Below are 56,299 nucleotides of genomic sequence, written 5' to 3' on the forward strand. Positions count from 1 at the left end.
GCTCGCACAGCAGGTCAACAGGGTTCACACTCTCAGATGCGGCCATCGCGCATCACTCTCCTTCGTTGGATTTAGCCGTCTCGAAGGATCGCGCGGTGGCCGTCTCTCATCTACGCAACACGCCCATCACGGGCAAGTCGTACACCACTTCCCTGGACGCAACCTGAGGGGCCCTCCGGTCCGCCGCCGCCTGTGAGTCGCCCAACCGATCGCTACACCGAAGGACAGGCACAGACGCAGCATCCCCAGCAACACAGCTAGGAGGACAGACGTGAATATCACCGCCGACAGGTCGGCCACCACCGCCGCCGACCCCCGGACCCTCGTCGACGCCGAGACGTTCGGCAAGCTGGTCGACTACTTCGCTGCCGACCGGCACGTCACCCGCGCCTACTCGGAGCGGGCCGTCGAGCAGTTCCTCGTGTTCCTGAAGGCGCACGCCGACAACGTCGGCAACGCCGACTTCGGGATGCCGCTGCCGGACGGGTCGATCGGCCGTGTCGTGCCGACCCTCCCGGTCGACGCGGTGTGGCACTCCGTGTTGCAGCACACCGTCCCGTACACCGCCGCCTGCGAGCAGATCGCCGGGGGCTTCGTCCACCACATCCCGATCCTGACCGAGGGGATGATGGACGGCACCGCCGTGACGTTCACGCTCGCGGCGCTGCACCGGACCGGCTTCCGGGTCGACATGGAGTTCTGGCACGGTGAGGCCGAGTCCTGCTGCCCGCCCAACCCGCCCCAGCCTGGCGTGCAGTAACAGCGAGAGGTGATCCATGCGTAGTGACTGGGCGTCCTTGCCCGACGCCGTGACGGCGAGGATAGCCGCGCGAGTCGGCGGCATCATCGACGTCTGTCCGGCTCCGAGTGGCGACCATGCGGAGATCGCGTCAACCGTCACAGGCTCCGCCGGCAAGGTCTTCGTCAAGGCGGCCTCGGGTGAGATCGGCGTCCGGTCACTGCGCTATGAGCTGTCGGCAACCGAGGCCATCGACTGCGCACCGGCAGTCCTGTGGCACGTCGAGGACGGCGGCTGGTTGGCGGTGGGGGTCGAGCACCTTGACGGCCCCCACCCCGATCTCTCGCCCGGCAGCGCGGACCTGGGCGTGCTCGCCGTGGCCCTGAAGGGGCTACAGACGGCCCCTGCGCCGGGCGGAGCCTGGTTCACCCCGGAGGCGCGGCTCGGGTTCTGGCAGCCGGCGATGGCCGGCAGGTCGCTCATCCACACCGACCTGAACCCGGCCAACCTGATCAAGACTGCGGGCGGTCTGCGGATCGTCGACTGGGCATGGGCGACGAGGGCTGCCCCGTGGGTAGAGCTGACGCTGCTCGTGCAGTGGCTCATCGGTGCTGGCCACACCCCAAGCCAGGCTGAGGAATGGCTGTCACAGTTCCCCGCATGGGCCAGCCTCGACGGCGAGGTCCTGGACGAGTTCGCGTCGAAGAACGCCGCGAAGTGGTCGGCCAAGTCCTGGCGCACTGCCGCCGGGTGGGTCCACGACCTCGCGGCCTGGACCGGCGCGTGGGCAGCCCACCGACGCAACGGGCTGTAGCCGTCGGAAAGGGGTACTGGGTACTGACTGGGGTACCGGTACGGGTACTGCCGGGGTGCTGGGTACCGGTACCGCCTGGAGCGAAGCGAGTATTCGCCGGTGCCGGTACCTCCGCCAAGGGTTTCACCGACGCCGAGTCGTTGCGCCTGGTCCGGGAGTACAAGCAGCAGCAGAAGGCGGCGGCGAAGGCGAAGGCCACCGGGGGCTGAGCGGTCCGGCGAGGCGGTGGCCCGACGAACGTCGTCGCGGGCCCGGTCGAGGTGACAGGATGGAGGCGACCCCGAGGAGGTACACGGTGAAGCATCAGGCGTACCGGCCGATCCTCATCACCGACGCCTCGCGCAGCCAGAACGACCAGCTCACCAGCCGGCAGCGGCGGTACGTCGCGATGATGGGCGTCCGGGTGGCGTGCGTGATCGCCGGCGCGATCCTGGTCGGCACGCGGGCGCCCCTGCTCTGGCTCTGGCTGCCGCTGGTGGCGCTGGGCATGATCGTCGTCCCGTGGCTCGCGGTGCTGCTGGCCAACGACCGGCCGCCGAAGGAACAGCACCGGCTGATCGGCCGGTCGGCACGGCGGCAGCAGCAGGAGACCCCGCCGATGAGCCTCACCGCCGAGGAACGGCCGCACAAGGTCATCGACGCCGAGCCCTGACGCAGTCCCACCCGGGCAGCACGGGAGTGGCCCGGCCCGGGCAGGACTGGTCGTCGTGAGCGGTTCAGCCGACTGGCCGGGCACCCACCTGGGAGACCGCCGCCGCGCCGAGGTCGGTGGCCCGGTTCAGGGCGGCCTCCGGAGTCGCCCCGGTCAGCCAGGCGGCGAGCAGCCCGGCCGCGAAGGCGTCACCCGCTCCCGTCACGTCCACCACCGCCACCCGGCGGGCCGGTGAGGTGACGAGCGTGCCGGTCCGTTCCACCCAGGTGGCGCCCGCCCCACCGCGCTTGACCACCACCCGCCGGGCGGTGGCGGCCAGCGCCCGCCCCTGGGCCGCCGGATCCAGTCCGCCGGCCAGCACCGTCGCCTCGTCGGTGTTCACCAGCAGCAGGTCGACCCCGCGTACCCAGGACAGGAAGGCCGCCGCACCGACGGCCCGCAGCGGCGCTGCGGAGGCCGCGTCCACGCTTGTGGTGAGGCCGCGCTCGCGGGCGGCGGCCAGCGCGTGCCGACCCGCCGGGCGGGACTCCGGGTCCAGCAGCGTGTACCCGGACAGGTGCAGGTGGCTCGCCTCCGGCGCCTCGGCCAGCGCCGCGTCGACCTGCTCGGGGCGCAGCCCGACGTTCGCCCCGCGCTCGGTGACCATGGTGCGTTCGTCCCCACCGGCCAGCACGATCACCGTGCCGGTGCCCATCCCGGTCACCGTCCGCACCGCGCAGTCGACGCCCACGGCGGTCAGCTCCGCGATCCGGTCCCGACCGGCGGCGTCGTCGCCGACGGCGCCGACCAGCGTCACCGGCACGCTCTGCGTGGTCAGCCAGGCGGCGGTGTTCGCGGCCTGCCCGCCGCCGGTGAACCGGATCGACGCGGGCGTGTCCGTGCCCCGCGCCAGCGGGGCGGTCAGCACCGCCACCACGTCGGTGATCACGTCACCGACGACCAGCACCCGGCCGGCGGCGCTGCCGCGGCGCGCTCCGGTGCCGGTCCGTACGCCGGATCCGCTCACGCCGTGGCGCTGTCGCGCCGGGTGGCGGCGGCCACCGCGATCCGGGCGGCGAGATCGGCGTTGCGCAGGATGATCCGGACGTTGACCGCCAGGCTGGCACCTTCCGTGGCGGAGTGGAAGTGGGAGAGCAGGTACGGGGTGACCGCCTTGCCGCTCACCCCGTCGCGCTCCAGCCGGGCCAGTCCCTCGGCGAGGGTCCGGTCGTGCAGGTCCGGGTCGAGTTGCTCGTCGACCGGCAGCGGGTTGGCGACGACCAGACCACCGTGGTGCACGCCGTGCGCCTCGCGGGCGGCCAGTGCGTCCGCGATCAGCTCCGGCGAGTCGACCGACCAGTCCAGGTCGAAGCCGCTGTCGGTGATGAAGAAGCCCGGGAACCGGCGGGTGCGGTAGCCGACCACGGCCACCCCGAGGGTCTCCAGGCGCTCCAGCGTCGCCCCGACGTCGAGGATCGACTTGACCCCGGCACAGACCACCGCGATCGGCGTCCGGGCCAGGGTGACCAGGTCGGCGGACTCGTCGAAGGTCTGCGCGGCCTCCCGGTGCACCCCGCCCAGGCCGCCGGTGGCGAACACGCCGATGCCGGCCCGAGCCGCCACCGCGCTGGTCGCGGCCACGGTGGTGGCACCGTCCGCGCCGGTCGCGGCGGCCACCGCGAGATCGCGTACGGAGAGTTTGGTCACGTCCTCGGCGGTGGCCAGCCGGGTCAGCTCGGCGTCGTCGAGGCCCACCACGAGTTCGCCGGAGACCATCCCGATGGTGGCCGGGACCGCGCCCGCGTCCCGGACGGCCTGTTCGATCTCTCGGGCCACCCGAAGGTTGTCCGGCCGGGGCAGGCCGTGCGAGACAATGGTGCTCTCCAGGGCGACCACAGGACGCCGCTCGCGCAGCGCCTGGGCCACCTCGGTGCCGTGGCGAAGGTGAAAGTCGGTCACAGTCGCCCACGGTACTGCCGCCACCCCGGTGACCTCAGGTGGACCGGGGGCACAGTGACCTGCCAGACTTGACGGTCGGAGGTGCAGACGTGAGCACAGAGGTCCTCGAGCGTCCCGAGCTGAAGGACGCCGACACCGGCCCGGAGATGTTCCACTACGTCCGGAAGGAAAAGATCGCCGAGAGTGCCGTCATGGGCACCTTCGTCGTGGCGCTGTGCGGAGAGAAGTTCCCGGTGACGAAGACCCCCAAGAAGGGTTCGCCGGTCTGCCCCAAGTGCAAGGAGATCTACGACTCGTACCGCGAGTGACCCCGGGCCGACCGCCCGTACGCCCGCGTAACCTGCGGCGGTGACCACCTCCACCGCCCTGCTCCTGGCCGACCTGGCCGGCGTCGCGGTCTTCGCCGCCTCGGGAGCCTCTGCGGCGGTCGCCAAGCGACTCGACCTGTTCGGCGTGGTCTTCGTCGGTTTCGTCGCCGCCCTCGGCGGCGGGATCTTCCGTGACCTGGTCATCAACGAGGCACCGCCGCTGGCCTTCGGCGACTGGCGGTACGCGACCACCGCCGCGCTGACCGCCGGGGCGATCTTCTGGCTGCACCCGCAGTTCGCCCGGCTGCGTACCACCGTTCTGGTGCTGGACGCGGCCGGGCTCGGCCTGTTCACCGTCGTCGGCACCCTCAAGGCGCTCGAAGCCGGCGTGCCGGCCGTCGGCGCCTGCCTGATCGGGATGCTCACCGCGATCGGCGGCGGCCTGGTCCGCGACCTGCTCACCGGCGAGATTCCGGTGGTGCTGCGGCGGGAGATCTACGCGCTCGCGGCACTCGTCGGCGCGATCGTGGTCGCGGTCCTGTACGGCCTCGACCGCACCGGCCCGGCCCCGCTCACCGCCGCGGCGGTGCTGGTCTTCGGCATACGCCTGGTGGCGCTGCGGCGACGGTGGTCGGCGCCGGTGGCGACACTGCGCCCGCCCCGCACCGGGGCGTCCGGGCCACCGCCGGAGTGACCGCCGCCACTCCGGCCGTCCCGGCGCGGCGGGGGGCGGCGTCGCGTCGCGGACGCGGTGCGGCAGCCGACGTGGCGTGCGACCTGCACGGTGACCGTCGCGGCCGGGTAGTGGCGAAGGGCACCGGACGGCCGGTGTGGCGTCGCGTGGGGCCGGTCGCCGGTCCTGGTTATGCTGAGTCGGCCTTCGCGGCTTCTTCTGCGCGGAGGCGTTTTCGTGGGGCGACTACCGCGCCCCCGGCCCGGGTCCGCCGGCCTGCGGTCGGGACACTGCGGTCGGAGAGGAGCGAGCCGTGGCACCCCGGACGCCGGCGCTCGAGACGTTCCCGCCCCTACGGGCCTGGCAACGCAAGGCGATGGTGGAGTACCTGCGCCGTCGCAGCGAGGACTTCACCGCGGTCGCCACCCCCGGCGCCGGTAAGACCACCTTCGCCCTGCGGATCGCCGCCGAACTCCTCGCGGACGGCACCGTCGAGGCGGTGACCGTGGTGGCGCCGACCGAGCATCTGAAGACCCAGTGGGCGGACGCGGCGGCCCGGATCGGCATCCAGCTCGACGCCGCGTTCCGTAACGCCGACCTGCACTCGTCGACGGACTTCCACGGTGCGGTGATCACCTACGCGCAGGTCGGTATGGCGCCGCACGTGCACCGGCGGCGCACCATGACCCGGCGCACCCTGGTCATCCTCGACGAGATCCACCACGCCGGCGACTCCCGCACCTGGGGCGACGGGGTGAAGGCCGCCTTCGAGCCCGCCGTACGCCGGCTGATGCTGACCGGTACGCCGTTCCGCTCCGACGACAACCCGATCCCGTTCGTCGAGTACGAGCGGGGCGGGGACGGGCTGCTGCGGTCCCGGGCCGACTCGGTGTACGGCTACAGCGACGCCCTACGCGACGGTGTGGTGCGGCCGGTGCTGTTCCTGGCGTACTCCGGGGAGACCCGGTGGCGTACCAACGCCGGGGAGGAGCTGTCGGCCCGGCTGGGCGAGCCGATGACCCAGGATCTGATCGCCCAGGCCTGGCGTACCGCCCTGGACCCGGCCGGCGACTGGATGCCGCAGGTGCTGCGGGCCGCCGACGCCCGACTGACCGTGCTGCGCGAGGCGGGCATGCCCGACGCGGCGGGTCTGGTGATCGCCACCGACCAGCAGTCCGCCCGCTCGTACGCCAAGCTCATCGAGCAGGTCACCGGGGAGAAGGCGGCTGTCGTACTCTCGGACGACGTGGGCGCTTCTGCCCGGATCGCGACGTTCGCGGCGTCCGAGCAACGCTGGATGGTCGCGGTGCGGATGGTCTCCGAAGGGGTCGACATCCCCCGGCTGGCCGTCGGCGTCTACGCGACCAGTGCCAGCACCCCGCTGTACTTCGCGCAGGCGATCGGGCGGTTCGTCCGGGCCCGCCGCCCGGGGGAGACCGCCTCGGTGTTCCTGCCCAGCGTTCCGCACCTGCTCGGGCTGGCCAGCGAGATGGAGGCCGAGCGGGACCACGTGCTCGGCAAGCCGAAGGACCGCGAGGGCTTCGACGACGACCTGCTGGAACGGGCCCAGCGCGACGACCAGGCCAGCGGCGAGCTGGAGAAGCGGTTCGCCGCGCTGTCCGCCACCGCCGAACTGGATCAGGTGATCTTCGACGGCGCCTCGTTCGGCACCGCCGCTCAGGCCGGCACCCCCGAGGAGGAGGAGTACCTGGGCCTGCCCGGGCTGCTCACCTCGGAGCAGGTGGCGGAGTTGCTGTCCAAGCGGCAGTCCGCGCAACTGGCGGCCCGCAAGCGCCGCGCCACCGAGCGACCGGCCGAGCCGTCGGCACCGCCCGCGCCGGCACCGATGAACGCCGCACAGCGCCGAGTCGCGCTACGCCGTCAGCTCAACGCCCTGGTGGCCGCCCAGCACCACCGCACCGGCCAACCGCACGGAAAGATCCACGCCGAGCTCCGTCGCCTCTGCGGTGGCCCGCCCAGCGCCCAGGCCACCATCGAACAGCTCGAAGAACGCATAGCCACCGTCCAGACCCTCTAACCCCACCCCCGCCCTGACACCCCACCTCCGCCCTGACACCCCACCCCCGCCCTGACGCCCCGCCCACGCGGGTGATCAAGAGGTTTGCGTCGGGGCGAGTCGGCGATCGTGGCCCAAACCTCTTGATCACCCGCGTCTGAGGGTGGGGGTGGGGGTGGGTGGGGGTGGGGGTAGACGGAGCCGGCCGGAGGCCCTTGCGGGGCCTCCGGCCGGCGGTGTGTCTCGTGGGTTCTAGTTGGCCATCAGGTCGGCGCCGCGCCAAGTGAACTCCGGGTCCGTCGCGAACCGTACGGTGATCTTCACGAGATCTTCCGCGTACTTGTTGGCGTGGTGCCCACAGAACACCAGCTCGCTGCCACCCGAGAGGGTGATCCGGAGCTTGCCGGCGGCATTGCAGCGGTCGCACCGTTCATCGGCGGCCGGGGGGCTCACCGTCTCGGGCGGCGGCGTGAGGGTCGGGGTCATCGCCTTCCTCCTCTGGTCGTCACCGATGAACACTCTCTTCGGTCTTGGTCACCTATCGTGCAACACCCTTGCAGGGCCTCGCCTTCCCTGTGTGCCCGCGGGGGACCGAGGTCACACCTGGCACGGACAGTGTGCCGTGCACCCAGGGTGCCACGTCAACGATCACATTCGTGCAACCACCTGATCACCATCCGGCGTTGACGCCTGGTGGTCAAAACGACACGATCAGTTGACGTGAGCTGATCAGTCGAGATAATCCCGGAGTACCTGGGAACGCGACGGGTGCCGCAGCTTGGACATCGTCTTGGACTCGATCTGCCGGATCCGCTCCCGGGTCACCCCGTAGACCTGCCCGATCTCGTCCAGCGTGCGCGGCTGGCCGTCGGTCAGGCCGAAGCGTAGGCGGACCACGCCCGCCTCCCGCTCGGACAGCGTCTGGAGCACCTGCTGGAGCTGGTCCTGGAGCAGCGAGAAGGACACCGCGTCGACCGCGACGACCGCCTCCGAGTCCTCGATGAAGTCACCGAGCTGGCTGTCGCCCTCGTCGCCGATGGTCTGGTCGAGCGAGATGGGCTCCCGGGCGTACTGCTGGATCTCCAGCACCTTCTCCGGTGTGATGTCCATCTCCTTGGCCAGTTCCTCCGGAGTGGGCTCACGGCCCAGGTCCTGGAGCAGCTCGCGCTGTATCCGGCCCAGCTTGTTGATCACCTCGACCATGTGCACCGGGATGCGGATGGTGCGGGCCTGGTCGGCCATGGCGCGGGTGATGGCCTGGCGGATCCACCAGGTGGCGTAGGTGGAGAACTTGTAGCCCTTGGTGTAGTCGAATTTCTCGACGGCGCGGATGAGGCCGAGGTTGCCTTCCTGGATGAGGTCGAGGAAGGCCATGCCACGGCCGGTGTACCGCTTGGCGAGCGAGACGACCAGACGGAGGTTGGCCTCCAGCAGGTGGTTCTTGGCACGCTCGCCGTCGCGGGAGATCCAGAGCAGGTCGCGCTGCATCTCGCGGACGAGCTTCTCCTCGCCCTCGTCGGCCGCGCGCAGCCGCTCGGCGGCGTAGAGCCCGGCCTCGATCCGCTTGGCCAGCTCCACCTCCTGCTCGGCGTTGAGCAGCGGCACCTTGCCGATCTGCTTGAGGTACGCCCGGACGGAGTCGGCCGAGGCGGTCAGCTCGGCGTCGCGGCGGGCCTGCTTGAGCGCCTCGGACTCCTCGTCGTCCCACTCGAAGTCGTTGTCGGTGGCCGAGCTCGCCGCGTCGGCCTCGGCGGCCCGGGTCAGCTCGGCCGGCTCCTCGACCACCACGTCCTCGATCTCGGCGGCGAGCTCCTCGGGGTCGACCTCACCCTCGGTGCCCTCGCCCTTGCCGGCGGCCTTGGCCGGCTTGGCACCGGTGGCGGCGGCCACCGTCGCCTTGGTGGCCCGGGTGGACTTCTTGGCGGGCGCGACGGCCTTGGCCACGTCGGCGGTGGTGCCGGCGGCCTTGCGCGCGGTCGCCTTGCGGGGCGCCGGAGCCGGCGCCTCGTCGGACGAGGCCGCCTGCTTCGGGGCGGGCGGCGCCGCCTTCTTGGTGGTCTTGGCGGTGGTGGCCCGGGAGGCGGGAGTCGCGGAGCGGGCGGCGGCGACCCGGCGGCGGGTGCTGGCCGAACCGTCGACCACCACGGTCACCCCGGCCTCGGAGAGCGCCCGCAGGATCTTCTTGGCCTGGGCCGGAGTCACCTCGGCGGACTCGACGGTGCGCGCGAGCTGGGCCGACGTGAGCTGGCCGCCGGCGCTCTGCGCGTGGGCGATCAGGGTGTCGGTGAGCGAGCGAACGTCGGCGCCGGTCTGGCGGGGTTCTGTCACGAATGACCTTCCGGAGGCGAAGAGCGAGCACGGCCGGGATCGTCCGGAGCAGCGTGGGGCACCACGCCGGGCGATGTGGTTGAGGAACCCCCGTGTCCCCGGCCGACCGGTCGTCCGGTCGCCCGTGGCGGTGGGCAGGGGTGAATTGTAACGCCGTCTGCGGCGATCATCCTGCGCCGCACGGCTGACCGGCGGTCGAGACCGCCGATTCGGTGCACATCTGGACTTTGTAAGGATGATACCTGCGCAGGACTCGGAAACCCGGCCGTGCGGAAAGGGGACGGACGATGGACCGCTCGACGCCGCAGCCAGGGCAGTTGTTGGAGATCGCGATCGAGGTAGCGCGGGAGGCGGCGGCCACCGCGTACCGGATGAGGGTCGAGGGCGTCTCCGTGGCGGCCACCAAGAGCACCGCCACCGACGTGGTGACCGCGGCCGACCGGGCGGTGGAGCGCCAGATCGTCGACGCGCTGCGCCTGCGACGTCCGGACGACGCGGTGCTGGGCGAGGAGTACGGCGCGACGGAGCGCGGCACGGCCACACCGGCGCGGGTGCGGTGGATCGTGGATCCGATCGACGGCACGGTCAACTACCTGTACGGACTGGCTCACTGCGCGGTGTCGATCGCCGCGGAGGTGAACGGCGAGGTCGTGGCGGGGGTGGTGCGCAACATCCACACCGGCGAGGAGTGGACCGCGACGGCCGGCGGCGGTGCCTGGCGGGACGGCCGGCGGCTGCGCGGCTCCACCGAGACCGACCTCGGGCAGACGCTCGTGATCACCGGCTTCGGCTACGACCCGGCCCGACGTGCCCACCAGGCCCGGGTGGTGACCGAGTTGATCGCGCACGTCCGGGACATCCGTCGACTCGGCGCCGCCGCCGTCGACCTGTGCCTGGTCGCCGAGGGGCGGGCCGACGCGTTCTACGAGAAGGGCCTGGCGGACTGGGACCGGGCGGCCGGCGGGCTGGTGGCCACCGAGGCCGGCCTGCGGATCGGCGGGATCGACGGGCAGGGCCCCGGGCCGGACATGGTCATCGCCGCGCCGCCGGAGCTGTTCGCGCCCCTGCACGACCGGCTGGCCGCGCTGGACGCCTCCGGCGGTCCCTGATCGTCCGGCCGGGTGACCCGAAGTCGGGACGCTCGGCCGATCAGATTCGGCCCGCCCGGCTCGTCCGGTCCACCCGGTCGGACCGATCCGTCGGTCAGTCCTCTATCGGCATCGGGCAGGTGCCCGGCGGGGCCACCGGCGAACCGAGGTCGCCGAGGGACTGGTTGACCTCGGTGGTGGTCGCCAGTTGCCGGAAGCTGTTGCCGAGGATCACGTCCACCACGTCGTCCTCGCGCTTGGCGTCGTACTCGTACTCGGCGTTGTTCAGGAAGTACGCCCGCAGCAGGTGGGCGGAACCGACGCCCTTCGGGCCGTACCGCAGCACCGCCACGTCGTCGACCTGCTTCTTCTGGTTGCCTTCCTTCTGGACCTGGAAGTCGCGGTTGCGGAACTCGTCGCCCACGCTGCTGGCCAACCCGGGGCGGTCGGTGGCGTTCAACACTTTGATCTTGACGTCCTTGCGCTCACGCAACGTCACGTCGGCGCGGGGCCAGTCCTCCGGGCAACCCTGGGCGGAGCCCGCGTTACCCTGGGTGTCCTTGACGAGGGCGACGACCACGAAGACCAGGGCGACCACCGCCAGCATGCCGACGACAACGAGTGCTCGCACTCGCGCAAAGCTCATCAGGGCGCTCCCGGGCGATGGATGGGTGGCAGCGGCCGTCGGCGTGGGGGCCGTCCCGCCGGCCGCCGGGTACGCCGCTGAGGTTAACGGTTGTCCGACCGTCGCGTGGAAACAGTCCGACATACCGGCGCGCCACCCTGGAACCGGGTACTACTACCCCTATCTTCGTGTCGCCTGAGTCACATTGGGAACAACTTCCCGTGCAGGGGCGTACATCTCAGCCACGAGGGCGGTATACATGCCTCGCCCAAGGGGGGGTAGGTTCCGCGCTCGTCGGGGAGATCCTCTGGCGGTCTGGCCCACGCAGTCGTCGGGTCGGGTGGCCGACACTTGCGGTGGCCGGCCAGCGGAACCGAAACAGCGTCGTCCGGCGTTACAACCGGAAGCGACAACATCGAAATGGGAGAGTGAAACCGATGGCCACCGACTACGACGCCCCGCGCCGCGACGAGGTCGACCTCGGCGAGGACAGCCTCGAAGAGCTCAAGGCCCGGCGCGTCGACTCACAGTCGGGTGCCGTGGACGTCGACGAGGCGGAGGTGGCGGAGAGCTTCGAGCTGCCCGGCGCCGACCTCGCCGACGAGGAGCTCACGGTCAAGGTGCTACCGATGCAGCAGGACGAGTTCCGCTGTGCCCGGTGTTTCCTGGTGCACCACCGCAGCCAGCTTGCGGTCGAGCGCAACGGCGAGTTGATCTGCCGTGAGTGTGTCTGACCGACGGCCCGACACCACCACCACAGCGGCGGCTCCGGCACGGAGCCGCCGCTACCCGGCTCGGCGAGCGGCGACGCCCGAGACCTGATTCACTCGTGAGGTGACGTGCCACGTGGTGGCCGTCAGCCGGGGGAGGTCAGGCATGGGCGCGCGGCAACGGTCGAGTCATCGGTCCCGTACCGCGGTGTCGCGTGGCGGCACGGAGGGCAGCGGAGTGGCGGCATGAGCGAGCCGAACGCGAACGGGCGGGACGTGAACGGGCGGGACGCGGACGAGCAGAGCACGGACCAGCGGGGCACGGACCAGCGGGGCACGGACGAACTGGGCGCGACGGTGGTCGCGCTGACCGCCGACGACGTCGAGCCGGCGAAACGCCGCCAGTTGCTCGGGCGGCTGGTGGGGCAGGCCCGGGCCCGGGGCATCGGTGACCTGTTCAAGCCGAAGGCCGCCGTGCGCTGGATGGTCGACACCGTCGCCGAGATCGCCCCGCACGTACCGATCCGGGATCTGGCCACCCTGCGCCGGCACTTCCCGGGCCTGGACGACGAGCAGTTGGCCGACCGGCTGGTGCGTAACGCGTCCCGGGCGACGGCGGGGATCGGCGCGGCCGGCGGCGGCGCCTCCGCGGTGCAGTGGACGGTCACCCCGAGCCTGCTGTCCGCGCCGGTGCTGCTGGCCGCCGAGACGGTCACCGTGGTGGCGATCGAGCTGAAGCTGACCGGCGAGTTGCACGAGATCTACGGCGTACCGCTGCCCAGCGGCGGCACCGAACGCACCGTCGCCCTGGTACAGGCGTGGGCCAACCGGCGCGGGGTCAACCCGATGATGCCGGGCGTGGGGGTGGGCGCCGTGCTCGGCACCGCCGCCCGCCACGAGCTGCGGGACACCCTGCTCAAGCGGTTCGGTCGCAACCTGACCACGCTCGGGCCCTTCCTGACCGGCGCGGCGGTGGCGAGTTTCCTGAACCGGCGGGCCACCCGGGCGCTCGCCGACGAGCTCCGCACCGACCTGCGCCGCCAGCGGCGGGCGCTGCCCGATGGGCCGCCCGCGCCCGGTGGCCCGCCCGCGTTGCCCGCTTCCTGACCGACCGCCCCGCGCGACGGCTGAGCCCCGGAACAGCGTCGGCAGCGGCCCTGAAAGCGTCGAGGAGGCCCGAGCGCCCCCGGGGTGGGGTGGGAGTCAGCGTGCCACGTCGCGGGCGGCCAGGAGCGCCTCGGCGAGTTCGACCGGGCGTCGGGAACTGACCACCCAGAACGGGGTGGGGTCGTCCGGGTCGTCGAGGACCACCTGGACCGCGCCGGAGATCCACGGCCGCTGCACCACGAAGGCCAGCGGGTCGGCGGCGACGCCGAGCACCTCACGCCGCCCGTCGGCGTCCAACGCGACCGCGTCGGCGACGAAGCGCACCGGCAGTCGGGCGTCGTCGACCTGAAGCTCCCCGCCGGCCACCGCGACCCGGATCCGGCCCAGCCACGCCATGGTCGCCAGCGCGAGCGGGACGAGCACCGCGAACGGCAGCCAGGCGCGTACGCCGGCCGCGCCCATCCAGACCTCCACCGAGAGCAGCGCGGCGACCGCGATCCCGGCCGGCCACAGCCACCAGGGCAGACGGAGCCGTTCGGCGTACGTCGGGGTCGCCGTGGTGGGGGAGGGGGACGGTGACGTGCTCACTCGTGCCAGGGTACGGCGCGCGGCGGGCCGGGCACCGGGCAGGATGGCAGGGTCACCCCCAGCGGAACGGACGAAAGAGGTAGACCGTGACCGACCTGGTGCCCGTGCCGGTACGGCAACTCGACCCCGAGCTGCCGCTGCCGGCGTACTCGCATTCCGGTGACGCCGGTGCCGACCTGGTGGCCGCCGCCGACGTCGAGTTGCCGCCCGGCGGCCGGGCGTTGGTGCCGACCGGCGTGGCGATCGCGTTGCCCGAGGGGTACGTGGGCCTGGTCCACCCCCGATCGGGGCTCGCGGCCAGACTCGGCGTGACGGTGCTCAACGCGCCCGGTACGGTCGACGCCGGCTACCGGGGTGAGATCCTGGTCAACCTGATCAACCATGATCGGGCCGCACCGGTGAAGATCTCGCGGGGCGACCGGATCGCGCAACTCGTTGTGCAGCGGGTGGAACGGGCGGCCTTCCGGCCGGTGGCCGAGCTGCCCGCGTCCGGACGCGGGACCGGCGGGCACGGCTCCACCGGCGGACACGTCGGGCTGGTGCCGCCGCCGGCCACGGACGGCGTGGACGGAAGAGATGGCACGGTGAGTGCGAACAGCGGAGGGTGGACGCAGTGATCTTCTCCCGAAAGCGGGCCGCGGGACGGCACGCCCGTGACGAGCGAGCCACGGACGCGCTCCAGACGGTCGACGGCGCCGAGTCGGCGCCGGAGGCACCGGCGCGCGGGCCGTACGACGTCTCCGAGGCGCCGGACGGGGTGCAGCGACTCGACCTGGGCAGCCTGCAGATCCCGGCGATCCCCGAGGTCGAGGTGCGGGTGCAGGCCGACCCGCAGGGGGTGATCCAGCAGGTGGTGCTGGTGCACGGGCCGAGTGCCCTGCAACTCGGCGTCTTCGCCGCGCCGCGCTCCGAGGGGATCTGGGAGGAAGTGCGCGAGGAGATCCGCAAGTCGTTGTTCAACGACGGCGCGGCCGCCCAGGAGGTCGTCGGCGAGTACGGCACCGAGCTGCACGCCCGGGTGCGTACCGAGGACGGGCTGACCGACCTGCGGTTCGTCGGTGTCGACGGGCCGCGGTGGATGGTCCGGGCGGTGTACCAGGGCGCGGCGGCCACCGACCCGGACGCCGCCGGTCCGCTGGCCGACTGCCTCAACGGCCTGGTCGTCGACCGGGGACAGGAGGCCAAGCCGGTGCGGGAACCGCTGCCGCTGCGCCTGCCCCGCGAGGCGGCCGATCAGGTCGAGGCCGGTGCCGAGACGGCGCCGGCACCCGGTACGCGTTGAGCCAGGCTCCGGCGAAGGCGCCGGAACGGCCCGGACCGGCGTACGCTGGCGTGAACCGTTCCGGCGCCGCCGGGAGCACGGCGGGTGCCGGAGACGTCCCGGCCGGCGTGGATGGGGTGACGCGGAGGTCATGGGCACCGGCGAGGGTCGGGGTTCGCTGCGGCGGATGCTGCGACGGCTCACCGCCAGCGAGGCCGAGATCGAGGCCCAGCAGTTGCAGCGGGACAGCGCCCGGTGCGGCGGTGTCCCGGCGGCGCAGTGTGCCCGGGGCCAGGTGGCGTCGGTCACCGGCCGCCTGCGTACGGTGGTCTACACGCCGCGCACCAACCAGCCGGCGCTGGAGGCCGACCTCTACGACGGCAGTGACGTCGTGACGCTGGTCTGGCTGGGGCAGCGACGCATCACCGGCATCGAACCCGGGCGACACCTGACCGCGAAGGGGCGGATCGCGGTGCGGGACGACCGCAAGGTGATCTACAACCCGTACTACGAGTTGGAGCCGTCGACGTGACTGCGCGGGCGCGGCGGATGAAAGGCGGGCGATGACCACCGGACAGCACCCGGCCACCCAGCCGGAGACCGAGCCAACCGACGAGGAGCGGCTGCCGACCGTCGCCGAGCAGATGGCCGACCAACTCGGCGGATGGCGGGGGCTGGTCGAGTCCAGCATCCCGGTGGTCGTCTTCGTGGTGGTCAACATCCTCGGCGAACTGCGTCCCGCGGTGATCGCGTCGGTGGGTGTGGCGGTCCTGATCGGCGTGCTGCGGCTGGCCCAGCGCCGGCCGGTGCGCCACGCGGTCAACGGGTTGTTCGGCATCGGCATCGGTGCCGCGATCGCCTGGCGGACCGGCGAGGCCCGCGACTTCTATCTGCCCGGCATCCTCTACGGCATCGGCTACGGAGTGGCGCTGCTGGTCTCGGCGGTGATCCGGCAACCCCTGGTCGGCTGGCTGTGGTCGGTGCTGGTGGCCAAGGGCAGCTCCGAGTGGCGCGACGACCCGAAGCTGGTGCGCACCTTCACCGGCCTGACCGTGCTGTGGGGCGTGGTCTGGCTGGCCAAGGTCGGCGTGCAGGCCGGGCTCTATCTGGCGCAGCAGGACACCGCGCTGGGCGTGGCCCGGCTCGCGTTGGGCTACCCGCCGTACGTGCTGCTGTTGCTGATCACGGTCTGGACCGTCCGGCGGGTCATGCGGGAGCCGGAGCCGACGCCGCTGCCGAGCTGACCCGGGCGGCGGCTCAGCGAGACTCCCGGGTGCGCTCGACGCTGTCCGGGCCGAGGATCACCGCGCGCACCGCGTCCTCCATCTCGGCGGTGCACACGAAGATCAGCTCGTCGCCGGCCTCGACCGGGTCGTCGGGGCTGGGCACCAGGACCCGCTTGCCGCGCAGGATGGCCACCAGCGCGGCGTCCCGGGGCAGCGGCACCGCCCGCAGCGGCTGCCCGACGTAGGGCGCGGTCGGCGGCAGCGTGATCTCGACGAGGTTGGCCTCACCCTGCCGGAAGGTCATCAGGCGGACCAGGTCGCCGACGGTCACCGCCTCCTCGACCAGGGCGGCCATCACGCGCGGCTTGCTGACCGCCACGTCCACGCCCCACTGCTCGGTGAAGAGCCACTCGTTCTCGGCCCGGTTGACGCGGGCGACCACCCGGGGCACCGCGAACTCGGTCTTGGCCAGCAGCGAGACCACGAGGTTGGCCTTGTCGTCGCCGGTGGCGGCGACCACCACGTCACAACCGGCGAGGTCGGCCTGCTCCAGGCTGGTCAGCTCGCAGGCGTCGGCCAGTACCCACTGCGCGTCCGGGACCCGCTCCGGCCGCAGCTTCCGCCGCTGCCGCTCGATGAGCATCACCTGGTGGCCGTTCTCGATCAGCTCCTGGGCGATCGAGCGGCCCACGTTGCCGGCACCGGCGATGGCGACCCGCATGTCACTGTCCCCCTTCCGGCGCCGCCGCCGTGGCGGTGACCGTGGCCACCATGTCGTCGGTCACCAGCATGAAGACCTGATCGCCCTCCTGCACCACGCTGGAACCGGTGGACAGCGTGCCGATGCCGAAGCGGATCAGGTACGCCACCCGGGCGCCGGTGGCCTCCTCCAGCGCCCGGACCGGCCGACCGATCCAGTCCTCGTGCACCGGCACCTCGATGATCGAGACCGTGCTGGTCGGGTCGCGGAAGATCTCCACGTTGCCCTCCGGCAGCAGGTGCCGCAGCATCCGGTCGGCGGTCCAGCGGACGGTGGCCACGGTGGGGATGCCGAGGCGCTCGAAGACCTGGGCGCGACGCTGGTCGTAGATGCGGGCCGCCACCCGGGACACGCCGAACGTCTCGCGGGCCAGCCGGGCCGAGATGATGTTGGAGTTGTCGCCGCTGGAGACGGCGGCGAAGGCGTCGGCCCGTTCGATGCCGGCCTCGCGCAGCACGTCGCCGTCGAAACCGGCCCCGGTGACCGTGATCCCGGCGAAGTCCGGTCCCAGTCGGCGGAACGCCTCGGCGTCGTGGTCGATCACCGCCACCGAGTGCCCCCGGGCTTCGAGGCTGTGCGCCAGGGTCGACCCGACCCGGCCACACCCCATGATCACGATATGCACGCTTCCTCCCACGGTGCGTACCGCCGCGCCTCGTCGCCTGCGAGCCTGCCACGTCGGCGTCGCGGACGGGGACCGACGGTACTCCGGCCTCGGGAGCGGCTGCGGGCGACCACCGCGCGTCCCGGGCGACAGCGGTCGTACGCTTGGCGGTTGTGGCCCGATCCACCTCCCTGTTGAAGCGGCTGCTCGTCGGTCGACCGTTCCGGTCCGACCGCCTCAAGCACACCCTCCTACCGAAGCGCATCGCCCTGCCCGTCTTCGCCTCGGACGCGCTGTCCAGCGTGGCGTACGCGCCGGACGAGATCCTTCTGATGCTCTCCATCGCGGGGGCCTCGGCCTTCGTGTTCTCGCCGTGGGTGGCCCTCGGCGTCGTCGTGGTGATGCTGACCGTGGTGGCCAGCTACCGGCAGAACGTGCACGCCTACCCCTCGGGCGGCGGCGACTACGAGGTGGCCACGGTCAACCTCGGCCGACGGGCCGGGGTCGGGGTGGCCAGCGCCCTGCTGGTCGACTACGTGCTGACGGTCGCCGTGTCGGTCTCCTCCGGGGTGGCCAACCTCGGCTCGGTGATCCCCTTCGTGGCGACCCACAAGGTGCTGATCGCGGTCTGCGCGGTGGTCCTGCTCACCGCGGTCAACCTGCGGGGACTCAAGGAGGCGGGCAGCGCGTTCGCCATCCCCACGTACGGCTTCATGATCGTCATCATCGGCATGATCCTCACCGGGCTGGTCCGGATCGTGGTGCTCGGTGAGGACCTGCGCGCACCCAGCGCCGACCTGGTGATCGCCGCCGAGTGGCACGACACCACCGGCTGGGCGATGGCGTTCCTGCTGCTGCGGAGCTTCTCCTCCGGGTGCGCCGCGCTCACCGGCGTCGAGGCGATCTCCAACGGCGTACCGGCGTTCAAGGCGCCCAAGAGCCGCAACGCCGCCACCACGCTGCTGATGCTCGGCCTGGTCGCGGTGACCATGCTGGTCGGCATCGTCTGGCTGGCCCGGCTCACCGGGTTGCAGTTCGTCGAGGACCCGGGCCACCAGATCGTCGGGGGCCCGGACGGGTACGTGCAGAAGACCGTCACCGCGCAGCTCGCCGAGACCATCTTCGGATCCGGTTCGATCCTGCTGTTCCTGGTGGTCGGGGTGACCGCCACGATCCTCTTCGTGGCCGCGAACACCGCATTCACCGGCTTCCCGGTGCTCGGCTCGATCCTGGCCCAGGACCGCTACCTGCCCCGGCAACTGCACACCCGGGGCGACCGGCTGGCCTTCTCCAACGGCATCCTGTTCCTGGCCGCCTTCGCGATCGTGCTGATCGTCGGCTTCCAGGCCGAGGTGACCAAGCTCATCCAGCTCTACATCGTCGGGGTCTTCGTCTCGTTCACGCTCTCCCAGGCCGGCATGATCCGGCACTGGAACCGGCTGCTGCGCACCGAACGCGATCCCCGGGTGCGGTCCCGGATGGTCCGTTCCCGGGCGATCAACACCTTCGGCATGGCGATGACCGGAACGGTGCTGGTCATCGTGCTGATCACCAAGTTCCTGCTGGGCGCCTGGATCGCGATCGTCGCGATGGGCGTGATCTATCTGCTGATGCTGGCCATCCGCCGGCACTACGACCGGGTCGCGGTCGAACTGACCCCGGACGACGGTCGCCCGGTGCTGCCCGCCCGTAACCACGCGATCGTGCTGGTCAGCAAACTGCACCAGCCGACCCTGCGGGCGGTCGCGTACGCGCAGGCCACCCGGCCGGACACGCTGACCGCGGTGACCGTCAACGTGGACGACACCGACACCCGGCAGTTGCAGGCGGACTGGGAGCGGAGGGAGGTGCCGATCCCGCTGACCGTGATCGACTCGCCGTACCGGGAGATCACCCGGCCGATCCTGAACTACGTGGCGGGGGTCCGCCGCGAGTCACCGCGCGACGTGGTCACGGTCTTCATCCCCGAGTACGTGGTCGGCCGCTGGTGGGAGAACCTGTTGCACAACCAGAGCGCGCTGCGGCTCAAGGGCCGCCTGCTCTTCGAACCGGGAGTGATGGTGACCAGTGTGCCGTGGCAGCTCGCCTCGACCGCCGGCAAGGACCTGGACCGGATGGACGCCACGCTGAGCCGGGGACCGGCCCGGGGGCCCCGGGTGACGCCGCGCAGCACGCTGCCGCCGCACGTCCCGCCGGCCGGCTCGGTGGCGTCCCGCGACGGCGAGACGCCGGGCGGTGAGCCGCGATGACCGGGTCGACGCCGCACACCCCCGCCGCAGGGCGGGACGACACCGCTGACGGGCCGACCGACGGTGGCCCCACCGGCGGCGGTCCGGTCGGCGGCGGGCTGGAGGAGGCCCAGCGGGTCGAGCTGACCGTCGCGGCGGTCGCCCCCGGTGGCCACTGCGTGGCCCGGGTCGACGGGCAGGTGGTCTTCGTCCGGCACGCGCTGCCCGGCGAACGGGTGGTGGCCGAGGTGACCGAGGTGCACCGGGGATTCGTCCGGGCCGACGCGGTGACCGTGCTGGAGCCCGCCGCGCAGCGGGTCACCCCGCCCTGCCCGTACGCCCGGCCGGGCCAGTGCGGCGGGTGCGACCTGCAACACGTCTCCCCGCAGGCCCAACTCGACTGGAAGACCACGGTCGTCCGCGAGCAACTCGTCCGAATCGGCGGCCTCGACGAGGCCGCCTGCGACGCGCTGGGCGTCCGGGTCGAGGCGCTACCCGGCGGGTCGCTGGGCTGGCGCTCCCGCGTCCGCTACGCGGTCGACGCGGCGGGCCGGGCCGGGCTGCTCAAACACCGCTCGCACGAGGTGGTGCCGATCGACCGCTGCCTGATCGCCCACCCGGCCGTGCAGGACCTGCCGGTGCTGACCTCCGCCGGTACGCGGTGGCCGGACGACGAGGCAGTGGAGACGGTCGCGTCCACCGGCGGGGACGTGACGGTGACCGCCGTCGCGGCCGGGCGTACCCGGATCGTCAGCGGCCCGGAGCGGGTGCGCGAGCGGGCCGCGGGCCGGGAGTGGGCGCTGCCCGCCTCGTCCTTCTGGCAGGTGCACCCGGCGGCGGCGGACACGCTTGTCGACGCGGTGCGGGAACTGACCGACCCACAGCCGGGCGAGACCGCCTGGGACCTCTACGGCGGGGCCGGACTCTTCGCCGCCGCGCTGGCCGAACGGGTCGGCGAGTCGGGCCGGGTCACGCTGGTCGAGGCGGCCGGCGACGGCGTCACGGCGGCCCGGGAGAACCTGCGCGACCTGCCCCGGGTGGAGGTGGTGGCGGCCCGGGTGGAGACCGCGCTGGCCCGCCGCCGGATCACCGGGCCGGTCGACGTGGTGGTGCTCGATCCGCCCCGCTCGGGCGCCGGTGCCCGGGTGGTGCGCGACGTGGTCGCCGCCGGGCCGCGTGCCGTCGCCTACGTGGCCTGCGACCCGGCCGCGTTCGCCCGGGACCTGCGTGTCTTCACCGGGCTGGGCTGGCGGTTGGCGGCGCTGCGCGGCTACGACCTCTTCCCGATGACCCAGCACGTGGAGCTGGTCGGGCTGCTGGTCCCCGACCTCGCCGGGCAGACCACCTAGCCTGGGCCGGTGAAGATCGTCGGGCTGATGTCGGGGACCTCCTACGACGGGGTGGACGTGGCGGTGGCCGAGTTCACCGTCGAGGGCGACACGCTGTGGCTGCGGCCGCTCGGACACCGGGGACTGGCCTACGACGACGCGTTGCGCGCCGCGATCGGGGCGGTGCTGCCGCCGGGCACGACCACGATCGCCGACGTGTGCCGGCTGGACAACCGGTTGGGCGAGGTGTTCGCCGAGGCGGCGGCCGTCGGCCTGGAGCTGGCCGGGGGCGGCGTCGACGTGGTGGTGTCGCCGGGGCAGACGGTCTTCCACTGGGTGACGTCGGCTCGCCGAACTCGGCGCCGGGCGTCGGCTGCGTACCACCGACGAGCTGGGCGTCCCGGCGCAGGCCAAGGAGGCGTACGCCTTCGCGCTGCTGGGGTGGCTGTCCTGGCACGGGCTGCCGGGAGCGCTGCCCTCGGTGACCGGGGCGGACCGGGCCACCGTGCTCGGCTCCTGGACGCCGGCCGGTCCGCCGGCCCGGTCCGCCACCGCGCCGGCCGGGGTGCTGCCGCCACGCCGACTACGGGTGCGGGCCTGACCTGGCGGTCAGGGTGGGGGCGCGGTGACCCGGGCTGCGAGGTGTGCGAGGGCCGATAGACTCTGCGGTCATGAGTGTTGAAGAGGACACGGCCAACCAGGGCCGGCTGCTGGCCACGGTGCACGGTCCCCAGGACGTCAAGCGGATGTCCGCCAGCGAACTGGACATTCTCAGCGCCGAGATCCGTGACTTCCTGGTCGCCAAGGTGTCCCGCACCGGGGGTCACATCGGCCCCAACCTGGGCGTGGTGGAGCTCACCCTCGCCATGCACCGGGTCTTCGACTCTCCCCGGGACCGGCTGCTGTTCGACACCGGTCACCAGGCGTACGTTCACAAGATCATTACCGGCCGCCAGGAGGGCTTCGACCAGCTGCGTCAGCGCGGCGGGCTCTCCGGCTACCCGAGCCGGGCCGAGAGCGACCACGACATCATCGAGAACTCGCACGCCTCCACCGCCCTGTCGTACGCCGACGGCCTGGCCAAGGCGTACGCGCTGCGGGGCGAGGCGCGCAGCGTGGTCGCCGTGGTCGGCGACGGGGCGCTGACCGGTGGTATGTGCTGGGAGGCGCTGAACAACATCGCCGCCGCCGGCAACCCGCTGGTGATCGTGGTCAACGACAACGGGCGCTCGTACGCGCCGACCATCGGCGGCCTCGCCGACCACCTCTCGACGCTGCGGCTGAACCCGGGCTACGAGAAGGTCCTCGACACGGTCAAGGACGCCCTCGGCTCGACGCCGCTGGTCGGCAAGCCGATGTACGAGGTGCTGCACGCGGTCAAGAAGGGCATCAAGGACGCCGTCGCGCCGCAGGCGATGTTCGAGGACCTCGGCATCAAGTACGTCGGCCCGGTCGACGGGCACGACGTGGCCGCCGTCGAGACCGCGCTGCGCGCCGCGAAGAACTTCGGCGGCCCGGTGATCGTGCACGCGGTCACCCGCAAGGGCTACGGCTACCGCCCCGCCGAGGAGGACGAGGCGGACTGCCTGCACGGCCCGGGCGGCGCGTTCGACGTGGAGACCGGCCAGCTGGTGGCCGCACCGTCGGTGAAGTGGACCCACGTCTTCGCTGACGAGCTGGTCGCGATCGCCGACGAGCGGCCCGACGTGGTGGGCATCACCGCCGCGATGGCCGAGCCCACCGGCATCGCGAAGCTGGCCCGCAAGTACCCCGAGCGCACCTATGACGTGGGCATCGCCGAGCAGCACGCCGCCACCTCGGCGGCCGGCCTGGCGCTCGGCGGGCTGCACCCGGTCGTGGCGGTCTACGCGACCTTCCTCAACCGGGCCTTCGACCAGGTCCTGCTGGACGTGGCGATGCACAAGCTGCCGGTCACCTTCGTGCTGGACCGGGCCGGCATCACCGGCCCGGACGGGCCGAGCCACTACGGCATCTGGGACATGTCGGTCTTCGGGGTGGTGCCGGGCCTGCGAATGGCGGCTCCCCGGGACGCCGCCACGCTGCGTGAGGAGCTGCGCGAGGCGGTCGCCGTCGACGACGGCCCGACCGTGCTGCGCTACCCGTCCGGTGCGGTCGCCGCCGACCTGCCCGCGATCCGCCGGATCGGCACGGTCGACGTACTGGCCGAGTCGGCGCGTACCGACGTGCTGCTCGTCGCGGTGGGTGCCTTCGGCCAGCTCGGCATGGAGGTCGCCGCCCGGGTCGCCGAGCAGGGCTACGGCGTCACCGTGGTGGATCCGCGCTGGGTGCGTCCGGTCCCGGCCGAGCTGGTCGAGCTGGCCGCCGGGCACCGCCTGGTGGTCACCGTCGAGGACGGCGTGCGGCTGGGCGGCGTCGGGGACGCGCTCGCCCAGGCCATGCGGGACGCGGGCGTCCAGGTGCCGCTGCGCGACCTGGGCGTACCGGCCGACTGGCACCCGCACGGCACCCGCGCGCAGATCCTGGCCGACCTCGGCCTGACCGCGCAGGACGTGGCGCGCGACGTCACCGGCTGGATCTCCCGCCTGGAGACCACCCCGGTCGACCCGGCCCGCCTGACCTCTGAGAGCACCCCCACCCCCTCCGCCAACTGACCCGTTCCGCGCCTCTCGCGCTCGGCCCTCAGGACGGCCCGTGGGCGACACCACCCGCACACTGCCCCGGTACCGGCAGTGTGCGGGTGGTGCCTCACGCCGCCGATCATGGAGCTGTGGTCGGCGCGGCGTCGATCATGGAGCTGGGGAGGGCGGCTGGTCAGGAGGGCGCGGGCCCGTGGGGTCAGCGGCGGTGGCCGGCGGAGCGGTAGTGCGTCTTGTCGTCGGCGGCGAGGCTGAAGGTCTCGCTGCGCTCCGGCAGCGGCGCCACCACCAGGCCGGGACGGTCGAGCAGGCGGGTCGTGTCCGGCGGCACCGACAGCGTGGTGTCCTTGGTGGCACGCCAGCTCAGCACGACCAGCGGCTGACCGGGCACCGGCAGCTCGTAGACCTGCAACGGGGTGGTGCGGTCGGCGGGGGAGAGCACCGTCGGGCCGCCGTCCGCCGGTCGATAGACCAGCGCGGTCATCGTGCCGTCGGCGGTGTCCCAGCTGAGTTGCTCCAGCTCCGCCGGTTCACCGCCGTTGAGCGCCAACTCGCCGAGGGTCCGCACGGCGACCTTCGACTTCGGCCAGGACGCCGGCACCGAATCCGGGGTGTCCCGGTCGCCGACCCGCCGGGTGACGCTGCCGAACGGGCCGTCCTCGTCGGCCAGTGCGCAGGTGTCCAGGTCGGCCAGGGCCCGTCGGCCCGCGCCGCTGTCGTCGCGGACCAGCGGATACCGGGGGTTCGCGGTGCCGGTGCCGAGATCCAGCAACCGGTCGGCGGCGCGTCCCCGGGGCAGCGACTCGGTGGAGCGCAGCGTGGCGGTCACCGGCACGGCCTCGCACTGCGGCACGTCGACCGGGTCGGTCAGGCCGTCGGTGGCCGGAACGGCACGGCCGTTCGGGCCGACCAGCCGCCGGACCCGCTCCGAGGTGAGGTAGCGCCGCCCCTCGGCGGTCTGCACCGGCAGCACGTCGGAGTAGACGAGATAGCCCGGGTCGGTGTACTCGGTGGCCTGGCTGACCTCGTACCCGCCGTCACCGCCGCCGAGCTGGAGCAACCAGGACGCGGCCTGGCCGGGCACGGACGCGGCCACCAGGGCCAGCGGGGCACCGTCGACCTCGCCGGAGAAGAGGATGCCGGAGGAGGGTACGTGCACCCGGTCGTCGATCGGTGAACGCCACTCACGGACCGCCTCGGTCACCGCGGCGGTGGCCGCCGCGTCCTCGACCAGCGAGCCGCGAGGCGGCCACACCGTCAGTGACCCGTCCATGCTGTCGTAGCCGACCCGGAGGTCCTGCGGCCGACGCTCGGCGACCGGTCCGCAGGCGGTGACGGCGAGCAGCAGACTGGACAGGCCGGTGGCGGTCAAGCCGCGCCAGCGGGCTGGAGCCACCTGTCACGCCCCCGATCACATCGGCCGTCGTTTCGCTGGGCAATAGTACGAGACGCAGGGTCGTCGGCTCGCGCCGCCTCACGCTGCGTCGCCCGGGCGGTACACCGGCCACAGGGGACGCCGCGTCGACTTGGGAGCTATTTCCCCACTCGGGTAGACTCCGCCGACTGTGACGCCTGCTGAGACCCGCGCCGCATCGCCGCCGAAACCCGACGTCGTCGCAGGCTCGCCGTCCGAACCCGTCACGCTGGGTGAGGGTACGCGCGACTCCGCGCCGACGGTCGACACCACGGACGCTTCCGTGGGCAACGGAACCTCCACCGCCGACGCGGCACCTCCCGATCCGGCTGCGCCTGCCGACCCCGTGGCACCCGATGTCAGCTCCACTGTGGAGGCCGGCACGACTGCACCGGTGATCGACGACACACCGGTCGCCGACTCCCCGCCCGAGTCCGGGACCACGCCGGCGGTCGACGCACCGGCCGACTCCGGGACCAGGTCGGAGCCCGACGCGTCGACCGAGGACGCGGACCCGCCGACGGGTGCCGCAGCGGCGGGCTCGGTGCCGTCGCGGTGGCGGCGCTTCCGCTGGACCCGCCGCCGACAGGACCTCGCCGTCTTCGGTGGATTCCTGCTCACCGCGATCTGGGTGACCAGCCAGATCTGGATGGACCCGGCCGGTCGGGTGGCCTCGCTCTACAGCAGTGACCCGGCACAGGTGCAGTTCTTCCTCGCCCACTCGGTGCGAGTGGTGCTGCACGGGGAGTTCCCGTTCTTCACCGAGCAGTTCAACTACCCGGACGGCGTCAACCTGATGGCCAACACGGCCATCCTGGCGCTGGGCATTCCGATGGTGCCGGTGACCCTGCTGTTCGGGCCCGCCGTGACCTTCGTGGTGCTGGTCACGCTCGCTCTCGCCGGCACCGCCTCGGCCTGGTACTACGTGCTGTCCCGGCACGTGGTCAGCTACCCGCTGGCCGCGATCGTCGGCGGCTGGCTCTGCGGATTCTCCCCGGCGATGCTGTCGCACGCCAGTTGGCATCCCAACATCATCAGCCAGTTCCTGCTGCCGTTCATCGTGTGGCGGGTCATGGTCATCACCCGATCCACCCGTCCGTACCGGGACGGTGCGCTGCTGGCCCTGCTGGTCACCGTGCAGGCGTTCATCAACGAGGAGATCCTGCTCTTCACCGCGATGGGCTGCGGCATCTTCCTGATCGCGATGGTCGTCCAGCGTCCCGGACTCTGGTCGGCGGCCTGGCGTCCGCTGGGCAAGGCGGTGGCCACCTGCACGGTCATCGCCGGTGCGCTGCTGGCGTACCCGCTCTACATCCAGTTCGCCGGGCCGATGGCGTACCACGGGCTCAGCGACGCGGTCCGCGACTACGGCAACGACATCGCCGCGTACTTCGCCCCGGGCTCCCCGACCATCGGCGGCAACCAGCGGGCCAACGTGAACCTGGCCCCGAACTACTCGGAGGAGAACGCCTTCTTCGGGTGGAGCCTGGCCCTGATCGCGGTCGGGATCGTGCTCTGGCTGCGGCGGGAACTGCTGGTCCGGGCGCTGGCCGCGACCGCCGGGTTCTACGTGATCCTCTCCCTCGGTGAGCGCATCACCTGGTGGGACCGGGAGCTGATGGTCGGCCCGTGGGAGTGGCTGGTCCGGCTGCCGTTGCTCGACGCGGTGGTGCCGACCCGGTTCGGCATGATCGTCAGCGTGGTGGTGGCGATCCTGCTGGCGCTGGCCATCGAGCGCAGCCGCACCCTGGACCTGGACCGGCGGGTGGTGCGTACGCTGACCGTGGCCGGTCTGGTGCTCGCCCTGCTGCCGATCGCCCCGATGCCGCTGCCGATGACCTCCCGGCCGCCGGTGCCCGACTTCATCACCTCGGACCGCTGGCGCGCCTACGTCGGGCCGGACCAGACGCTGGTCCCCATCCCGGTGCCGAGCATGGGCAACACCCACGGGATGCGCTGGGCCGCCTCCACCAACCTCGACTTCAAGATGCCCGGCGGCTACTTCCTGGCCCCGCGCAACGCCACCACCGGTGACCCGGGCCGCTTCAACGGGCGACCCAGTGGCGTCGGGAAGATGCTGGAGGAGGTCGCCACGACCGGCCGTACGCCGGAACTGGACGACCGCCAGCGGCGGCGCTCGCTGGACGAGCTGCGGCACTGGAAGGCGGCCGTGCTGGTGCTGCCGCTGCGCCAGCCGCACTCGGAGCCGCTGCGGCAGACCGTCGAGCAGTTGGTCGGCCCGGCCCGGCAGGAGTTGGACGTCTGGGTGTGGGACGTACGGCCGTTGACCGCTCCGCCGGGCTGATGGCCGTCGGCGCGGCCGACCGTACCGCCGAGGTGGCGTCGCGCCGTCGCCGGTGGCTGCCCGCGCGTACCCCGGACGTGGCGGTGCCGGTCGGCTACCTCGCGCTGGCGGCGTGGCTGACCCACCGCCAGTGGGGTCGCCCGGACCGGCTGTTCCACCAGGCCGGTGACCAGATCCTCTTCGAGTGGATGCTGGCCCGCGCGGCCCGTGCCGTGGCCGCGCTGGAGAACCCGCTGTGGAGCGACGCGTTGAACGCGCCCGGCGGGGTGAACCTGATGGCGAACACCTCGGTGCTCGGCCTCGGTGTCCCCCTGGCCCCGGTCACGCTGCTGTTCGGGTCGCAGGCCGCCTTCGGCGTCGCGGTGGTGCTCTGCCTCGCCGGCACCGCCACCGCCTGGTACGCCCTGCTGCGCCGCCGGCTGGTCGACTCCTGGCCGGCCGCCGCCGTCGGTGGGCTGATCTGCGGCTTCGCGCCCGGCATGGTCGCCCAGGCCGGTACGCACCTGCACATGGCCGCCCAGTTCCTGGTGCCGCTGATTCTGGCGCTGGTGTTCTGCCCCGAGCCGGGCGGCCGGGTGTGGCGGCACGGGGTGCTGCTCGGGCTGGTCGTGACGTACCAGGTCTTCCTCGGCGAGGAGGTGCTGCTCTTCGTGGCGCTGGCCGCCGGCGTGCTCGCCCTCGCATACGCGATCGCCGATCCGTCGGCCGCCCGTCGGCTCGCCCCGTCCACGGCCGGGCGGATCGGGGTCGGCGCGCTGGTGGCGGGAGTGCTGCTGGCGTACCCGCTGTGGTTCCAGTTCTTCGGCCCGGGCCACTACCGGGGGATGCCGTTCCACGCGTTCAGCTACCAGTTGGACGCGGCGTCGTTCACCGGGTTCGCCCGGCAGACGGTGTTCGGCGAGGACCGGCCGCCCGGCCTGCTCGCGCCAAACCCGACCGAGGAGAACTCGTTCTTCGGCGTCGGGCTGCTGGTGCTGGCCGTGGTGGTCACGGTCTGGCTCCGGCGTCGGCCGCTGGTCCGCGCGCTGGCCGCCTGCGGTCTGGTGTTCGCCCTGCTCTCCCTCGGTCCCCGGGTACGCCTCGACGGGCGGGCCACCGACCTGCCCGGCCCGTACCGGCTGATCGCCGAGCTGCCGTTGCTCGACCACGTGGTGCCCGCCCGGTTCGCGCTGGTCTGCGCCCCGGTGCTGGGCGTCCTGGTCGCGCTCGCGGTGGACCTGTGGAATCGGCGCACGGCCGTCGACTCCGCGCCCGCCCGAGGCCGGTGGCACCGGCCGCTCCGCCTTGTCGGGCCCGCCGCGTTGGCCGTCGCCCTGCTGCCGCTGGCGCCGACCCCGATCCGTACCGTGTCGAGTCGGCCGGTGCCGGCGTTCGTCGCCGACGGCACCTGGCGGGCGTACGTGCCGGCGGGCCGGACGCTGGTGCCGGTGCCGCCGGTGACCAACGCCGGTCGTAGCCCGGGCATGCTCTGGTCGGCCCGGACGGACCTGGCCTTCACCGCGCCGGGCGGCTTCTTCATCGGCCCGCACGCCCCGGACGACCCGACGGCCCGGTGGGGTGCCCCGGATCGGCCCACCTCGGTGCTGTTGCGGCGGGTGGCGGAAACCGGCGTGGTGCCACCGATCACCGAGACGGAGCGCCGGCAGGCGGTGGTGGACCTGCGGCACTGGCGGGCGGCCGTGGTCGTGCAGGGCGGGCTGCACCACGGCGACCCGATGCGGCACACCCTGGAGGCCCTGCTCGGCCCGCCTCGGGAGATCGACGGCGCGCTGATCTGGGACGTCCGCCCGCTGGTCGGCTGAGTCGGTGCTGGTGTCGGTGTCGGTGTTGGTGTTGGTGAAAGGAAGGGTCCCCTGCTAACGCCTGAGGTATAGCAGGGGACCCTTCTTCACACTTCGGCAGCGGCGAGGAACGCCGTCGCGTCGCGTGCGCTGCGCCATGCCGAGACGCCGGCCGCCGTCAGGGTTCCGACGAAGATCGCGGCGAGCAGGATGAAGCCCGGCGCCCACTGGAAGAACGCCTGACCGACCTGCATCAGGGCCAGGCCGGACAGGGGCAGGAGAAACATCAGTCCGTCGGTCATCTGTTCGGCGACCTGCGGTAGTAGTGGTCGGTCCTCGTCACGTGTCGGGATACGGCCCCGCACCTGGCGCACCAAGTTGTGGCGGCGCGACCAGCTCTCCGCCCAGAGCCGGGAACCGACGTTGCGGCGGTAGTACCCGTTGCGGGCCAACCACCAGAAGCCGGCGACTGCGATGGCCACCCCGCCGAGGCTGAGGACGGCACCGACGACCGTTGCCCAGCCGGGCGCCTCACCATCCCAGAACGTCGCACTGCCGTCGAAGAAGCCGGTGGCGGCGATGCCGCCGCCCACCAGAGCGCCGACCACCATCGCCGCCACCATCACCAGTAGGAAACGACGGCGACCCCGCCGCGCCTGCGATTCGATGGTGTTGTCGTCCTGCGTCATCGTGTACCCCCGTCCACTCCGGACGGTCCCTACCCGTGCGCTGCCGGCGCACAAACCTGCGGCGTCGCCGGGGCGCTGATGTTAGGAAGGGTCCCCTGCTATGCACGAGGCGTTAGCAGGGGACCCTTCCTTACACACATCCTCAGACTCGGTCGCGGACGTCCCAGAGCCAGACGTCGTCCACCCGCTGCGGCTCACCCAGCAGGCCGGTCAGCAGGTCCCGCAACACGGCCTCCCGAGGGTGGGCGCCGAGCACCACCACCGAGGCCCGCCAGAAGCGCAGGTCCTCGACTGCCTGCTGGCGGTTCTCATCGGTCAGCTCGGGCACCTCACCGGCGTCCATGGTGCGGTAGACGAGGGTGCTGGTGGGCCGGTTCGGCGCACCGAAGACGCCCTCGCCGTCCAGGTTGGGGCCGATGAAGTAGCCCGCCGGGATCGGGAACTCGTGCTGGGTCAGGGCGCTCCAGCGCAACGTGGACAGTCCGTGCACGTTGCTCGGGATGGGCACCGGCACCAGCGTCCGGCCCTCCGGCACGTACGGCCGCCAGCCGCCGGAGGTGATGAAGGTCGGCGGCGGGGCGACCTCCTCGGCCGGCAGCGGGGTGGGGATCAACGGCAGCACGGCCAGCGAGATGGCCGCGTACCCGACGCCGCGCTGCCACCGCGGCCGGGAGCGGGTGGTGGCGGGTGCGGGTTCGCCGGAGCGGGGTGCCGGCACCGGCGAGCGGCGGTTGCCGGCCACCGCGTCCCAGGCCAGGGCGAGCAGGACACCGAGCGCGGCGGTGGTGACCAGGGTCAGCCGGGTCGGCATCATCATCTCGACCAGCGGCACGTCCTCCGAGATGTACGACCACGGGCCGGCGATGCCGGTCAGTTCGCCGTTGAACCGGATCTCCGGGCCGAGCGAGGCCACCGAGAAGAGCACCACCAGCACGGCGAGGATGCGGGCCACCAGCGACCGGCGTACCAGCAGCGCCAGCGCCACCACCGTGAACAGCACCATCGGCCAGCCGAACCAACTGTTCTGCTCGGTCATCCCGATGGTCGCCTCCACCGCCTCGTTGCCGGCGATGGTGTCGCGGGGGAAGGTGACGAAGGCGACGACGTCCTCGCCCCAACTGTGGAACACCCCACCCTGCAGGCCCCGGTAGGACTGCGGGCCGTTGAACTGGAACCAGATCGGGTAGGCGGTGAGCAGCAGGGCGACGCCGCCGCCGAGGCCCAGCCCGGCGCCGAAGGTACCGGCGCGCTCCCGCGCCTGGCGCGGCCGCATGATCGCGTACGCGATCACGATGACCAGGCAGGCCAGCGCGGTGAGCAGCAGCATCTCCTCGTTGATGAAGATCTGGTACGCCACCAGCAGGCCCAGCACCAGCCCGTTGCGTCGCCACCGGCCGGGCTCGCTCAGCCGGAACACCCGCACCACGATCAGCGGTAGCAGGAAGTTGGAGACGAAGTTCGGCTGGCCGTTGGCGTGGTGCACGATGCCGGGGGCGAAGCCGAGGAACGCGCCGCCGACGAAGGCGGCGGCCCGGGAGCGCACCAGGTGCCGGGACAGCATCCAGTACGAGGTGGCGGCGGTGGCCGCCAGCGCACCGCCCAGGTAGAGCGCGTACACCACCTGCGGACCGAGCAGCCAGGTGAGCGGGGCCAGCGGCAGGGTCACCCCGAGTAGCGAGGTGTTGGCCATCATGTTCACCCCGTCCGGGGCGTTCTGCCGCGTACTGAACAGCGGGTTCTCCAGGTGCATCACCGAGTACGCACCGTGCGAGAACAGCCACTCGAACCAACTGTGGTCGGTGGGCAGATGTGACGAGACGCGGTTCTGCACGTCCACCCAGTAGTAGAGGCAGACGACGACGCCGAGCAGGACGTAGGCTCCGATGGCCAACACGTCGGCGCGCGTCGGCCCGCGTCGGCGACGTCTTGTCGCTGACTCCGCCTCGACGGTCTCGGGGACGGGGTTCAACGAGGAATCAATCACCGGCACAGCCACGACGGGCCATCGTACAGGCGGTCGCCGGGGCAGCCGACGGCCGTGAGGGCCGCGTCGGCGCGCCGCAGGAAGGACGACCGTGACGTTGATCGACCTCGGTGACCTCACCGAGCCGACCGACCACCCGCCGCGACGCCGCCGGATCGCCGCCGGCTCGCGCCGCTTCGGGGCCGCGCTGCTCGCGGTGGTCGTGCTGGTCTCGATGGCCGGCGCCGCGCCGCCGACCCGCCGGGTGTACGCGACGGTGCCGGTGCCACTCGGTGCCAACCTGCTCCTCACGGCGGACCAGATCTTCGCCGTCATTCCGGGCACCGAGGTCACCGACGGCCACCCCGAACTGCTCGCCTTCCCCTATCCCGAGAAGGCCACCGGTACGCCGCCGACGCTCGCGCCGTCCTGGCGGACCCGACTGTCGCTCGGCCATCGGGTCTTCCGGGTGCAGCCCGTCGCCGACGACGGGGTGCTGGTCTCGATGTCCGCCGAGGAGACCGAGACCAGCCAGAGCGTGCTGCTCGACGCCCGTACCGGTCAGGAACGCTGGCGCGAGCCGGGCGTGGCGATGTTCGACGACCCCCGCCGCGCACTGCTGCGGACCCATCGCGAGAGCACGCCGAACACGTTGCGGATGATCGAGCTGCCGAGCGCCCGCGAGCTGTGGTCCATTCCGCTCTCGGCGTCCAGCGTCGACTACCGGCTGCGCGACGGTGTGGTCGACGCGATCGTGGTGTCCACACTCGACGGCGGTGTGGAGGTGCGCGACCCGGAGACCGGGAAGGTCCGGCACCGCCTGACGCCGCCCGCCGACGACCCGGCCGGTTACCAGTCGGCGTGGGTGGTCGGCGACCTGGTGGCGGTGGTCCGGAACTCGAACACCGTCGCCGCCTACACCGTCGACGGGCTGACCCCGCTCTGGCAGACCACCGTGCCGACGGTCTATCACGTCACCGCCTGCGCCGCACTGCTCTGCGCCTTTCCGGCCAGCGGTGGGGTGCAGGTCCTCGACCCGGCCACCGGCGCGTCCCGGTGGGACAACCGGGACGTCGCCGACCTCCTGCTGGTGGGGGACCGGCGCGCGCTGGTCCTGTCCGGGTGGGCCGAGGGGACGATGGAGCTGGCCACCTTCGACATGACGACCGGGGCGGTGCTCGTCGACCACGGGTCGTGGGAGCAGGTCCACCGTTACGAGTACGCGCCGCACCTGCTCGCCGTGCGACCGGCGCGCGACGTCGGCCTGGTGCTGGCCCGACTCCAACCGGACGAGGACCGGGCCCGGCCGATCGACGTCCTGGCCGGGGCGCGTGGCGAATGCCAGGCCCGCTACGACCTCGTGGTCTGCCGTCGGCAGGACGGCGACTTCGGCGCCTGGCGAGTTCCGGGGTGACACCCGGCCGGTGGCGGCACACCGACTTGGCGACCGGCGCTAGGTTGTCGGGTGGTCACCGGCGGAAAAGGGGCGTGACATGCGGGTACTGGTGGTCGAGGACGAGCGCAACCTCGCGGACGCGATCGCGCGCGGCCTGCGCAAACGCGGCATGGCGGTGGATGTCGCGTACGACGGTGACAGCGGGCACGAGATGGCCTTCGTCACCCGGTACGACGTGGTGGTGCTCGACCGTGACCTGCCCGGCATGCACGGTGACCAGATCTGCGCCGAGTTGGCCGGGTCCGGCGCGCTGACCCGGGTGCTGATGCTCACCGCCAGCGGCACGGTCGCCGACCGGGTCGAGGGCCTGCAACTCGGCGCCGACGACTACCTGCCCAAGCCGTTCGCCTTCGACGAGCTGGTGGCCCGGGTGCAGGCGCTCGGCCGGCGGGCCACCCCGGCGGCACCACCGGTGCTGGAACTGGCCGATCTGGTCGTCGACCCGGCCCGGCGGGTGGCCACCCGGGCCGGGCAGCCGGTGGAGCTGACCAACAAGGAGTTCGGGGTGCTCTGCGAGCTGCTCAAGGCGCGCGGGGCGGTGGTGTCCAGCGAGGAACTGCTGGAGCGGGTATGGGACGCCAACACCGACCCGTTCACCACCATCGTCCGGGTCACCGTGATGACACTGCGCCGCAAGCTCGGCGATCCGCCGCTGATCGAGACCGTGGTGGGGGCCGGTTACCGCACCGCCGAGGTGCCGGCGTGACGCCCGCCCTGGGGCTCGGGCCGGTCACGCGGCTGCGACCGCGGCCCACCCTGCGGCTGCGGCTCACCCTGCTCAACGGCGTCCTGCTGATCGGCGCCGGGGCGATCCTGCTGTTGCTGGCCTGGCTGCTGGTCCGCGACGCGCTGCGTCCCACCGACGAGCTGCTGCCCGGCACCACCGTGGTGCTGGCCGACGGCAGCACCCTGGAGGCCGGGGCGTGGCAGCAGCAACTGGTCAGCTCGGCCTCCGGCGAACTGCTGGCGAAGGGGCTGGCCGCGCTGCTGGCGGTCGGCGCGGCCGGCGTGGTCGGGGCGTACGCGGTCGCCGGGCGGGCACTGCGGCCGCTGCACCAGGTCACCGCCACCGCGCGGCGACTCGGCGAGACCACCCTGCACCAGCGGATCGGCTACTCCGGGGCGGACGACGAGGTGGCCGAGCTGGCCGACACCTTCGACGCGATGCTGGACCGGATCGGGGCCGCCTTCGAGTCGCAGAAGCGGTTCGTCGCCAACGCCTCACACGAGTTACGCACGCCGCTGGCGGTGATGCGGACCGAGATCGACGTGACGCTCAGTGACGACGACGCGGACGCGGCCGAGTACCGCCGGATGGCGACCGTGGTCCGTGACGCCTCCGAACGGGCCAACGGACTGGTCGACGCCCTGCTGGTGCTGGCCCGCAGCGAGGCGCAGACGGGTCGGCGGCTCGCCCGGCGTACCGAGTGCGACCTGGCCGCCGGCACACTTAACGCGCTGTCTGCGGTCCGCCGCGAGGTGGAACGGATCAAGCTGGACGTGCGGACCTCGCTCCAGCCGGCGCCGGTGGTCGGCGACCCCGGGCTGCTGGACCGGTTGGCCGGCAACCTGATCGAGAACGCGGTCCGCTACAACCACCTGCACGGGCGGCTCTGGGTGCGGACCGGCTCCGACGGCCAACGGTCGTGGCTGGTGGTGGGGAACACCGGCTTCGAGGTCGACCCGGCCGACGTACCCGGGCTGTTCGAGCCGTTCCGGCGCGGCGGCCGGGAGCGGACCGGCGCCCGTGGGTCCGGCCTCGGCCTCTCCATCGTGCGGGCGGTCTGCGACGCGCACGGCGGCACGGTGACGGCGGTGGCGCAGCCCGGGGGCGGCCTGGAGGTGACGGTCAACCTGCCGGCGGCCGACTCCGCACCGACCGTGGAGCAGGGCACGCGCTGACCCGGAGCACTGGTGTGGCCGTGCCGGGGTGTGTGAGCAGGGGTCCCCTACTAACGCCTCGTGCATAGCAGGGGACCCCTGCTTACACCGCCGATAATCGCTTGATCCCGGTGAGAGGTTGGGGTCATGACTTCCCGAGTGCGTTGGATCGACGTCGACTGTGCCGACCCGTACACCATGGCGACCTTCTGGGCGGCGGTCACCGGGCTGCGGCCCGACCCGGACGACCGGCCGGGGGACGAGGAGTGCGCGTTGCTGTCCGGTCCGGACATCGCCGGCGGCGGGATGCTCTTCCAGCGGGTGCCCGAGGGCAAGACCGTGAAGAACCGCATCCACCTGGACCTCCAACCGACCGACCGGAGCCGGGACGAGGAGGTGGAACGCCTGCTCGGCCTGGGTGCCACGACGGTCGACGACCGCCGTCGGCCGGACGGCACGGGATGGGTGGTGCTGGCCGACCCGGAGGGCAACGAGTTCTGCGTGGAACGCAGCGTGGCGGAACACTCCCTGACGGACGGGTGATCGCTCACCGCCGCGCCGTCGGGTGTGCGTCGTCGTCCGGTGGGGCGCTCGCGGCGGCGTACCGCCGGGCCAGGGAGGCGAACGCGGCGCGGAGCTCGGGCGGGCCGACCACCTCGATGTCGGCGTCGAACCTGCCGACCGTGGCGGCGAGTCCGGGCCAGGACCACGAGCCGAGGGTGAGACGGCAGCGGTCCGGCCCGAGTTCCTCGACGACACCGTCGGGCACGAACGGTGCCACGTCGGCGGCGGCCCGGTGCAGGACCACCTCGCCCCGACACGGCCAGTCACCGGTGCCGTCGGCGCCGCGGAACCGGCCGGCCAGGAACGCGGCCAGGTCGCCGCCGGGCAGCGCCCGTGGTCGGAAGCGCGGACCGGTGGGGGTACGCGGCGTGACCCGGTCGGCCCGGAAGATGCGCCAGTCGTCGCGGTCGAGATCCCAGGCGACGAGATACCACCGTCCACCCCGGGTGGCGAGTTGGTGCGGCTCCACCCGGCGGGGCGGCCCGGAGTCGGTCGACTCGGACGGGTAGTCGAAGCGCAGCACCACCTGGCCGTGTACGGCCGCACCGAGCGCGATCAGTACACCGCTGTCGACCGTCGCGGACCGCCCGACAGCGGTGACGGGAAGCGTGTCGACGTGGTGGCGCAGCCGCGCGGGCATGACCTGCCGGACGGTGTGCAGCGCCCGGGCCGCGCCCTCCTCGATCCCGGCACCGGCGGTGGTGGCGATCCGCAGCGCGACGGCGAGGGCGACGGCCTGTTCGTCGTCGAAGAGCAACGGCGGCATCCGCGTCCCGGCGTCGAGCCGGTAACCGCCGTCCGGCCCCTTCACGGCCGCGATCGGGTAGCCGAGTTCGCGCAGGCGGTCGACGTCTCGGCGGACCGTACGCGCGCTGACCTCCAGCCGCTGGGCCAGCAGGGCCCCGGGCCACTCCCGGCGCGCCTGGAGCAGGGACAGCAACGACAGCAGTCGCGCTGAGGTTCTCGGCATGGTCCTCATCATGCCCCCAGGAAGAGGACAGTTCCTGTCCTCTTCTGCTGGCACCGTGTCTCCGGTCCGACCTACCGAGACAGGAGACGAGCATGTCCGTCACGACCACGACCCACCTCAACTTCCGGGGGGACGCCCGCGCGGCCCTGGAGTTCTACCAGCGCGTCTTCGGCGGCGACCTGACCGTCCTCAGTTATTCCGACGCCGGTGCCGTCTCGGACGAGGCAGCCGCCGACCAGGTGATGTGGGGCCAGGTGCGGGCCGCCGTCGGCTTCCACGTGATGGCCTACGACGTGCCCGCGAACCTCCCCTACGACCGGGGCGAGAACGCCTTCTTCGTCTCGGTGCGCGGCGAGACCGCCGACGAGATCACCGAATACTGGAACCGGCTCGTCGACGGCGCCACCGTCGTGGTGCCACTCGGGCCGGCGGCCTGGGCACCCCGGTACGGGATGCTGCGGGACCGCTTCGGCGTCGTCTGGGTCCTCGACGTCGCCGCCGAGTCCCAGGGGTGATGTGACGGCCGGGCGGGGGATCCACCCCGCCCGGCTGTCGGCGCGTACGTCAGGACCGTTGCTCGACCTGGCCCCGGATGGTGAGGAACTCGGACGCGGCGTCGTTGCGGGAGGAGAAGAACATGACGATCATGCCGACGCTGCCCCGGTCGGCCCAGACGCAGATGCCCAGCGCCACGTCGGCCCGGCCGTCGCCGCAGCGGGCCTCGCCGCCGAGCGGGCCCGGTTCGACCGGCGTCATGTTGCTGACCGTCAACTCGGTCGAGATGGCCTGGACCGCCTCGTCGAGCTCCTTCTTGGGGTCGGCCATCAACCCGGAGACGGCCACGATCATCACGAGGTTCTCCTGCGACGGGTCACCGTAGAAGGCACCGACCGCACTGGTCTCGTTGTCGATCGAGGCCTTCAGCTCCCGGACCATCGAGTCGGAGAGCTGCTGCAACTCCGGTTCGGTGACCTTCGGGCGCCCGGCCAGGGTCTCCGGTGCCACCACCCGGGTCCGGGTGGCGTCGACCGCCTCGCCGACGGTGTCCCGGACCACGAACCAGACGACCGCGCCACCGCCCACGCAGAGCACCATGAGCACCGCGAGGACGATCAGCACGATCTTGCCGGCGTTGGACTTCTTCGGCGGCGGCGGCGGGAAGGCGCCGTACTGCTGACCGGGCGCGGGGTATCCGCCGGCCTGCGGCGGCGGGGGATAGCCGGCACCCGGCGGCGGTGGGTAGCCACCGGCCTGCGGGTACGACCCGGCCTGCGGGTGACCGCTGCTCGGCGGTGGGAAGCCACCGCCCTGCGGGTACGGGCCGCCGGGCGGATTGTGGTGCTGGTCCGGGTGGGACATGCGGTCAGCTCCTGGTGAAGGGTGGAACCGGGATGGTAGCCAGCCACCGCACGCGCCGCTGCCCCCGACCGCCGGTCACGGTGGTCACCCCGGGTCGGGGCGACCACCGTGACCTGGGTCGGCTCAGCCGGTCAGGCTGGCCACTCCCTGCGGCAGGAAACGCTGGCCGGTGACCTGCTCACTGGTGCCGGTCCGGTCCAGGTACGGCGTGACGCCGCCCAGGTGGAACGGCCACCCGGCACCGAGGATCATGCACAGGTCGATGTCCTGCGCCTCGGCGACGACCCCCTCGTCCAGCATCAGCCGGATCTCCTGGGCCAGCGCGTCGAGCGCCTGCTGGCGTACCTGCTCCTCGGTCAGCGGCTGGTCGCCGACCACCAGCAGCTTCGCGACCTCGGCGTTGATCTCGTCGTCCACCACGATCGGCTGGCCGGAGTCCGCGATCCGCTTGAGGTTCTGGCTGACCGTGAACCGGTCCGGGAAGGCCGCGTGCAGGGTGCCGCCGACATGGTGGGCGACGGCCGGGCCGACGAGCTGGAGCAGTGCCAGCGGTCGCATCGGCAGGCCCAGCGGGTCCAGCGCGCGGTTCGCCACCTCCAGTGGGGTGCCCGCGTCCACGGCGGCGAAGACGGTGCCGAGGAAGCGGGTGAGCAGCCGGTTGACCACGAACGCCGGGGCGTCCTTCACCAGCACCGACGACTTCTTGAGCTGCTTGCCGACCGCGAAGGCGGTGGCCAGGGTGGCGTCGTCGGTCCGCTCGCCACGGACGATCTCCAACAGCGGCAGCACCGCGACCGGGTTGAAGAAGTGGAAGCCGACCACCCGCTCCGGGTGCTCCAGGTCCTCGGCCATCGCGCTGATCGACAGCGAGGACGTGTTCGTCGCCAGCACCGCCTCCGGCGGGACGATCTTCTCCAGCTCGGCCCAGACCTGCTTCTTGACGGCCAGGTCCTCGAAGACGGCCTCGATGACGAAGTCGGCGTTCGCGAACGCGCTCTTGTCGACAGTGCCGCTGACCAGGCCGTACAGCTTGGCGGCGGTGCCCTTGTCCATCCGGCCCTTGCTGACGGCCTTCTCGATCTGGGTGTGCACGTAGCCGACGCCGGAGTCGACCCGGGCCTGGTTGAGGTCGGTGAGCACCACCGGCACCTGGAGGCGGCGGGCGAACAGCAGCGCCAACTGGCCGGCCATCAGGCCCGCGCCGACGATGCCGACCTTGGTCACCGGGCGGGCCAGCCCCTTGTCCGGCGCGCCGGCCGGCCGCTTGGCCCGCCGCTGCACCAGGTCGAAGGCGTACAGGCCGCTGCGCAACTCCTCAGAGAAGACCAGGTCGGCCAGGGCCTCGTCCTCGGCGGCGGTGCCGGTGGCGAAGTCGGCGTCCTTCGCCGTCTCCAGGAGGTCCAGCGCCCGGTACGCGGACGGGACCGCGCCGTGCAGCCGCTGGTCCAGTGTCTGCCGGGCGAAGTAGAGCACACCCGCCCACATGTCCTTGTCGACCTCGGGCCGGGTGACGGTCACCTCGCCGCGCACCACCCCGGCGGCCCACTCCAGCGACCGCTCCAGGAAGTCGGCCGGCTCCAGCAGCACGTCCGCGATGCCCAGCTCGGCGGCCTGCTTCGGCTTGAGCATCTTGTTCTGCATCAGCGGGTTCTGGATGATCACCTGGGTGGCCGCCGGAATGCCGATCAGGTTCGGCAGGAGCTGGGTACCGCCCCAACCCGGGATCAGGCCGAGCGACACCTCGGGCAGCGCCAGCGCCGCCGCGCCGCCGGAGAGGGTCCGGTAGTGGCAGTGCAGCGCCAGCTCCAGGCCACCGCCCATCGCCGCCCCGTTGACGAAGGCGAAGGTCGGGACCGGGCTGTCCTTGAGCCGGGCGAAGACCCGGTGCCCCAGCCGGCCGATCTCCAACGCCTGCGCCCGGTCCGCCAGCAGCGGCAGGCTGGTGATGTCCGCGCCGACACAGAAGATGTACGGCTTGCCGGTCACCGCGATGAACGCCGGCTCGGCCGCCAGCGCGGCGCTGATCGCCTCGTCCAGGCTGGTCAGGCCGCCCGGGCCGAAGGTGTTCGGCTTGGTGTGGTCGAATCCGTTGTCGAGGGTGATCAGGGCGGCCGGGCGGTCCAGCCCCGGCACGTTCACCTGACGCAGCAGCGCCCTGGTGACCACCTCGTTCGGTGCCGCGAGGCTCATTTGTCGCCACCCTCCCAGTGTGGGTTCTCCCAGATCACGGTGCCGCCCATGCCGATGCCGATACACATCGCGGTGAGGCCGTAGCGGACCTCCGGGTGCTCGGCGAACTGCCGGGCGAGCTGGGTCATCAGCCGTACGCCGGAGGAGGCGAGCGGGTGCCCGATGGCGATCGCGCCGCCCCACTGGTTGACCCGGGGGTCGTCGTCGGCGATGCCGAAGTGGTCGAGGAAGGCGAGCACCTGCACGGCGAACGCCTCGTTCAGCTCGAACAGCCCGATGTCGTCGATGCTCAGGCCGGCGATGCGCAGCGCCTTCTCGGTCGACGGGATCGGGCCGACGCCCATCACCTCGGGCTCGACGCCGACGAAGCCGTACGACACCAGCCGCATGGCGATCGGCAGGCCCAGCTCACGGGCGACGTCCTCGGCGACGAGCAGGCTGGCGGTCGCGCCGTCGTTCAGCCCGGCCGCGTTGCCGGCGGTCACCTTGCCGTGCGGGCGGAACGGGGTCTTCAGCGTGGCCAGCTTCTCCAACGAGGTGTCCCGGGGCGCCTCGTCCACGGTCGCCAGGCCCCAGCCGTTCTCCGGGTCGCGGACCGCCACCGGGACCAGGTCGTCCTGGAGCTTGCCGTTGGCGTACGCCTTCGCGGTCTTCTGCTGCGAGGCGAGGGCGAACGCGTCGGTGCGCTCCTTGGTGATGTGCGGGACCCGGTCGTGCAGGTTCTCTGCCGTGGAGCCCATCACCAGCGCAGACGGGTCGACCAGCTTCTCCGCGACGATGCGCGGGTTCGGGTCGACGCCCTCGCCCATCGGGTGGCGGCCCATGTGCTCGACGCCACCGGCGATCGCGACGTCGTACGCGCCCACGGCGATGCCGCTGGCGACGGTGGTCACCGCGGTCATCGCTCCGGCGCACATCCGGTCGATCGCGAAGCCGGGCACCGTCTTGGGCAGGCCGGCCAGCAGCGCGGCGGTACGGCCGATGGTCAGACCCTGGTCACCGATCTGGGTGGTGGCGGCGATGGCCACCTCCTCGACCCGTTCCGGGGGGAGCTGCGGGTTGCGGCGCAGCAGTTCGCGGATGCATCGGATCACCAGGTCGTCGGCGCGGGTGTCGGCGTACATCCCACCCGCCTTGCCGAACGGGGTGCGGACGCCGTCCACGAAGACGACATCCCGAACTTCACGGGGCACTTGAGCCTCCTAGCCAGCACTGGCGTTTCCCTCGAATGCTACTCGCCAGTAATAACCAGTGCCCGCGCCCCCGCTGTGGCCCATCCCACACCCACCCGCCCACACCCACCCGCCCACACCCACCCGCCCACACCCACCCGCCCACGCTCACCGCTCGCGTTGATCAAGAGGTTTGCGTCGGCGAACGGCCGCCCGCCCGACGCAAACCTCTTGATCAACGGCGGGTCAGGCGGGTCAGGCGGGTCAGGCGGGTCAGGCGGGTGGGGCGGGTCAGGCGGGTGGGGCGGGTGGGGTGGGGGAGGCGGGGGGTGGGGGTGGGGCGGTTAGGGCTTCGGCCAGGTCGGGGAGGAGAAGGTTGATCTGCCACTCCCGGGCGTGGTGGCTGCGGAGCGCCTCGGCGACCGTGTGTTCGGTGATCTCCTCCGGAGGCTGCCAGGCGACGCGGCGTATGGTGTCGGGGGAGATCAGGTTCTCCGGCGGCAGATGGTGCCCACCGGCCACCCGCAGCACCACCTCACGGGAGCGGGCCAGTCGGGCAGCGGCAGCCGGGTCCCGTTCCGCCCACCGGTGCGGTGGGGGCGGACCCTCCACCGTCGGCGTCACCGGCAACTCGTCGTCCGGCAACTGCCGGGCGTCGTCCAGCGCCGTCAGCCAGGTCCGGGCCAGTCGGCGTACCGACCGACCGCCGAAGCCGGGCAGGGTGAGCAGCGTCTTCTCGTCCTTCGGGTCCAGCTCGGCGGCGGCCACGATGGCCGAGTCGGGCAGCACCCGCCCCGGTGCGGCGTCCCGGCGGGCGGCGATCTGGTCACGCGCGTACCAGAGGGAGCGGACCCGGGCCTGCGCCCGCGCCCCGCGTACCCGATGGATGCCGGAGGTGCGTCGCCAGGGATCGGCCCGGACGCGCGGTGGACGGTCCCCGCTGTTCACCAGCGCGGCGAACTCCTCGGCCGCCCACGCGGACTTGCCCTGCCGGGACAGCTCCGCGTCGAGTGCGTCCCGCAGGTCGGTCAGCAGCTCCACGTCCAACGCGGCGTAGGTGAGCCAGGACTCCGGCAACGGCCGGCTGGACCAGTCCGCCGCCGAGTGGTGCTTCTCCAGGCTGAACCCGAGCAGCTGCTCGGTGAGCGCGGCCAGGCCGACCCGCTCGAACCCGGCCAGCCGGGCGGCCAGCTCGGTGTCGAACAGTCGGCGTGGTCGCAACCCCAGCTCGGCGAGGCAGGGCAGATCCTGGTTGGCCGCGTGCAGCACCCACTCGGTGTCCGCGATCGCCGCGTCCAGGGTGCTCAGGTCGGGCAGCGGCAACGGGTCGATCAGCACGGTGCCGGCACCCTGGCGGCGTAACTGCACCAGGTACGCCCGCTGGCTGTACCGGTAGCCGGAGGCGCGCTCGGCGTCCAGGGCCACCGGCCCGGTGCCGGCCGCGAAACGGGCCACCACCTCGGCGAGCTGGTCCGGTGTCGCCACCGGTTCGGGGGTGCCCTCACGAGGGGCGGTCAACGGCACGGACTCGCCGCCGGTGGGTTCGGTCCCCGCGTCCGACGGCTCCGGCCGCGCCGACGGCTCGTGGTGCGTGTCGTTTCCCGAACGGCTTGCGGCGGTCCGACGGCGCAGGGGTGGTTCGTCGGTCACCTGGCAACCCTAGTGCGCCAACGGATCGTGCGGCGCGCACCCGCCCCGCCGCGTGTCGCCGGTTCGCCGTCGGGTGGCCGAACCGGCCCCGTCAACCGGCGGCCGCGGCGCGACGCTCGGGCAACGCGGTGACGCCGGGCGGCGGCAGACCCGCCGTGGAGGCGAGCAACGTGCACCAGGCGTACAGGTGCGGGGTGAGCTCGATGTCGGTCGGGGTCCACGACGCGCGGATCTCGATGTCGCAGGCGGCCGGCGGACCCGCCAGGTCGCCGAACCGGGTCGACGCCGTCTGGGTGATCGTGCCGCCGATCGCGCGGTGCCCGGCGTCGTGCGTCTCCAGCGCGTCGGTGAGCCAGGTCCAGGCCACCCCGGGCAGCAGCGGGTCGGTGGCCAGGTCGACCTCCAGCTCGGCGGTCACGTAGGTGACCAGCCGCAGGGTGCCCTGCCACCCCTCGTGCCCCGCCGGGTCGTGCAGCAGGATCAGCCGGGCGGTGGCCACCTCGTCACCGTCGCGCAGCACCGCCGCGGAGAGCGCGAACGAGTACGGCGCCAGCCGCTGCGGCGCGCCGACCTCCTCCAGCACGATCTCCGGTCGAGGCGCCGCCACCCGGAGCCCGGTGACCGCGCGGGCGAAGGTGTCCGGAAGCGCGATCGGGGCGGCCATGTTCGCAGCCTAAGCCGCCGCCCGGTTCCCGGCTCGGATGGCGCGCCGACGATCTCCCCACACGCCGTGCTCCGCTCGCCTCTGTGTTAGCAGGGGTCCCCTGCTCTACCGCAGGCGTTAGTAGGGGGCCCTTCCTTTCACGTCACAATGCCGGCGGTGGGCGCGGAGTGGGGATCGGGCGCGTGGCACGATTGCCGCGATGGCCACCGACACCACGGGCGACGCTGCCCGAGACGACGTAACCCGCCCCGACGGGCCAGCCGACTCGCCCTTCGTGCGGGCGTGCCGCCGCCAGTCCGTCCCGCACACTCCGGTCTGGTTCATGCGCCAGGCCGGTCGCTCGCTGCCCGAGTACCGCCAGATCCGGGCCAACGTGGCGATGCTGGAGTCCTGCCGCCGCCCCGAACTGGTCACCGAGATCACCCTCCAGCCGGTCCGCCGGCACAACGTGGACGCGGCGATCCTGTTCAGCGACATCGTGGTGCCGGTCGCCGCCGCCGGGGTCGACCTGGACATCGTGCCCGGGACCGGCCCGGTGGTGGCCGAACCGGTACGCACCGCCGCCGACGTCGAGCGGATCCGCCTGATCGACCGCAGCGACGTCGGGTACGTCGACGAGGCGGTCCGGATGCTGGTCAAGGAGCTGGGCGACACGCCGCTGATCGGCTTCGCCGGTGCCCCGTTCACGCTCGCCAGCTATCTGGTCGAGGGCGGACCGTCGCGGACCCACGCCAAGACCAAGGCACTGATGTACGGCGAGCCCGACCTGTGGCACGCGCTGGCCGGCCGGCTGGCCGAGGTGACGTCGGCGTTCCTGCGCGTGCAGATCGAGGCCGGGGTCTCCGCCGTACAGCTCTTCGACTCCTGGGCCGGCGCGCTCTCCGAGGCCGACTACCGTCGCTTCGTGCTGCCGCACTCGACGGCCGTGCTCAGCGGGCTGGCCGACGCCGGTGTGCCGCGCATCCACTTCGGGGTGGGCACCGCCGAGCTGCTCGGCGCGATGGGCGAGGCCGGCGCCGACGTGGTCGGCGTGGACTGGCGTACGCCGCTGGACGTCGCGACCGGCCGGATCGGGCCGGACAAGGCCGTGCAGGGCAACCTCGACCCGTGCCTGTTGTTCGCCCCGTGGCCGGTGATCGAGGCCGAGGTGCGGCGGATCCTCGACGAGGGCCGGGCCACCCCCGGGCACGTGTTCAACCTCGGCCACGGCGTCCTGCCGGAGACCGACCCGGAGGTGTTGACCCGGGTGGTCGCGCTGGTCCACGAGCTCTCCGCCCGGCCCGCCGACCGGGACTGACGAGCCATGGCGACGCGGTGGCGGGTGGCGGTGGTCGGTGGCGGCATCACCGGGCTGGCCGCCGCGCTGCGGTTGCGCGATCGCGCCCCCGAGGGCACCGAGATCACGGTGTACGAGCAGTCCGGCGCGCTCGGTGGCAAGCTGCGCACCGGCGAGCTGGCCGGTGGGCCGGTGGAGTTCGGCGCGGAGTCGTTCCTGATGCGTGACCCGGCCGGCGGTGAGTCGGCAGCGGTGACCCTGGTCCGCCGGCTCGGGCTGGCCGACCGGATCGTGCACCCGACCGTTGGGCAGGCCGCCCTCGCCGTCGACGGCGGGCTGCGCCCGATCCCGGGCGGGACGCTGGTGGGCGTACCCGGTGATTTGGCGAAGGTGACGGCGGTGGCCCGGCCGACGCCGGAGGCCGACCACGACGGCGGGCGGCCGCTGCTCGGCCCGGACGAGGACGTCGCCGTCGGCGCGCTGGTCCGCGCCCGCTTCGGCGACGAGGTGGTCGACCGGCTGGTCGACCCGATGCTCGGCGGCGTGTACGCCGGACGCGCCGACGACCTGTCGCTGGCCACCACCATGCCGGCGCTGGCCCGGGCGGCACGGGTGGAGCACACGCTGCTCGGTGCGGTACGCGCGGCGCAGGCCGCCACCCCGCGCGCCCCCGGCGAGCCGGTCTTCGGCACCCTCGCCGGCGGACTGAGCACCCTGGTCGACGCCGCCACGACGGCCGCCACGACGGCCGCCGGGGCGACCGTCCGGCGCAACGCGGCGGTCCGCGAACTGACCCCGGTCGGCCCGGGCTGGCGGCTCACCGTCGGACCCACCCGTGACCCGGAGCACGTCGACGTCGACGCGGTGGTGCTGGCCGTGCCGGCCCGCCCGGCGGCCCGGCTGCTCGCCGAACCGGTCGCCGAGGTGGCGACGCGCATCGGCGAGTTGGACTACGCCAGCGTCGCCCTGGTCACCCTGGCCCTGCCGGAGCCGGCGCTGCCGGCGCTCTCCGGCTTCCTGGTGCCGAGCACCGAAGGCCTGCTGATCAAGGCGTCCACCTTCTTCACCACCAAGTGGGGACACCTGCGCCGGTCCGACGGGCTGGCCCTGGTCCGCGCCTCGGTCGGCCGCTACCGCGACGAGGCCCAACTCCAGCGCCCCGACCAGGACCTCGCCGCCACCGTGCACCGGGAACTGGCGGGAGTGCTCGACACCCCGCTGCCCGCCCCGGTCGACGGGCACGTGCAGCGGTGGGGCGGCGCGTTGCCGCAGTACACCCCCGGTCATCTCGACCGGGTGGCCGCCGCGCGGGCCGCGCTGCGGGCGACACATCCGACGCTGGCGCTGGCCGGCGCGGGCTACGACGGGGTCGGCATTCCGGTCTGCGTCCGCTCCGGCGAGACGGCGGCCGAAGAGATCATCACAGCACTGGAGGGATCGGGCAGATGACCGAGCAGAGCAACGCGGCCCGGCTGCGGGAACTCAACGACACCATCCGCTACACGATGTGGTCGGTGTTCCGGGCCAGCGCGCCGCTGCCGTCACTGCGCGACAACGTGACCGGCGAGGTCGAGTCGCTGATCGAGGAGTTGGCCGGCAAGGACGTCGTGGTGCGCGGCACGTACGACGTGTCCGGTCTGCGCGCCGACGCCGACCTGATGATCTGGTGGCACTCCTCGTCCAGCGACGACCTCCAGGACGCCTACCTGCGGCTGCGGCGGACCACCCTGGGGCGGGCGCTGACCCCGGTCTGGTCGCAGATGGCCCTGCACCGGCCGGCCGAGTTCAACAAGAGCCACATCCCGGCGTTCCTGGCCGGCGAGGAGGCCCGCGCCTACCTGTGCGTCTACCCGTTCGTCCGCTCGTACGACTGGTACCTGCTGCCCGACGCCGAGCGGCGTGAGCTGCTCGCCGAACACGGCAAGATGGCCCGGGGCTACCCGGACGTCCGCGCCAACACCGTCGCCTCGTTCGCGCTGGGCGACTACGAGTGGATGCTGGCCTTCGAGGCCGACGAGCTGCACCGGATCGTCGACCTGATGCGTGACCTGCGCGGCTCGCGGGCGCGCCTGCACGTCCGCGAGGAGGTGCCGTTCTACACCGGCCGCCGTCGCCCGATCGCCGACATCGTCTCCGCGCTCGCCTGAGGTGTAAGGAAGGGTCCCCTGCTAACGCCTCGTGCATAGCAGGGGTCCCCTGCTAACACCCGCGCCGACGCGCGGCGGCACCGGTCGACGTACAGCGGCACCGCTCGACGCGACGAGCCGGGCGGGGCCGCGCCCGAGGGAGGTAGGCGCGGCCCCGCTCGGGGTCAGGTGGTCGCCGTGCAGGTCAGCGTCGGCGCGCTCGACCCGCTTCCGGAGGCCAGGAAGCCGAACGTGGTGCTGGCCCCGGCTCCGAGACCGCCGTTGTAGCTGACGTTCTGGGCGGTCACCGTCGAACCGCTGGAACTGAGGGTGGCGTTCCACGCCTGGCTGACCTGCTGGCCGCTGGCGTACGTCCAGGTCACCCGCCAGCTCCGGATGGCCGCGCTGCCCGCGGTCACCTGCACCTCGCCCTGGAAACCACCGGACCAGGTCGAGGTGACCCGGTACGTCGCCGAGCAGGCGCCCGTCGCAGGCGGTGCGGTGGTCGGCGGGGGCGTGGTGGGCGGGTCGAAGGTCGGCGTCGGCGTCGGCGAGGCCGGCGGCGTGGTCGGGGGCGGCGTGGTGGGCGGCGGCGTGGTGCCGCCACCGAACTGCACGTCGCTGCAGATGTAGTACGACTGGTCCGTGTGGCTGGCCTGCCAGACGGTGAACAGCACGTGCCGTCCGCTGCGTCCCGGCGCGTTCACCGGGATCTCGGTGGACACCCCGCCGGTCTCCGGCTGCCACTGCGAGGCCGGGGTGTTGCCGATCTGGCCGACCAGTTCCAGGTCCGACCAGGCCAGGGGCTTGGTCAGTGCGTCGTAGCCCTGCCGGGTCGCGTACACCCGGATGTAGTCGGCACCGTGACTGGCCTGGTCGAAGAACTTGAGCCGGAAGCTGTTGGCCACGGAGGTGGTCCGCCAGGCGCCGACCGCGTCCAACGCGTTGTAGCGCCCGCTCTCGGTACGGCCACCGGAGCAGAGCTGGCCGTTCGGGATGGCGCCCTGGTGGTTGCCGGCCACCCCCTCGCGGAACAGGCCGTTCCAGTTCCACATGGCGTTCGGATTGGCCTGCCAGGCCTGCCAGCACATCGGGTCCTCGGTGGCCATCCGCGGGTTCTGGAAGTCACCGCCCCAGCGCTGCCAGCAGCCGTAGTTGCGGGAGACCGGGTTGGCCACGGAACCGTGTGCGGAGACCGGGGCGACCAGCGCGGTGGAGAGCAGCAGCATGGCACCGGCCGCCACACCCAACAGCGACAGTGCCCGTGATTTTCGGATTAGCTTGGACATGGAGCCCCCAGGGGGAGTCGTCGGATCGCGACATCGCCCGGATCGCTCGGGAGTTGCCTCTCCCGGCCTGATCACGTTGCCCTGGCTTCGCCCGAAGAATGGCACACACCATCGCCACTGGTCAATGCGGAAGTGGTGTCGGTGGTGCTCGTGGGTGGAGTCGGTAGTGAAGCGGTTCAGCTCGTGCGGCGCATCGGGGTGTGCGAGATGCCGTCCTCGACGTACGCCGGCCCGCTGACCGTGAAGCCGTACCGGGCGTAGAGCGCCACCAGGTGCGACTGTGCGTCCAGCACGCAGGGCCGGTCACCGATCCGGGTCAGCGCCTCCGTCATCAGCCGCCCGGCGTGCCCGCCGCCGCGGGCCGCCGGGGCCACCACCACCCGTCCGATCCTGGCGACGCCGTCCGGGTCGGCCAGAATCCGCAGGTACGCGACGGGGGCACCGTCGAGGGCCAGCCAGAGGTGCCAGGTACCCGGTTCGACGTCCCGCCCGTCGAGTTCCGGGTACGGGCACTGCTGCTCGACCACGAACACGTCGGCGCGCAGGCGTACCAGGTCGTGAAAGGTCCGGGCGTCCAGGTCGGCGAAGCGCGCGACCCGCAGTTCGGTGCTCGACACCCGGCCAGGTTAGGCCGTGCCCGGACGCGTGTAAGGAGGGGTCCCCTGCTAACGCCTCGTGCATAGCAGGGGACCCCTGCTAACACGCGGGGCGCGCGCAGCTCGCGGGGCGCGCGCAACTTGTGGGGGGCTCCCACCTCAAGGCGCGCGGGTACCTCGCGGCGCGCGGGTACCTCGGGGGCGCGCGGCCGGGTGCGCGAGGCGGTCCGGGGATCCCGCCGACGCACGGGGCGCACGGCCAGTCGGGTGGAGCGATTAGGCGGGGCGGGCGCCGACGGCGTCGCGGATCTCGGCGCCCTGCTCGGTCTCCACGGCTCGCGCGCAGTGCCCGCAGCAGAAGAAGCGGCCGGAGACCTCCACACCGTGCCCAAGGATCTTGACGCCGCAGTGCTCGCAGATCGGGGCCAGCTTGTGGCTGGCGCACTCGAAGCTGTCGAACGTGTGCACGTCGCCGCTGACCGTACGCACCTCGAACGCCAGCCAGTAGTCGTTACCGCAGACCTCACAGGTGGCCACGACGGATCCCTCCAGTTAGAAACCTTTTGTGTAATTTGACCTCATATCGCACTGGCTCGAAGAGGAATCGCGGCGACTCGTCCGGTCGGTTCGGCGTGTCGGCTGCGCGCGTCGCCCGTTGTACGAGGTGACCTGGCCGAGCATGGGCGATCCGGTGGCGCCGGCGGGTGGCGCTGGCGTCCCGGTGATCGTGGACCGGAGGAAACATGATCAAGCGCAGTCGACTCTTCGGCAGTCAGACCCGTGTCACTTTCTGCCTGCCCCGGGACTCTCCGCCGGGCGTGGTGAGCGTGGTCGGCTGCTTCAACGAGTGGCAGCCCGGCCGGCACGAGTTGGTCACGCGGCGCGACGGCACCCGGACGGTGACCGTCCGTCTCGGTCCGGGTCGATACCGCTTCCGCTATCTCGCCACGGGTGGGCTGTGGTTCGACGACGAGTCGGCCGACCGGATCGACGAGCGAGGGGGCCTGCTGGTCCTCTGACGTTCAGACCGCACGTTTTATCGATAGTGGTCTTTACTGTTAACAAGGTTTAAATTATGTTGGTGGCACCTCACCAGGCAACATGCCGAAAGGGAGTGCCGCCATGCGTCGAAGAATCACCCTCCCGCTCGTCGCCGCCGGGGCCATGGTCTCCACCCTTGCCGTCGCCACCCCGGCCCAGGCCCACGGCTACGTCTCGTCGCCGCCGAGCCGCCAGGCGCTCTGCGCCCAAAACCGCGTCCCGGACTGCGGCCAGATCCGCTGGGAGCCGCAGAGCGTCGAAGGCCCCAAGGGACTGCGCAACTGCCACGCCAACATTTCCCACTTCGCCGTCCTCAACGACGACAACCGGGGCTGGCCCGCCACCTCGGTCGGCACCACGGTGACCTTCACCTGGGTCAACACCGCGCAGCACGCCACCCGCGACTGGGAGTACTTCATCGGCAACAGCCGGGTCGCGGTGTTCAGCGGCGGCGGTCGCCAGCCGGGTGCCACCGTCTCGCACACGGTCAACCTGTCCGGCTACTCGGGCCGCCAGAAGCTCCTCGCCGTGTGGAACATCTCGGACACCGCCAACGCCTTCTACTCCTGCGTCGACCTGCAGATCGGCGGCGGCAGCGGCAACCCCACGCCGAGCCCGAGCCCGACCACCCCGCCGGCACCGTCGCCGACCCCGACGACCGGCCCGACCACCAACCCGCCGGTCGGGGGCACCTGGACCGCCGGCCGCGCCTACGCCGTCGGCGACCAGGTCACCTACGGCGGGCGCACGTACCGCTGCCGGCAGGCGCACACCGCCATCGCCGGATGGGAGCCGCCGAACGTACCGGCGCTGTGGACCCAGCTCTGACCAGCGTGAGGTGCGGTCGGGCCCGGCCCGCACCGCACCTCACGCCGGCTCCCCACCCGGTGGTACGCGCCGCCGCGTCCCGCCTGCGACACCACCGGCCTGCCGTGCGGTCCGCCGCGTCGCGTCGCGGGCGTACCGCACTGCCCGCGCTGCTCGTCGTGCTACTCGCCGCCGGATGCGGCGGGGTGTCCGTGCCGGCTGCGGACCACGCGCCGAGCGGTACGCCGTCAGCGGTCGCCGCCTCGCAAACGCCGTCCGCCGCGACCGAGATGACCGGCATCGACCTGCTGTTCCTGTCGATGATGGCCGGGCACACCGAGCAGACCCTGGAGATCGTCCGGCTAGTCCGGGACCGGCTGGTCGATGGTGAGCTACGGACTCTGGTGGCCGCCGTCGAGGTGACCGAGACCGACGAGCTGGCCGACGCCCGTGCCTGGTTGGCGCAGGCCGGACGAACCGCGCGGGCCGACGACCACGCCGGGCACGGCACCGGCCCCGACCAGTTGGCCCGGTTGCGCGACGCCGCACCCGGCCAGGTCGACACGGTACTCATCGAGGTGCTCGGCGCGCACCAACAGGCCGCCGCCGACCTGGCCCGGGCACATCTCGCCGCCGGCACCGACGAGCGGGTACGCGACCTCGCCCGGCGAGTCGCCGAGTCGCGTACCGCCCAGGTGGCGATGCTGACGGCGCGCCCGGCAGCCGACGGCTGACCCGGACCCGGCGTCTGCCCCGGACACGGCCCGGCGTCTGTCCGGGACCGGGCTTGGTTCGGCACCCCGGCCAGGGCTGACTCGGCTCGGTCGACGTCTGCTGGCACCCGGCTTGGCGCTGGGGCTGGTCGAGACCCGGCTTGGGCTGTGGCCTGACCGGGACCCGGCTTGGGGATGAGGTCTGCCGGGGACCGGGCTTCGGCCGACGGCTGGTCAGCACACGGGCCTGGTCGACGTCTGACCGCCAGGCGGGCTGGGCCGACGGGGGCCCCACGCGGCGTGGCCCGGCGGTGGCGCCGCCGGGCCGGGGAGCGCTCGGTGGTCAGGCGGTGCTGGGGTCCAGGCGGACGGAGAGCGAGTTGACGCAGTGCCGGGTGTTCTTCGGGGTGAAGCCCTCGCCCCGGAAGACATGCCCCAGGTGGCTGTCGCAGCGGGCGCAGCGGATCTCGACCCGCCGCATGCCGTGGCTGTCGTCCTCGATCTCGGTAATCGCTCCCGGGATGGCGTCGTCGAAGCTCGGCCATCCGCAGTGCGAGTCGAACTTAGTGTCGCTCGGGTACAGCTCCGCGCCGCAGGCACGGCAGCGGTACATTCCCGGCGTCTTGGTGTCGACGTACTCTCCGGTCCATGCCGGTTCGGTGCCGGCCTCGCGCAGCACCCGGAACTCCTCGGGGCTGAGCCGGACCCGCCACTCGTCCTCGGTGCGGGGCAGTTCGCTGTCGGGAAGACTCACCGGACAACCGTACGTCGAAGGTCGGACCCATCGCATATGGTCGCGCCATGGCAGGTGCGAAGGCTGCGGCCGAGGAGATCGAGGTCGCCGGGCACACGGTCCGGCTGTCCAGCCCGGATCGGGTGATCTTCCCCGAGCGCGGCTTCACGAAGGCCGACGTCTTCCACTACTACCGCAGCGTCGGCGACGGCATCATGCGGGCGCTGGGCGACCGCCCGACGACCCTGCAACGCTTCCCGGACGGCATCGAGGGCGAGATGTTCTTCCAGAAGCGGGTGCCGACGCGAGGCGTGCCGCCCTGGGTGCGTACCGCCGAGATCAGCTTCCCCAGCGGACGCAAGGCCGCGGAGCTGTGCCCGGCGGACCTCGCCCACGTGGCCTGGGCCGCGCAGATGGGCACCGTGGTGTTCCACCCCTGGCCGGTACGCGCCACCGACGTGGACCGCCCCGACGAGCTGCGCGTCGACCTCGACCCGCAGCCCGGCACCGACTTCGCCCACGCGGCCACCGCCGCCGCCGAGCTGCGCGCGATCCTCGACGAGCTGGAGGTGCCCGGCTGGCCGAAGACGTCCGGCGGCCGGGGCGTGCACGTCTACCTGCGCATCCAGCCGCGCTGGAGCTTCGTCGAGGTACGCCGGGCCACCATCGCCCTGGCCCGGGAACTCGCTCGCCGCCGCCCCGAGCTGGTCACTACCGCCTGGTGGAAGGAGGAACGCGGCGAGCGCGTCTTCGTCGACTACAACCAGATGGCCCGGGACCGCACCATCGCGTGCGCGTACTCGTTGCGGGCCAACGCCCGGGCCACCGTCTCCACCCCGGTCACCTGGGACGAGCTGCCCGACGTCGACCCGGACGACTTCGACCTGCGTACCGTGCCGAAGCGGTTGGCCGAGCGCGGCGACCCGCACGCCGGCATCGACGACACCGGGTGGGACATCACCCCGCTGCTGGAGTGGGCCGAGCGGGACGCGGCAGCCGGCGAGGGCGACCTGCCGTACCCGCCGGACCACCCGAAGATGCCCGGCGAACCGAAGCGGGTCCAACCCTCCAAGGACCGCGACCGCCCCCGCTGACCGCGACCCCATCGGGTCGTGGCGCACTGCGTCGTCGGTCCCGACGCGTCCCGCGAGACCATGCCCGGACGCCGGACGCCGGACGCCGGACGCGGCGCGTTCGGCAAGATCACGCTCGATCCGGGATCGAGTGGGCTCACAGCGCGAGAACAGCCACTCGATCCTGGATCGAGCGTGATCTTCGTTGGGTGGCACCCCGATACTCGGCAGGCCGGGACATGCGGAGCTGACTCAGGTTGAAGATCACGTGCAGGTGACCGACCGGCCTGCGCCAGGGGTGTCCGACGGAACACCCCGGGCCTGATCCACGGATCGGGTCTGGGCGTCCGCAGTATCTGCTGTCGTTCACGGCGGGCCAGTCGATCGGGGCGTCGTCGACGCTCACGGGTTGCTGGGCGGCGGTTCTCGCCTGTGACGTGGACGGTTCAGGCCGGCGGGATCCTCGGCCGAGGCGAGGGTCAGAGACTGAGCTTCATGCCCTCGTGGGTCGGGACGAAGCCGAGGCCGAGATAGAACCGGTGCGCGTCGTGGCGGCTCTTGTCGCTGGTGAGCTGCACCAGCCCGCAGCCGCGCTGCCGAGCCCGGTCGATCGCCCAGGTCATCATCAGGCGGCCCACGCCCCGCCCGCGCTGGTCCGAGCGGATCCGTACCGCCTCGATCAACAGTCGCTCCGTGCCGTGCCGGCCGAGCCCCGGGATGAAGGTGAGCTGCATGCATCCCAGCACCTCACCGTCGGCCTCGGCGACGACGAGGTGGTTACGCGGGTCGGCGCTGATGTCGGCGAACGCCTTCTCGTACGTGGCGTCGACCTCCCCGACGTCCCGGGTACGCCCCAACACGTCGTCGGCGAGCAGATCGAGGACGGCGGGCAGGTCGGCCCGGACCGCCTCCCGGAAGAACACGTCGCTCATCCCGCGAGCGTCCCACAGCGGCGCGAACCGATGCGCGGCGGAGCGGCGTCAGCCGTCGTTGTGACGGGTGACGTCCTGCAACACCGCGAGCGGGGCGCCGGCGGGTCCGCACTCGCCCGGCATGGGTGGCAGGTGGCCCGGCGGTTCGTCCTCCGTGAGCGGGGCCTCGAAGTATCCACCGCCGCCCTCGACGCGATCGCCCACGACGATCGCTCCGACCTCAGGCACGTGCACGCCGACACGTCCGTCGTCGAGGATCGTGGTTCCCGGTGGCCAGACCACGACCGCTCCGGGACCTGTCTCGTCCCGCAGGATCAGACAACCGCCGTCGCCCACCGCCATCCGACCGTGCACGATCGCGAGGAAGTCGTACGTGGCGCCGGCGACCAAGGTCTGGTAACCGTCACCGTCCAGCACCTGGCCCCTGGCGACAGACGGGGAAGGTGCTGGTGTCGTCAAGGACTGGGCTGACGAGGTACCGGAAGATTGTTCGGCGCCGGTGGGTGTCTGAGGGGTGGTCGAGCAGCCAGCCAGAGCCAACAGCGCTCCCGCTGCGAGGACATCGATCCGTAGCACGAACCTATTAGATCCGCTATGTCCTCTTAACACTCGGTGACATGCCGGTTGGCCTGTGCGTCCTGCGAGCGATCCCGCAAGTTGATCGCGTCGAACGTGTGGGCCCGTTCGGAGACCCGCACCACGTACGACAACGAAGGCCAGCCTTTGACGGTGTCGGACCTGGGCGACACCGCACGTACGGGTGACGAGACCTGTACCCGTACCACCTACGCAAAGAACGACACCGACTGGATTCGGACCGCAGTTTCCAGGGTGGAGACCGTCGCCAAGGCCTGTGCGGAGACGCCGTCCCGTCCGGCCGATGTCGTCTCCGACGTCCGCACCTTCCACGACGGCTCGAACACACACGGCGCTACTCCGACCAAGGGGTTGGTGACACGCGAGGACGTCCTCGACACCTGGACTGGTGGCCCGGTCTACGCGACTACCGCCCGTACTGCCTACGACGGACTAGGCCGTTTTTCGTGGGGCTCGGAGCCATTGGTTGATGGCGGCGATGGTGAGGGTGGCTTCGTAGCGGACGGCGAGTTTGTCGTACCTGGTGGCCATGGCGCGGTGTTGTTTGAGCTGGTTGATGCCGCACTCCACGGCGTGGCGTAGGCGGTAGACCTTGGGGTCGAAGGCGGGCGGGCGTCCGCCTGCGGATCCTTTGGCCTTGCGGTGCGCGTCCTGGTCGGTCTTGCTCGGGATGCACGCGCGGATGCCCCGGGTTCGTAGGTGGGCGCGGTTTGCCTTGGACGTGTACGCCTTGTCGGCCAGCACGGTGTCGGGGCGGGTCCGTGGTCGGCCGCTACCGATCCGGGGGATGCGGATCTTGGCCAGTACGGGGATGAACTGGGGGCTGTCGCCGCGCTGTCCGGCGGTCACCACCAGGGCCATCAGTTTGCGGCCCTGCTCGCAGGCCAGATGCGTCTTGGTGGTCCAGCCGCCCCTCGACCGGCCGAGGCCGTGATCTGCCGGCTCGGTCTGCACACCACCGGGCGGCTCCTTCTGCGCCTGACCGTCGCGACGGGCTCCCGCCGCGTGCTGGTGGGCGCGGCTGACGGTCGAGTCCACGCTCACCGTCCAGCCGATCAGCCCCGCTGCGTCCGCCCGGGCCTGCAACGAGGTGAGCAGCCGGGCCCAGAGACCGTCACGCTGCCACCGCCGGAACCATCGATACAAGGTCTGCCACGGCGGATACTCCGCAGGCACGTCCCGCCACGGCGATCCGGTCCGCACCCGCCACCGAATCCCGTCGATGATCAGTCTCATGGTCCATCTGCGCGGCCGAGCATCACCCGTTCCCGCAGGCAGCAACGGTTCCAGCACCGCCCACTGCACGTCGGTCAGGTCATGTCGCCTCACTGCCGCTACGCTCGGCACGAGGTCTCCGGTGTGAAGTTCCAGCTTGGTCGCTGAACCAACTACCGGAGACCTCTCCCATTAGCGACCACCGCCACACCCCAACAACGACGCCCTACG

At 72.3% G+C, this 56,299-nt stretch carries 55 protein-coding genes; 31 read left to right on the forward strand and 24 right to left on the reverse strand.

Features of this window, described 5'->3' with window-relative positions; all coding sequences use genetic code 11:
- The first annotated feature begins 271 nt into the window (after window positions 1-271).
- From ACZ31C_RS26335 to ACZ31C_RS26345, 3 genes are all read left to right on the forward strand, one after another.
- Entirely contained in the window at window positions 272-760 is a 489-nt protein-coding gene (locus ACZ31C_RS26335; RefSeq protein WP_465797561.1) for a glycine-rich domain-containing protein, read from the forward strand.
- Window positions 761-776: 16 nt separating this feature from the next.
- Window positions 777-1,553 (forward strand): phosphotransferase, encoded by a 777-nt coding sequence (locus tag ACZ31C_RS26340; protein ID WP_465797562.1) that lies wholly within the window; start codon window positions 777-779, stop codon window positions 1,551-1,553.
- A 295-nt stretch (window positions 1,554-1,848) separates the two neighbouring features.
- On the forward strand, window positions 1,849-2,205 hold the full coding sequence (locus ACZ31C_RS26345) for a DUF3099 domain-containing protein (protein ID WP_465797563.1): 357 nt from the start codon (window positions 1,849-1,851) through the stop codon (window positions 2,203-2,205).
- Window positions 2,206-2,269: 64 nt separating this feature from the next.
- Here the strand turns inward: ACZ31C_RS26345 and ACZ31C_RS26350 are convergent, their stop codons facing one another.
- Together ACZ31C_RS26350 and ACZ31C_RS26355 are read right to left on the reverse strand one after the other, a co-directional pair.
- Window positions 2,270-3,211: a carbohydrate kinase family protein gene (locus ACZ31C_RS26350; RefSeq protein WP_465797564.1), complete on the reverse strand. Its 942-nt coding sequence runs from the start codon at window positions 3,209-3,211 to the stop codon at window positions 2,270-2,272.
- Window positions 3,208-4,143, reverse strand: a complete 936-nt coding sequence (locus ACZ31C_RS26355) for a pseudouridine-5'-phosphate glycosidase (protein WP_396745056.1) — start codon at window positions 4,141-4,143, stop codon at window positions 3,208-3,210. Before ACZ31C_RS26355 ends, ACZ31C_RS26350 begins: the two co-directional genes overlap by 4 nt.
- 89 nt (window positions 4,144-4,232) lie before the next feature.
- Between ACZ31C_RS26355 and ACZ31C_RS26360 the strand changes: the two genes are divergently transcribed.
- The 3 genes from ACZ31C_RS26360 to ACZ31C_RS26370 all read left to right on the forward strand — a co-directional run bounded on the left by ACZ31C_RS26360 (window position 4,233) and on the right by ACZ31C_RS26370 (window position 7,162).
- Window positions 4,233-4,451, forward strand: coding sequence for a DUF3039 domain-containing protein (locus tag ACZ31C_RS26360; protein ID WP_449944499.1), 219 nt, complete (start codon window positions 4,233-4,235; stop codon window positions 4,449-4,451).
- A 40-nt stretch (window positions 4,452-4,491) separates the two neighbouring features.
- Window positions 4,492-5,145, forward strand: coding sequence for a trimeric intracellular cation channel family protein (locus tag ACZ31C_RS26365; RefSeq protein ID WP_465797565.1), 654 nt, complete (start codon window positions 4,492-4,494; stop codon window positions 5,143-5,145).
- A 292-nt stretch (window positions 5,146-5,437) separates the two neighbouring features.
- Window positions 5,438-7,162 carry a DEAD/DEAH box helicase gene (locus tag ACZ31C_RS26370; RefSeq protein WP_465797566.1) on the forward strand — a complete coding sequence of 575 codons (1,725 nt, stop codon included), beginning with the start codon at window positions 5,438-5,440 and terminating at the stop codon, window positions 7,160-7,162.
- Between the two features lie 231 nt (window positions 7,163-7,393).
- Here ACZ31C_RS26370 and ACZ31C_RS26375 read toward each other — a convergent pair whose 3' ends face one another.
- The gene (locus tag ACZ31C_RS26375) at window positions 7,394-7,627 is read right to left on the reverse strand and encodes a DUF7455 domain-containing protein (RefSeq protein ID WP_117226588.1); all 234 of its coding nucleotides are present in this window, start codon (window positions 7,625-7,627) and stop codon (window positions 7,394-7,396) included.
- Between the two features lie 243 nt (window positions 7,628-7,870).
- On the reverse strand, window positions 7,871-9,469 hold the full coding sequence (locus ACZ31C_RS26380; protein ID WP_465797567.1) for an RNA polymerase sigma factor: 1,599 nt from the start codon (window positions 9,467-9,469) through the stop codon (window positions 7,871-7,873).
- A gap of 287 nt (window positions 9,470-9,756) precedes the next feature.
- Here ACZ31C_RS26380 and ACZ31C_RS26385 point away from each other — a divergent pair, with 287 nt between their 5' ends.
- On the forward strand, window positions 9,757-10,578 hold the full coding sequence (locus ACZ31C_RS26385; RefSeq protein WP_465797568.1) for an inositol monophosphatase family protein: 822 nt from the start codon (window positions 9,757-9,759) through the stop codon (window positions 10,576-10,578).
- 94 nt (window positions 10,579-10,672) lie between these two features.
- Here the strand turns inward: ACZ31C_RS26385 and ACZ31C_RS26390 are convergent, their stop codons facing one another.
- Window positions 10,673-11,188, reverse strand: a complete 516-nt coding sequence (locus ACZ31C_RS26390; protein WP_465797569.1) for a LytR C-terminal domain-containing protein — start codon at window positions 11,186-11,188, stop codon at window positions 10,673-10,675.
- A gap of 431 nt (window positions 11,189-11,619) precedes the next feature.
- On the opposite strand from ACZ31C_RS26390, the gene ACZ31C_RS26395 reads away from it, so the two are divergent.
- Window positions 11,620-11,916 carry a DUF4193 domain-containing protein gene (locus ACZ31C_RS26395; protein ID WP_007075406.1) on the forward strand — a complete coding sequence of 99 codons (297 nt, stop codon included), beginning with the start codon at window positions 11,620-11,622 and terminating at the stop codon, window positions 11,914-11,916.
- 222 nt (window positions 11,917-12,138) lie between these two features.
- Complete coding sequence (locus tag ACZ31C_RS26400; RefSeq protein WP_465797570.1) at window positions 12,139-12,999, forward strand: hypothetical protein; 861 nt, start codon at window positions 12,139-12,141, stop codon at window positions 12,997-12,999.
- 96 nt (window positions 13,000-13,095) lie between these two features.
- Here ACZ31C_RS26400 and ACZ31C_RS26405 read toward each other — a convergent pair whose 3' ends face one another.
- Window positions 13,096-13,596: a DUF3093 domain-containing protein gene (locus ACZ31C_RS26405; RefSeq protein WP_465797688.1), complete on the reverse strand. Its 501-nt coding sequence runs from the start codon at window positions 13,594-13,596 to the stop codon at window positions 13,096-13,098.
- Between the two features lie 77 nt (window positions 13,597-13,673).
- Between ACZ31C_RS26405 and dut the strand changes: the two genes are divergently transcribed.
- From dut to ACZ31C_RS26425, 4 genes are all read left to right on the forward strand, one after another.
- Window positions 13,674-14,204 carry a dUTP diphosphatase gene (gene dut, locus ACZ31C_RS26410; protein ID WP_465797571.1) on the forward strand — a complete coding sequence of 177 codons (531 nt, stop codon included), beginning with the start codon at window positions 13,674-13,676 and terminating at the stop codon, window positions 14,202-14,204.
- Complete coding sequence (locus ACZ31C_RS26415; protein WP_350693934.1) at window positions 14,201-14,869, forward strand: DUF3710 domain-containing protein; 669 nt, start codon at window positions 14,201-14,203, stop codon at window positions 14,867-14,869. Before dut ends, ACZ31C_RS26415 begins: the two co-directional genes overlap by 4 nt.
- Window positions 14,870-14,999: 130 nt before the next feature.
- Window positions 15,000-15,380, forward strand: a complete 381-nt coding sequence (locus ACZ31C_RS26420; protein WP_396745032.1) for an OB-fold nucleic acid binding domain-containing protein — start codon at window positions 15,000-15,002, stop codon at window positions 15,378-15,380.
- A gap of 31 nt (window positions 15,381-15,411) precedes the next feature.
- Window positions 15,412-16,092, forward strand: a complete 681-nt coding sequence (locus ACZ31C_RS26425) for a DUF3159 domain-containing protein (protein WP_465797572.1) — start codon at window positions 15,412-15,414, stop codon at window positions 16,090-16,092.
- Window positions 16,093-16,105: 13 nt separating this feature from the next.
- Here ACZ31C_RS26425 and ACZ31C_RS26430 read toward each other — a convergent pair whose 3' ends face one another.
- Window positions 16,106-16,795: a potassium channel family protein gene (locus ACZ31C_RS26430; RefSeq protein WP_131056112.1), complete on the reverse strand. Its 690-nt coding sequence runs from the start codon at window positions 16,793-16,795 to the stop codon at window positions 16,106-16,108.
- Window position 16,796: 1 nt separating this feature from the next.
- Window positions 16,797-17,459: a potassium channel family protein gene (locus tag ACZ31C_RS26435; RefSeq protein WP_396745026.1), complete on the reverse strand. Its 663-nt coding sequence runs from the start codon at window positions 17,457-17,459 to the stop codon at window positions 16,797-16,799.
- Between the two features lie 152 nt (window positions 17,460-17,611).
- On the opposite strand from ACZ31C_RS26435, the gene ACZ31C_RS26440 reads away from it, so the two are divergent.
- The 4 genes from ACZ31C_RS26440 to dxs are packed head-to-tail and all read left to right on the forward strand — an operon-like array spanning window position 17,612 to window position 23,627.
- Complete coding sequence (locus ACZ31C_RS26440) at window positions 17,612-19,687, forward strand: APC family permease (protein ID WP_465797573.1); 2,076 nt, start codon at window positions 17,612-17,614, stop codon at window positions 19,685-19,687.
- A complete protein-coding gene (locus ACZ31C_RS26445) occupies window positions 19,684-21,015 on the forward strand; it encodes a class I SAM-dependent RNA methyltransferase (RefSeq protein ID WP_465797574.1) in 1,332 nt (443 codons plus the stop codon). Before ACZ31C_RS26440 ends, ACZ31C_RS26445 begins: the two co-directional genes overlap by 4 nt.
- A 9-nt stretch (window positions 21,016-21,024) precedes the next feature.
- Window positions 21,025-21,654 carry an anhydro-N-acetylmuramic acid kinase gene (locus tag ACZ31C_RS26450; protein WP_465797575.1) on the forward strand — a complete coding sequence of 210 codons (630 nt, stop codon included), beginning with the start codon at window positions 21,025-21,027 and terminating at the stop codon, window positions 21,652-21,654.
- An 11-nt stretch (window positions 21,655-21,665) separates the two neighbouring features.
- Window positions 21,666-23,627, forward strand: coding sequence for a 1-deoxy-D-xylulose-5-phosphate synthase (gene dxs / locus ACZ31C_RS26455; RefSeq protein ID WP_465797576.1), 1,962 nt, complete (start codon window positions 21,666-21,668; stop codon window positions 23,625-23,627).
- 184 nt (window positions 23,628-23,811) lie between these two features.
- On the opposite strand, the gene ACZ31C_RS26460 is transcribed toward dxs, so the two are convergent.
- The gene (locus ACZ31C_RS26460) at window positions 23,812-25,008 is read right to left on the reverse strand and encodes a hypothetical protein (RefSeq protein WP_465797577.1); all 1,197 of its coding nucleotides are present in this window, start codon (window positions 25,006-25,008) and stop codon (window positions 23,812-23,814) included.
- Between the two features lie 412 nt (window positions 25,009-25,420).
- Here ACZ31C_RS26460 and ACZ31C_RS26465 point away from each other — a divergent pair, with 412 nt between their 5' ends.
- Both ACZ31C_RS26465 and ACZ31C_RS26470 read left to right on the forward strand, forming a co-directional pair.
- Complete coding sequence (locus ACZ31C_RS26465; protein WP_465797689.1) at window positions 25,421-27,331, forward strand: DUF6311 domain-containing protein; 1,911 nt, start codon at window positions 25,421-25,423, stop codon at window positions 27,329-27,331.
- The gene (locus ACZ31C_RS26470) at window positions 27,331-29,133 is read left to right on the forward strand and encodes a DUF6311 domain-containing protein (RefSeq protein ID WP_465797690.1); all 1,803 of its coding nucleotides are present in this window, start codon (window positions 27,331-27,333) and stop codon (window positions 29,131-29,133) included. Before ACZ31C_RS26465 ends, ACZ31C_RS26470 begins: the two co-directional genes overlap by 1 nt.
- Before the next feature lie 86 nt (window positions 29,134-29,219).
- Here ACZ31C_RS26470 and ACZ31C_RS26475 read toward each other — a convergent pair whose 3' ends face one another.
- Both ACZ31C_RS26475 and ACZ31C_RS26480 read right to left on the reverse strand, forming a co-directional pair.
- The gene (locus ACZ31C_RS26475) at window positions 29,220-29,801 is read right to left on the reverse strand and encodes a hypothetical protein (RefSeq protein WP_465797578.1); all 582 of its coding nucleotides are present in this window, start codon (window positions 29,799-29,801) and stop codon (window positions 29,220-29,222) included.
- 142 nt (window positions 29,802-29,943) lie between these two features.
- Window positions 29,944-31,797 (reverse strand): hypothetical protein, encoded by a 1,854-nt coding sequence (locus tag ACZ31C_RS26480; protein ID WP_465797579.1) that lies wholly within the window; start codon window positions 31,795-31,797, stop codon window positions 29,944-29,946.
- A gap of 79 nt (window positions 31,798-31,876) precedes the next feature.
- On the opposite strand from ACZ31C_RS26480, the gene ACZ31C_RS26485 reads away from it, so the two are divergent.
- The 4 genes from ACZ31C_RS26485 to ACZ31C_RS26500 all read left to right on the forward strand — a co-directional run bounded on the left by ACZ31C_RS26485 (window position 31,877) and on the right by ACZ31C_RS26500 (window position 35,644).
- On the forward strand, window positions 31,877-33,178 hold the full coding sequence (locus tag ACZ31C_RS26485; RefSeq protein WP_465797580.1) for an outer membrane protein assembly factor BamB family protein: 1,302 nt from the start codon (window positions 31,877-31,879) through the stop codon (window positions 33,176-33,178).
- A 79-nt stretch (window positions 33,179-33,257) separates the two neighbouring features.
- Window positions 33,258-33,926, forward strand: coding sequence for a response regulator transcription factor (locus ACZ31C_RS26490; RefSeq protein WP_396744997.1), 669 nt, complete (start codon window positions 33,258-33,260; stop codon window positions 33,924-33,926).
- Entirely contained in the window at window positions 33,923-35,122 is a 1,200-nt protein-coding gene (locus ACZ31C_RS26495; RefSeq protein WP_396744994.1) for a sensor histidine kinase, read from the forward strand. The genes ACZ31C_RS26490 and ACZ31C_RS26495 overlap by 4 nt, the downstream gene beginning before the upstream one ends.
- 126 nt (window positions 35,123-35,248) lie before the next feature.
- A complete protein-coding gene (locus ACZ31C_RS26500; protein ID WP_465797581.1) occupies window positions 35,249-35,644 on the forward strand; it encodes a VOC family protein in 396 nt (131 codons plus the stop codon).
- Window positions 35,645-35,648: 4 nt separating this feature from the next.
- Here ACZ31C_RS26500 and ACZ31C_RS26505 read toward each other — a convergent pair whose 3' ends face one another.
- A complete protein-coding gene (locus ACZ31C_RS26505; protein WP_465797582.1) occupies window positions 35,649-36,635 on the reverse strand; it encodes a helix-turn-helix transcriptional regulator in 987 nt (328 codons plus the stop codon).
- Between the two features lie 92 nt (window positions 36,636-36,727).
- Between ACZ31C_RS26505 and ACZ31C_RS26510 the strand changes: the two genes are divergently transcribed.
- Entirely contained in the window at window positions 36,728-37,150 is a 423-nt protein-coding gene (locus ACZ31C_RS26510; protein WP_465797583.1) for a VOC family protein, read from the forward strand.
- 49 nt (window positions 37,151-37,199) lie between these two features.
- Here the strand turns inward: ACZ31C_RS26510 and ACZ31C_RS26515 are convergent, their stop codons facing one another.
- The 5 genes from ACZ31C_RS26515 to ACZ31C_RS26535 form a co-directional block, all read right to left on the reverse strand.
- On the reverse strand, window positions 37,200-37,994 hold the full coding sequence (locus ACZ31C_RS26515) for a hypothetical protein (RefSeq protein ID WP_465797584.1): 795 nt from the start codon (window positions 37,992-37,994) through the stop codon (window positions 37,200-37,202).
- A gap of 123 nt (window positions 37,995-38,117) precedes the next feature.
- A complete protein-coding gene (locus ACZ31C_RS26520; protein WP_465797585.1) occupies window positions 38,118-40,184 on the reverse strand; it encodes a 3-hydroxyacyl-CoA dehydrogenase NAD-binding domain-containing protein in 2,067 nt (688 codons plus the stop codon).
- Window positions 40,181-41,377: a thiolase family protein gene (locus ACZ31C_RS26525; RefSeq protein ID WP_465797586.1), complete on the reverse strand. Its 1,197-nt coding sequence runs from the start codon at window positions 41,375-41,377 to the stop codon at window positions 40,181-40,183. The genes ACZ31C_RS26520 and ACZ31C_RS26525 overlap by 4 nt, the downstream gene beginning before the upstream one ends.
- Window positions 41,378-41,647: 270 nt before the next feature.
- Window positions 41,648-43,006: a ribonuclease D gene (locus ACZ31C_RS26530; RefSeq protein WP_465797587.1), complete on the reverse strand. Its 1,359-nt coding sequence runs from the start codon at window positions 43,004-43,006 to the stop codon at window positions 41,648-41,650.
- Window positions 43,007-43,097: 91 nt separating this feature from the next.
- On the reverse strand, window positions 43,098-43,670 hold the full coding sequence (locus tag ACZ31C_RS26535) for a DUF3000 domain-containing protein (protein ID WP_350693969.1): 573 nt from the start codon (window positions 43,668-43,670) through the stop codon (window positions 43,098-43,100).
- A gap of 199 nt (window positions 43,671-43,869) precedes the next feature.
- Here ACZ31C_RS26535 and hemE point away from each other — a divergent pair, with 199 nt between their 5' ends.
- From hemE to hemQ, 3 genes are read left to right on the forward strand one after another with little or no spacing between them, the layout of a single operon-like run.
- Window positions 43,870-44,967 (forward strand): uroporphyrinogen decarboxylase, encoded by a 1,098-nt coding sequence (gene hemE / locus ACZ31C_RS26540; RefSeq protein ID WP_465797588.1) that lies wholly within the window; start codon window positions 43,870-43,872, stop codon window positions 44,965-44,967.
- A gap of 6 nt (window positions 44,968-44,973) precedes the next feature.
- Entirely contained in the window at window positions 44,974-46,395 is a 1,422-nt protein-coding gene (hemG, locus tag ACZ31C_RS26545) for a protoporphyrinogen oxidase (RefSeq protein WP_465797589.1), read from the forward strand.
- Window positions 46,392-47,093 carry a hydrogen peroxide-dependent heme synthase gene (hemQ, locus tag ACZ31C_RS26550; protein WP_176093084.1) on the forward strand — a complete coding sequence of 234 codons (702 nt, stop codon included), beginning with the start codon at window positions 46,392-46,394 and terminating at the stop codon, window positions 47,091-47,093. Before hemG ends, hemQ begins: the two co-directional genes overlap by 4 nt.
- A 164-nt stretch (window positions 47,094-47,257) precedes the next feature.
- On the opposite strand, the gene ACZ31C_RS26555 is transcribed toward hemQ, so the two are convergent.
- From ACZ31C_RS26555 to ACZ31C_RS26565, 3 genes are all read right to left on the reverse strand, one after another.
- On the reverse strand, window positions 47,258-48,361 hold the full coding sequence (locus tag ACZ31C_RS26555) for a lytic polysaccharide monooxygenase auxiliary activity family 9 protein (RefSeq protein ID WP_465797590.1): 1,104 nt from the start codon (window positions 48,359-48,361) through the stop codon (window positions 47,258-47,260).
- Between the two features lie 176 nt (window positions 48,362-48,537).
- A complete protein-coding gene (locus ACZ31C_RS26560) occupies window positions 48,538-48,978 on the reverse strand; it encodes a GNAT family N-acetyltransferase (RefSeq protein WP_465797591.1) in 441 nt (146 codons plus the stop codon).
- Between the two features lie 255 nt (window positions 48,979-49,233).
- Window positions 49,234-49,494 (reverse strand): Prokaryotic metallothionein, encoded by a 261-nt coding sequence (locus ACZ31C_RS26565; RefSeq protein ID WP_131057241.1) that lies wholly within the window; start codon window positions 49,492-49,494, stop codon window positions 49,234-49,236.
- 206 nt (window positions 49,495-49,700) lie between these two features.
- Here ACZ31C_RS26565 and ACZ31C_RS26570 point away from each other — a divergent pair, with 206 nt between their 5' ends.
- The 3 genes from ACZ31C_RS26570 (at window position 49,701) to ACZ31C_RS26580 (ending at window position 51,539) form a co-directional block, all read left to right on the forward strand.
- A complete protein-coding gene (locus ACZ31C_RS26570) occupies window positions 49,701-49,976 on the forward strand; it encodes an isoamylase early set domain-containing protein (RefSeq protein ID WP_350693976.1) in 276 nt (91 codons plus the stop codon).
- A gap of 103 nt (window positions 49,977-50,079) precedes the next feature.
- On the forward strand, window positions 50,080-50,826 hold the full coding sequence (locus ACZ31C_RS26575; protein ID WP_465797592.1) for a lytic polysaccharide monooxygenase: 747 nt from the start codon (window positions 50,080-50,082) through the stop codon (window positions 50,824-50,826).
- A gap of 104 nt (window positions 50,827-50,930) precedes the next feature.
- Entirely contained in the window at window positions 50,931-51,539 is a 609-nt protein-coding gene (locus tag ACZ31C_RS26580) for a DUF305 domain-containing protein (protein WP_465797593.1), read from the forward strand.
- 322 nt (window positions 51,540-51,861) lie between these two features.
- Here the strand turns inward: ACZ31C_RS26580 and msrB are convergent, their stop codons facing one another.
- Entirely contained in the window at window positions 51,862-52,272 is a 411-nt protein-coding gene (msrB, locus tag ACZ31C_RS26585) for a peptide-methionine (R)-S-oxide reductase MsrB (protein ID WP_465797594.1), read from the reverse strand.
- A 47-nt stretch (window positions 52,273-52,319) separates the two neighbouring features.
- On the opposite strand from msrB, the gene ligD reads away from it, so the two are divergent.
- Window positions 52,320-53,345: a non-homologous end-joining DNA ligase gene (gene ligD, locus ACZ31C_RS26590; protein ID WP_465797595.1), complete on the forward strand. Its 1,026-nt coding sequence runs from the start codon at window positions 52,320-52,322 to the stop codon at window positions 53,343-53,345.
- 458 nt (window positions 53,346-53,803) lie between these two features.
- Here ligD and ACZ31C_RS26595 read toward each other — a convergent pair whose 3' ends face one another.
- The 3 genes from ACZ31C_RS26595 to ACZ31C_RS26605 all read right to left on the reverse strand — a co-directional run bounded on the left by ACZ31C_RS26595 (window position 53,804) and on the right by ACZ31C_RS26605 (window position 56,182).
- On the reverse strand, window positions 53,804-54,256 hold the full coding sequence (locus tag ACZ31C_RS26595) for a GNAT family N-acetyltransferase (protein ID WP_465797596.1): 453 nt from the start codon (window positions 54,254-54,256) through the stop codon (window positions 53,804-53,806).
- A gap of 48 nt (window positions 54,257-54,304) precedes the next feature.
- Window positions 54,305-54,673 carry a hypothetical protein gene (locus tag ACZ31C_RS26600; RefSeq protein WP_465797597.1) on the reverse strand — a complete coding sequence of 123 codons (369 nt, stop codon included), beginning with the start codon at window positions 54,671-54,673 and terminating at the stop codon, window positions 54,305-54,307.
- A 612-nt stretch (window positions 54,674-55,285) separates the two neighbouring features.
- Window positions 55,286-56,182: an IS5 family transposase gene (locus tag ACZ31C_RS26605; protein WP_465797598.1), complete on the reverse strand. Its 897-nt coding sequence runs from the start codon at window positions 56,180-56,182 to the stop codon at window positions 55,286-55,288.
- Window positions 56,183-56,299 lie beyond the last annotated feature (117 nt).

The organism is Micromonospora sp. NPDC023869 (genome assembly GCF_055559695.1).

What these genes read in the sequence shown, in the direction of transcription:
- ACZ31C_RS26385 (WP_465797568.1), top strand. Translation starts at nt 9,757, where the DNA reads ATGGACCGCTCGACGCCGCAGCCAGGGCAGTTGTTGGAGATCGCGATC.
- ACZ31C_RS26515 (WP_465797584.1), bottom strand. Translation starts at nt 37,994, where the DNA reads ATGTCCCACCCGGACCAGCACCACAATCCGCCCGGCGGCCCGTACCCG.
- ACZ31C_RS26535 (WP_350693969.1), bottom strand. Translation starts at nt 43,670, where the DNA reads ATGGCCGCCCCGATCGCGCTTCCGGACACCTTCGCCCGCGCGGTCACC.
- ACZ31C_RS26425 (WP_465797572.1), top strand. Translation starts at nt 15,412, where the DNA reads ATGACCACCGGACAGCACCCGGCCACCCAGCCGGAGACCGAGCCAACC.
- ACZ31C_RS26510 (WP_465797583.1), top strand. Translation starts at nt 36,728, where the DNA reads ATGTCCGTCACGACCACGACCCACCTCAACTTCCGGGGGGACGCCCGC.
- ACZ31C_RS26595 (WP_465797596.1), bottom strand. Translation starts at nt 54,256, where the DNA reads ATGAGCGACGTGTTCTTCCGGGAGGCGGTCCGGGCCGACCTGCCCGCC.
- ACZ31C_RS26470 (WP_465797690.1), top strand. Translation starts at nt 27,331, where the DNA reads ATGGCCGTCGGCGCGGCCGACCGTACCGCCGAGGTGGCGTCGCGCCGT.
- ACZ31C_RS26490 (WP_396744997.1), top strand. Translation starts at nt 33,258, where the DNA reads ATGCGGGTACTGGTGGTCGAGGACGAGCGCAACCTCGCGGACGCGATC.
- ACZ31C_RS26445 (WP_465797574.1), top strand. Translation starts at nt 19,684, where the DNA reads ATGACCGGGTCGACGCCGCACACCCCCGCCGCAGGGCGGGACGACACC.
- ACZ31C_RS26570 (WP_350693976.1), top strand. Translation starts at nt 49,701, where the DNA reads ATGATCAAGCGCAGTCGACTCTTCGGCAGTCAGACCCGTGTCACTTTC.
- ACZ31C_RS26375 (WP_117226588.1), bottom strand. Translation starts at nt 7,627, where the DNA reads ATGACCCCGACCCTCACGCCGCCGCCCGAGACGGTGAGCCCCCCGGCC.
- ACZ31C_RS26420 (WP_396745032.1), top strand. Translation starts at nt 15,000, where the DNA reads ATGGGCACCGGCGAGGGTCGGGGTTCGCTGCGGCGGATGCTGCGACGG.
- ACZ31C_RS26430 (WP_131056112.1), bottom strand. Translation starts at nt 16,795, where the DNA reads ATGCGGGTCGCCATCGCCGGTGCCGGCAACGTGGGCCGCTCGATCGCC.
- ACZ31C_RS26340 (WP_465797562.1), top strand. Translation starts at nt 777, where the DNA reads ATGCGTAGTGACTGGGCGTCCTTGCCCGACGCCGTGACGGCGAGGATA.
- hemG (WP_465797589.1), top strand. Translation starts at nt 44,974, where the DNA reads ATGGCGACGCGGTGGCGGGTGGCGGTGGTCGGTGGCGGCATCACCGGG.
- hemQ (WP_176093084.1), top strand. Translation starts at nt 46,392, where the DNA reads ATGACCGAGCAGAGCAACGCGGCCCGGCTGCGGGAACTCAACGACACC.
- ligD (WP_465797595.1), top strand. Translation starts at nt 52,320, where the DNA reads ATGGCAGGTGCGAAGGCTGCGGCCGAGGAGATCGAGGTCGCCGGGCAC.
- ACZ31C_RS26400 (WP_465797570.1), top strand. Translation starts at nt 12,139, where the DNA reads ATGAGCGAGCCGAACGCGAACGGGCGGGACGTGAACGGGCGGGACGCG.
- dxs (WP_465797576.1), top strand. Translation starts at nt 21,666, where the DNA reads ATGAGTGTTGAAGAGGACACGGCCAACCAGGGCCGGCTGCTGGCCACG.
- hemE (WP_465797588.1), top strand. Translation starts at nt 43,870, where the DNA reads ATGGCCACCGACACCACGGGCGACGCTGCCCGAGACGACGTAACCCGC.
- ACZ31C_RS26395 (WP_007075406.1), top strand. Translation starts at nt 11,620, where the DNA reads ATGGCCACCGACTACGACGCCCCGCGCCGCGACGAGGTCGACCTCGGC.
- ACZ31C_RS26475 (WP_465797578.1), bottom strand. Translation starts at nt 29,801, where the DNA reads ATGACGCAGGACGACAACACCATCGAATCGCAGGCGCGGCGGGGTCGC.
- ACZ31C_RS26555 (WP_465797590.1), bottom strand. Translation starts at nt 48,361, where the DNA reads ATGTCCAAGCTAATCCGAAAATCACGGGCACTGTCGCTGTTGGGTGTG.
- ACZ31C_RS26500 (WP_465797581.1), top strand. Translation starts at nt 35,249, where the DNA reads ATGACTTCCCGAGTGCGTTGGATCGACGTCGACTGTGCCGACCCGTAC.
- ACZ31C_RS26520 (WP_465797585.1), bottom strand. Translation starts at nt 40,184, where the DNA reads ATGAGCCTCGCGGCACCGAACGAGGTGGTCACCAGGGCGCTGCTGCGT.
- ACZ31C_RS26575 (WP_465797592.1), top strand. Translation starts at nt 50,080, where the DNA reads ATGCGTCGAAGAATCACCCTCCCGCTCGTCGCCGCCGGGGCCATGGTC.
- ACZ31C_RS26505 (WP_465797582.1), bottom strand. Translation starts at nt 36,635, where the DNA reads ATGCCGAGAACCTCAGCGCGACTGCTGTCGTTGCTGTCCCTGCTCCAG.